Consider the following 55,355-nt stretch of genomic DNA (forward strand, 5'->3'; position numbering starts at 1 on the left):
GGGGGCCGGGCCGGCAGGGGCGGCGAGGACCGAGTCGTCGCCGTGGTTGCCGCCGCTGGATACCGCGTTCAGCTTGCCGGTGTTGATGGTCGATTTCTCGGTGCTGGTGGCGGCCAGGGCACGGAGGTAGTAAGTGGTTTTCAGGCCACGGTACCAAGCCATGCGGTAGGTCACGTCCAATTTCTTGCCCGAGGCGCCGGCGATGTACAGGTTCAGCGACTGAGCCTGGTCGATCCACTTCTGGCGGCGGCTGGCGGCGTCGACGATCCACTTGGTGTCCACTTCGAACGCGGTGGCGTAGAGCTCTTTGAGTTCCTGCGGGATGCGCTCGATCTGCTGCACCGAACCGTCGTAGTACTTGAGGTCGTTAATCATCACCGAGTCCCACAAGTCGCGGGCCTTGAGGTCGCGAACCAGGTACGGGTTGATGACGGTGAACTCACCCGACAGGTTGGATTTCACATAGAGGTTTTGATAGGTCGGTTCGATCGACTGCGAGACGCCGGTGATGTTGGCGATGGTGGCGGTCGGTGCGATGGCCATGATGTTGGAGTTACGAATGCCTTTCTGCACGCGGGCACGAACCGGTGCCCAGTCCAGGGATTCGTTGAGGTCAACGTCGATGTACTTCTGGCCGCGCTGCTCGATCAGGATCTGCTGCGAGTCCAGCGGCAGGATGCCTTTGGACCACAGCGAGCCCTGGAACGTCTCGTAGGCGCCGCGCTCGTCGGCCAGGTCGCAGGAAGCCTGGATCGCGTAGTAGCTGACCGCTTCCATGGACTTGTCGGCGAACTCGACCGCGGCATCCGAACCGTAGGGAATGTGCTGCAGGTACAGAGCGTCCTGGAAGCCCATGATGCCCAGGCCTACCGGGCGGTGCTTGAAGTTGGAGTTCTTCGCTTGCGGCACCGAGTAGTAGTTGATGTCGATCACGTTGTCGAGCATGCGTACCGCAGTGTTGACGGTGCGTTCCAGCTTGGCGGTGTCGAGCTTGCCGCCCACGATGTGGTTCGGCAGGTTGATCGAGCCCAGGTTGCAGACCGCGATTTCGTCCTTGTTGGTGTTCAGGGTGATCTCGGTGCACAGGTTCGAGCTGTGGACCACGCCCACGTGCTGCTGCGGGCTGCGCAGGTTGCATGGGTCCTTGAAGGTCAGCCATGGATGGCCGGTTTCAAACAGCATGGACAGCATCTTGCGCCACAGGTCTTTGGCCTGGATGGTCTTGAACAGCTTGACCTTGCCCGGGTACTCGGTGAGGGCTTCGTAGTACTCGTAGCGCTCTTCGAAGGCCTTGCCGGTCAGGTCGTGCAGGTCCGGCACTTCCGATGGCGAGAACAGGGTCCACTTGCCGTCGTCGAAGACGCGCTTCATGAACAGGTCGGGGATCCAGTTGGCGGTGTTCATGTCGTGGGTGCGGCGACGGTCATCACCGGTGTTCTTGCGCAGCTCGATGAACTCTTCGATGTCCATGTGCCAGGTTTCCAGGTAGGCGCAGACCGCGCCCTTGCGCTTGCCACCCTGGTTCACGGCGACGGCGGTGTCGTTCACGACCTTGAGGAACGGCACGACGCCCTGGGACTTGCCGTTGGTGCCCTTGATGTACGAACCCAGTGCGCGCACCGGGGTCCAGTCGTTGCCCAGGCCGCCGGCGAATTTGGACAACATGGCGTTGTCGTGGATCGCGTGGTAGATGCCCGACAGGTCGTCCGGCACGGTGGTCAGGTAGCAGCTCGACAGCTGTGGGCGCAGGGTACCGGCGTTGAACAGGGTCGGGGTCGAGGACATGTAGTCGAAGGACGACAACAGGTTGTAGAACTCGATGGCGCGGTCTTCTTTGTTCTTTTCTTCGATGGCCAGGCCCATGGCCACGCGCATGAAGAAGATCTGCGGCAGTTCGAAGCGGATACCGTCCTTGTGGATGAAGTAACGGTCGTACAGGGTTTGCAGGCCCAGGTAGGTGAACTGCTGGTCACGCTCGTGGTTGATCGCCTTGCCCAGTTTTTCCAGGTCGAAGTCGGCCAGTACCGGGTTCAGCAACTCAAACTCGATGCCCTTGGCGATGTAGGCCGGCAGGGCCTTGGCGTACAGCTCGGCCATTTCGTGGTGAGTGGCGCTCTGGGCCACTTGCAGGAAGCCCAGGCCTTCGGCGCGCAGGGTGTCCATCAGCAGGCGGGCGGTGACGAACGAGTAGTTCGGCTCGCGCTCGACCAGGGTACGGGCGGTCATCACCAGGGCGGTGTTGACGTCGCTCAGGGCCACGCCGTCGTAGAGGTTCTTCAGGGTTTCGCGCTGGATCAGGTCGCCATCGACTTCTTCCAGGCCTTCGCAGGCTTCGGTGACGATGGTGTTCAGGCGGCCCATGTCCAGCGGCGCGAAGGTGCCGTCGGCCAGGGTGATGCGGATCGAGGGGTGAGCCTGCACGGCGTCGGCGGCCGGCGCGCGGGTGGCGCGTTCCTTGGAACGGGCGTCGCGGTAGATCACGTAGTCGCGGGCCACTTTCTGCTCGCCGGCACGCATCAGGGCCAGTTCGACCTGGTCCTGGATTTCTTCGATATGGATGGTGCCGCCCGAAGGCATGCGGCGCTTGAAGGTCGCGGTGACTTGTTCGGTCAGGCGGGCCACGGTGTCGTGGATTCGCGACGAGGCGGCAGCGGTGCCGCCTTCAACTGCGAGGAACGCTTTGGTGATGGCGACGGTGATCTTGTCATCGGTGTAAGGAACGACAGTGCCGTTACGCTTAATCACTCGCAATTGGCCCGGTGCGGTGGCGGACAGATCCTGGTTGGAATCGGCGGCCTGCGGCACATTGCCCTGCGGGTTCTCGCGAGTTGTGTCGGTTTGCATGGGTGTCTCCACGTTCTCTATGTTTGTTGGGGCACCGTCTTGGTGCCCACCGTTCCGTCCTGAAGCACTACAACCGGCGAGGCCGGGCATAACCACTTCGGGACAGGAGGAAGGCGCTCTTGCGGGCGTCGCTTCCATGCCGAAGTCTTGGGTTCCAAGCCGCAAGGCGCGAAACCGTTTTGCGATGGATGACAGATTCTCTACTGCAACACCCGTACCGCTTTGGCCGTGGTTGGCTGCAAAGCGGTGGCCATCCGCAGACGCGGTTTGGTCTTCTGAAATGACGATTGGTTCAACCAAACGCAAGCAAGAAAAGCACTTGAGTTTCTTGTCTGAACTGTGTTTGGTTTTTGTCTCGAAACCCCATATGTAGGGTTTTTCGGCGCGCGAGCTACAAGATAATGCGTTTGGGTGGATGATTGCAACGTGATACCTGTGGATAAAGCTGTGCGTAAATTGTGTATGAAAGACGTATTCGTCCTGTAGGCCGCGTCGCTGCTGGACTGCGCCGTTTGTCACTGTTTTTTACCGCCGGAAATAGCCTTGGGCGGATTTTTGCGGGCGCGAACCCTATCACAAAAAAGGGTACTTACCGAGCCCATTTGCCCGCTTGTCTTTAGCCGCGCAGGCGTTGCTACAATCGCCCGTTCGATTCGCTGTCTTATCCGCCCCAAACATTACAAAAAGACGGGCGGATCCTTCCTTTATCAGTGTTTTTGGCAAGCAGAGGTCCCCGTGGAGCAAGAAGCGTGGCAGGTATTGATTGTCGAGGACGACCAGCGTCTGGCTGAGTTGACCCGTGATTACCTGGAAAGCAATGGATTGCGTGTCGCCATCGAGGGCAACGGTGCCCTGGCCGCCGCCCGGATCATCGCCGAGCAACCGGACCTGGTGATCCTCGACCTGATGCTGCCCGGCGAGGATGGCCTGAGCATCTGCCGCAAGGTGCGCGACCGCTATGAAGGACCGATCCTGATGCTCACCGCCCGTGCCGACGACATGGACCAGGTGCTGGGCCTGGACCTGGGTGCCGACGACTACGTGTGCAAACCCGTGCGCCCGCGCTTGTTGCTGGCGCGCATCCAGGCGTTGCTGCGCCGCAGCGAAGCGCCGGAGCCGGCGGCCCCGGAAAAACCCCGGCGCCTGCAATTCGGCCCGTTGGTGGTGGACCACGCCTTGCGCGAGGCCTGGCTGAGCGACGCCGGCATCGAATTGACCAGCGCCGAGTTCGACCTGCTGTGGCTGCTGGTGGCCAACGCCGGACGCATCCTCTCGCGCGAGGAAATCTTCACCGCCCTGCGCGGCATCGGCTATGACGGCCAGGACCGCTCCATCGACGTGCGCATCTCGCGCATCCGCCCCAAGATCGGCGACGACCCCATCCACCCGCGGCTGATTAAGACCATCCGCAGCAAAGGCTACTTGTTCGTTCCCGAAGCCTGCGTAGACATGCCGCTGTGAACTCCATCTTCCTGCGCATCTACGGCGGCATGTGCGCGGCGCTGATCCTGGTGGCGGTGCTCGGCGTGCTGGCGCTGCACCTGCTCAACCAGGCCCGCGGCGAGCAGTACCGCGAACGCCTGGCCCACGGCACGTTCTCCCTGATGGCCGACAACCTGCAACCGATGAACGAGTTCGAGCGCCGCCGCGCCGTGACCATGTGGGAGCGCCTGTTGGGCATCCCGCTGAAGTTGCAGACCTTCGCCGACACCGACCTGGACCTCGGCCAGCGCAACCGTATCCTGCGCGGCCAGGCGCTGGTGGAGCAAACCGGGCCGCACGCGGCGCGGGTTTATCGGCTGGTCAGCCAGAAGGAGCAACTGGTGCTCACCGGCGAGGTGTTGCAGATCAGCGAGCAACTGGCGCGGGCCACCATCTACCTGCTGGCCGATGAACTGGTGCGCTACCCCGTGGCCGAGCAGCCCCAGCGCCTGGCAGCCCTCAAACGCGACAAGGGCTTTGGCTTCGACATGCACCTGGTTGACCTGGAACAGGCCGACATGGACGAAGACCAGCGCCGCCGCGTGGCCGAAGGCGACACGGTGATGGCCCTGGGCAAGGGCGGCGATTCGATCCGCGTGTTCGCCGGCATGGTCGGCACGCCCTGGGTACTGGAAATCGGCCCGCTGTACCAGATGAACCCCTACCCGGTGGAGTGGTTGGTGCTGATTGCCGCCCTGGGCCTGAGCTTGATCGGCTTGATCGTGTACCTGCTGGTGCGTCAGTTGGAACGCCGCCTCAGTGGCCTGGAGTCAGCGGCCACGCGCATCGCCCAGGGCAGCCTGGAAACCCGCGTGCCGGCCCGTGGCGCCGACTCGGTGGGGCGCCTGGCCGCGGCGTTCAATGGCATGGCCGAGCACTTGCAGCGCCTGCTGGCCATTCAGCGTGAACTGGTGCGGGCGGTGTCCCACGAGTTGCGCACCCCGGTGGCGCGCTTGCGCTTCGGCCTGGAGATGATCGCCTCGGCCGCCACGCCTGCGGCCCGCGACAAGTACATGGACGGCATGGACAACGACATCCAGGACCTGGACCGCTTGGTGGATGAAATGCTCACCTACGCGCGCCTGGAGCAGGGCTCGCCGGTGCTCGACTTCCAGCGAGTGGACCTCGATGCCCTGGTCAACCAGGTGATCGAAGAACTGGCGCCGCTGCGGGCCAACGTCAAGGTCCGGCGTGGCTTGTGCCTGTCGGCCGCCAACTGCGACGACGCCTGGGTCGAGGCCGAGCCGCGCTACCTGCACCGCGCCTTGCAGAACCTGGTGGGCAACGCCATGCGCCATGCCGAGGGGCAGGTGTCCATCAGCTATCAGGTGGGCCAGCAACGCTGCCGCATCGACGTCGAAGACGACGGGCCGGGCGTGCCGGAAAGTGCCTGGGAGCGGATCTTCACCCCGTTCCTGCGCCTGGACGACAGCCGCACCCGGGCCTCGGGCGGCCATGGCTTGGGCCTGTCCATCGTGCGCCGGATCATCCATTGGCACGGCGGCCGGGCGCTAATCAGCAAAAGCAAAAGCCTCGGCGGCGCGTGCTTCAGCCTGAGCTGGCCGCGGCATCAGGAGAAGTAGCAAGCGGGCCTGCCAGCGATGGCGGTCTCAAGATCGCCCTCGCGGGCGAGCCCGCTCCCACACAAATAGTTTCCACCCCATAAACGCAGCTCAGGCCACACAAAAGCAGTTCCCCCATTCAGCCCACTACCACATGGCTGATGTCAGGCCTCAACCCCCACCAAACTCAGCAACTGCCCATCCGCCACACAAAACTGCCCGTCCAGTTCGCGGCCGTGGTGCCAGTCGCCGGACAGGTCGGTGAGCAGGCGCAGGCGCACGTGGCCGCTGCGGTCCCAGGCCAGCACTTGGGCATGCTCGAAGTAGAAGCGCTGGCGCACGATGGGGTAGAGGGCCTTGAACAGGCTTTCCTTGGCCGAGAAGGTCAGGGTCACCAGCAGGGCGATATCCTCGGCGGGGCCGGCGGCCATGCGCTTGAGTTCTTCACCGGTGAGGATTTCCCCGGCCAGGCGTCGCGCCCGTTCCTCGTCCAGCAGGTTTTCCAGGTCCATGCCCAGGCCTTGCCAGTGTTCCTTGCGCGCGACGATGGCTGCCGCCCGGCCCGTGCCGTGGGTGATCGAGCCGCACAGGTGCGCCGGCCACACCGGGGCACGGTCCTCGCCAATGGCCGGCACGCAGTCGAGGCCGTCGAGCCGGTGCAGGGCGGCGCGGGCGCACAGGCGCCCGGCGAGGAATTCGGCCTGGCGCTTGGCCACCGAGCGTTGGATGTTCGGCGGCGCGGCGATGGCGCTGCGCTGGAAGTCGTCGCCGGCCAGGTGCGCCGGGTCGAACCGGGTGCTCAGCAGCACGGTGTGCGCCAGGGGCACGGGCAGCGGCCAATGGTCGTCGAGGGGGGAGCAGCAGGCGGGGAGGGTGTGGGTGGCGTTCATCGCGGCATTTTGCCCCGGTTGCCCCGGTGCTGGGTAGTGCAGGTTTGGTTCAGCCCAGGTTCAGCAGGCGTTCAGGGGCAGTTCAGGGGCCGTTGGTTACTGTAGCGACGTCCCCAAACAGCGCACCGCGCAACAGGAAAACCACTATGACGACTTTCAAGAAGTTGATTCTGGCCTTCACCGTTCTGGGCGCCAGCGCCATGGTCCAGGCTGGCGACAGCAATTTCGCCAGCCTGATCCTGGGCCAGACCAGCGACAAAGTGAAGAAATCCGGCTCCCTGGACCGCCACCTGGGCAGCCCCAACGCCGATGGCGTGATCGGCAAGGACACCACTTGGGGCCTGCGCCTCGGTCAGCAGAACAGCGAAGGCCGCTACTACGCCACCTACGACAACGTCTCCGGCTCCCACAATGGCCTGAAATTGCGCCAGGAAAACCTGCTGGGCAGTTACGACAAATTCCTGCCGGTCACCGCCAGCACCCAATTGTTCGGCGGCGCCACCGCCGGCCTGACCAAACTGACCCAGGATTCCCCCGGCATGAGCCGCGACAGCGACATCGGCTACGCTGTGGGCGTGCAGGCCGGCGTCTTGCAGCAAGTTTCGCAAAACACCTCGGTGGAACTGGGTTACCGTTACCTGCGCAGCAATGCCAGCACCGAAGTGAGCGAGCGCGGCGTGGGCAAACAAGGCTCCCTGAGCCTGACCAGCAGCGCGCAGACCTACCTGTCGGCCAACTACGCATTCTAAGTACAGGTCGCAACGCCGGGCGCCGGGCCACCTGCGCCCGGCGCCCGTGCATCGGTCCAAGAGGTGAGGCCCCCCATGAAACTGCTGGTCGTCGAAGACGAAGCGCTGCTGCGCCATCATTTGTACACCCGGCTCAGCGACAGCGGCCATGTGGTCGAGGCCGTGGCCAATGCCGAGGAGGCGCTGTACCAGATCGAGCAGTTCAACCACGACCTGGCGGTGATCGACCTCGGCCTGCCGGGCCTGGGTGGGTTGGACCTGATCCGCCAGTTGCGGGCGGCCGGCAAGAGCTTCCCGATCCTGATCCTCACCGCCCGCGGTAACTGGCAGGACAAGGTCGAAGGCTTGGCCGCCGGGGCCGACGACTACCTGGTCAAGCCGTTCCAGTTCGAGGAGCTGGAGGCGCGTCTCAATGCGTTGCTGCGCCGCTCCAGCGGCTTTACCCAATCCACCATCACCGCCGGGCCGCTGCTGCTGGACCTCAACCGTAAGCAGGCATCCCTCGATGACCAACCCCTGGGCCTGACCGCTTACGAGTACCGCATCCTCGAATACCTGATGCGCCACCATCAGCAAGTGGTGGCCAAGGATCGCCTGATGGAGCAGCTCTACCCGGACGACGACGATCGCGACCCCAATGTCATCGAAGTGCTGGTGGGGCGCCTGCGCCGCAAACTGGAGGCGCCCAACGGCTTTAAACCCATCGACACCGTGCGCGGCCTGGGCTACCTGTTCACCGAGCGCTGCCGATGATCCGCTCGCTACGCCTGCGCCTGATGCTGGCGGCCACCACCCTGGCCGTGTTGTTCATGCTGGCCTTGCTGCCGGCGATGCAGGGCGCGTTCAGCCTGGCCTTGCAGGACTCCATCGAACAACGCCTGGCCTCGGACGTGACCACGCTCATCTCCGCCGCGCGGGTGGAAAACAACCACCTGCAAATGCCTGCGCAACTGCCCGACGAGCGCTTCAACCTGGCCGACAGCCGCTTGCTGGGCTACATCTACGACCGCGAGGGGCACCTGGTGTGGCGCTCGCGGGCCACCCAGGAAGAAAACATCAACTACACCCCGCGCTACGACGGGCGCGGTAACGAGTTCGAGCGCATCCGCGAAAGCAGCGGCCAGGAATTCTTCGTCTATGACGTCGAGGTGCAGTTGCTCGGCGGCAAGAGCGCGGCGTTCAGCATCGTTGCCCTGCAACCGGTGCGCGAATACCAACTGACCCTGCAAGGCCTGCGTGAGAACCTCTACCTGGGTTTCGGCGCGGCTTTGCTGGTGCTCCTGGCGCTGCTATGGATCGGCCTGACCTGGGGCCTCAAGGCTCTGCGCCGGCTCAGCCAGGAACTGGACGAAATCGAGGGCGGCACCCGCGACAGCCTCAGCGAAGAACACCCCCGCGAATTGCTGCGCCTGACCGGCTCCCTCAACCGTTTGCTGGACAGCGAGCGCGAGCAACGCAGCCGTTACCGCGATTCCCTCGACGACCTGGCCCATAGCCTGAAAACCCCGTTGGCGGTGCTGCAAGGCGTCAGCGAAGACCTGGCCCGCCACCCGCAAAACCGCGAACAGGCCCGGGTGCTGCAAGGCCAGATCGAACGCATGAGCCAGCAGATCAGCTACCAACTGCAACGGGCCAGCCTGCGCAAAAGCGGCCTGGTGCGCCATCAGGTGCGCCTGCGCCCGGTGCTGCAAAGCCTGTGCGACACCCTGGCCAAGGTCTACCGCGACAAACCGGTGCGCGTCACCTTCGATTTGCCGCAGCGCTGTTTCATGCCTATCGAGGAGGGCGCGCTGCTGGAAATGCTCGGCAACCTGCTGGAAAACGCCTATCGCCTCTGCGTGGCGCAGGTGCGGGTGAGCGTGCGCCACACCCACGCGGGCACCGAGCTGTGGGTCGAAGACGACGGCCCCGGCGTGCCGCCCAACCAACGCGCGCGGGTGATCCAGCGCGGCGAACGCCTGGACCGCCAGCACCCCGGCCAAGGCATTGGCCTGGCGGTGGTGCAGGACATCATCCAAAGCTACGGCGCGCGCCTGACCCTGGACGATTCGCCCCTGGGCGGGGCGGCGTTTCGGGTTCATTTTGCGGTTGGTTGATTGGCTGGGGCTTTCGGGCCTCATTGCGGGCCAGCCTGCACAGAACTGGGTTACAACTCTCCTCCCTGTAGGCGCAACGGTCTTACCCCGACCACTCGCCACCGCCACTGCGTGCCGCCATCGCGAGCAGGCCCGAAGAGGCAAAAAGAACATCCCTCCCACACCACCGTTCAACTGTGGGAGCGGGCCTGCCCGCGATGGCGATCCGGCGCTCGGCGGCGAAGCCTCTGGCACGGCCGGATAGGACCGCTGCGTACCCCGGCGCGGGCGAACCCGCTGGCTACATCTGCTCGCGATACGCGCCTGGGGTCAGGCCGGTCCATTTCTTGAACGCCCGGTGAAACGCCGACGGCTCGGAAAACCCCAAATGCTCGGCGATCTGTTGCAACGACAGGTCGGCGCGGCGCAGGTGGTGGATGGCGATATCGCGGCGCAACTGATCCTTCAACGCCTGGAAACTCGAACCCTCTTCGCGCAGGTGCCGGCGCAGGGTCTGTGGGCTGATGTGCAGGTGCGCGGCCACGGCTTCAAGGTCTGGCCAGCGGCGGCTGTCCTGGCTGAGCAGGCGCCGCAACTGGCTGCTCAGGCTGTCACCGTCGTCGGGGCGCGACAGCAGGTCGGCGGGCGAGCGTTCGAGAAAATGCTTGAGGGTGCGCTCGTCCTGCAACAGCGGCATCGCCAGGTAGCGGCCGTGGAACACCAGGCGGGTGGAGCCGCTGGCGAACCGGTGGGGGCAGGGGAACAGCAACTCATACTCGCTGGCGTGGGCGGGTGCCGGGTAGCTGAAGGTGGTGTGTTCCAGGCGAATGCGCTGGCCGATCAGCCAACTGCTCAAGCGGTGCCAGATCAGCAGCAGCGACTCGCTCAAGAAGTGGTCCGGGTCGCGCAGGTCGCGGTCATCCAGGCTCAGGCACACCCATTCGCCCTCGCGCTCAAGCCGCAGGCGCGGCGCGGCGGGGAACAGGCTGTAGAACAGCAGGCCACGTTGCAGGGCTTTTTCCAGGTTACGGCAGTGGATCAGCGCGTGGCACATCATGGCGAAGGTGCCGCGTTTGCTCGGCACCTGGGCGAACCCCAGGTATTCGTCGTCCAGGCGTTGCCACAGGCGTTGGATCAGGTCGGTGAACTGTTGGGGGGCAATGCGCGCGCGTGGCTCGTCGAGCCACTGTGGGTGGATGCCCAGTTCCTGGAGCAGGTCGTTGCAGTCCAGGCCCTGGCGGCGTGCGCCGGACAGGGCGGCGCGGGCGAAATGGCTGGCGATAGTGCGTTCGCGCATGGGGGGCAGGTCCGTCCATTGAGGGGCGGATAGTAGCCAGCTCATGGCGCGAGGAACAAGGCGGAAATCCGCCAAATTGTAGGGCGAGAACCGGGTGGCGGGCGGAAATCCGCCATTGTCGCCTGCGCATTTTGTCAAGGTTCAGAGCCTGAAACCCTTGTGGGAAAAGGCTTACAGTGGTTTTACCGATAGTGGCACGGTGCTTGCGATAAGGGTGAGAGGTCTGCTTTCGCGCAGCTCGACAAAACAAATCCCTCCAGTGCAGGAGGGTTCGCACTTTAGGTGTCGTGGCCGTCAGTTGGATGACTGCCGGGCGGCGCTGTTGAGGATCTTTCCCATGACGACTCGTCAGCCGTTTTACAAATCCCTGTATGTACAGGTGATCGTAGCCATCACCATCGGTATTTTGCTGGGTCACTTCTATCCGCAGACCGGCGTCGCCCTCAAGCCGCTGGGCGACGGGTTCATCAAGCTCATCAAGATGGTCATTGCCCCGATCATCTTCTGTACGGTGGTCAGCGGTATCGCCGGCATGCAGAACATGAAATCGGTCGGCAAGACCGGCGGCTACGCGCTGCTGTACTTCGAGATCGTCTCCACCATCGCCCTGCTGATCGGCCTGGTGGTGGTCAACGTGGTGCAACCGGGCGCCGGCATGCACATCGATGCCTCGACCCTGGATGCCTCCAAAGTCGCGGCCTACGTGACCGCAGGCGCTGACCAGAGCATCGTCGGCTTTATCCTCAACGTGATCCCATCGACCATCGTCGGCGCCTTCGCCACCGGCGACATCCTGCAAGTGTTGATGTTCTCGGTAATCTTCGGTTTCGCCCTGCATCGCCTGGGTGCCTACGGCAAACCGGTGCTGGACTTCATCGATCGCTTCGCCCACGTGATGTTCAACATCATCAACATGATTATGAAGCTCGCCCCCATCGGTGCCCTGGGCGCCATGGCGTTCACCATCGGCGCCTACGGCGTGGGCTCGCTGGTGCAACTGGGCCAGTTGATGATCTGCTTCTACATCACCTGCGTGCTGTTCGTGGTAGTGGTGCTGGGCGCCATTTGCCGCGCCCACGGCTTCAGCGTGCTGAAACTGATCCGCTACATCCGTGAAGAACTGCTGATCGTGCTGGGTACGTCGTCCTCCGAGTCCGCGCTGCCGCGCATGCTCATCAAGATGGAACGCCTGGGCGCCAAGAAGTCGGTGGTGGGCCTGGTCATTCCGACCGGTTACTCGTTCAACCTCGACGGCACCTCGATCTACCTGACCATGGCGGCCGTGTTCATCGCCCAGGCGACCGACACCCACATGGACATCACCCACCAGATCACCCTGCTGGCGGTGCTGTTGCTGTCCTCCAAAGGCGCTGCGGGCGTGACGGGTAGCGGCTTCATCGTATTGGCCGCCACCCTGTCGGCGGTCGGCCACCTGCCGGTGGCGGGCCTGGCGCTGATCCTGGGTATCGACCGCTTCATGTCCGAAGCCCGCGCCCTGACCAACCTGGTGGGCAATGCCGTGGCAACCCTGGTGGTGGCCAAGTGGGTCAAGGAGCTGGACACCGACAAGCTGCAAACCGAACTGGCTAGTGGCGGCCGCGGTATCTCCGACACCCGTGAAGAAGACGACCTGGGCGTGGCCGAAGGCCCAACCCCAAGTGGCGTGAAATAAGCCCACCGGTTGTATGAAAAACCCGCTTCGGCGGGTTTTTTCATGGCCGCCCATTGAGCGCAAAGGTCAGCGCCCTTGACGTTAACGGTGATTGCCGCCGCGCCCGGGCCTGCCTAGGCTTGGGGGCATCGCTCAAGGAGAACGCTTATGCCCGGCCCATTGGCAACCCTCAAGGTTCTGGATTTTTCGACCCTGCTACCGGGGCCGTTCGCCTCGCTGCTGCTGGCGGACATGGGCGCGCAGGTGCTGCGCATCGAGTCCCCCAGCCGCGTTGACCTGGTGCGGGTGCTGCCGCCTCACGATCGCGGCGTCTCTGCCAGCCACGCCTATCTCAACCGCAACAAGCGCAGCCTGGCCCTGGACCTCAAGCAACCCGAGGCGCTGGAGCTGGTGCGGCAACTGGTGGCCGAGCACGACATCCTGATCGAGCAGTTCCGCCCCGGCGTGATGGAACGCCTGGGCCTGGGCTACGAAGCGTTGAAGGCCCTCAACCCACGGCTGATCTACGTGTCGATCACCGGCTACGGCCAGACCGGCCCGTACCGCGATCGCGCCGGCCACGACATCAACTACCTGGCCCTGGCCGGTGTCGCTAGCCACACCGGGCGGCGCGACAGCGGGCCGCTGCCGTTGGGGGTGCAACTGGCGGATGTGGGCGGCGGCTCCCTGCACGCGGTGATTGGCCTGCTGGCGGCGGTGGTGGCGCGCCAGCACAGCGGCGTGGGCCAGTACCTGGACGTGAGCATGAGTGACTGCGCCATGAGCCTGAATGCCATGGCCGGCGCCGGTTACCTGGCCTGCGGCGTGGAGCCGGGCCCGGAGCAGCAGATGCTTAACGGCGGCAGTTTCTACGACTACTACCGCAGCCGCGATGGCCGCTGGCTGTCGGTGGGCAGCCTGGAACCGGCCTTTATGCAGCAACTGTGCGTGGCCCTCGGGCGCCCGGAACTGGCCGCCCGAGGCCTGTCGCCCGAGCCGCAACAGCAGCAGGCGCTGAAAGCCGAATTGCAGATCGAGTTCGAAAAACACGACTTCGCCGCGTTGTGTGAAAGGTTCGCCGCGGTGGACGCCTGTGTCGAACCGGTGCTGAGCCTGGGCGAAGCCTTCGCCCACCCACAATTCAGCGCCCGGCAAATGACCTGCGAAGTGCCCCGGGCCGATGGCACCACCCAAACCCAAATGGCTTGCCCGCTGAAATTCTCCCAACCCCTGCCCGAACCCCGCCACATCGGCGTGGCAGTGGGCGCCCATAGCGATCAAGTGCTGGCGGAACTGGGCCTGAGCGAACAGCGCATCGCCCAGCTAAGGGCCGCCAACGTGGTGGGGTAGGGCCTATATAGGAGCAACTGTCTTACCCCTAACCATTGGCCACCGCCACTCAGTGCCGCCATCGCGAGCAGGCGCGCTCCCACAGCGGAAAAATGCCCCCCACACCACCCTTCAAGGGTGGGGGCGGGCTTCACTCCACCCGCGTTTCCCCGCTGAACACCAACGTCTGCCGGCACTGCCGGCACAAATAGCGCCGGCCCTGGCGCACCAGGCTGTGGCGCTGGGCGGAGAAGGGGAAGTCGCTGTCGGCGCATGGGCAGCGGTAGATGTAGCGGGTTGCGCTGCGGCGCTTGATGGCATAGGTGTGGCAACGGTTGGGCGGCAGTTCATACACGCCGCGCATGATGAGCTGCCATTCCTCGCCATGGGGGGCGATGCGCTCGCCGAACAACTGATGGGCGATCAGGTGCGCAACCTCGTGGGCCACGGTCTGCTTGAGAAAGTCTTCGCTGTTTTCCCGGTACAGCTGCGGGTTGAAGCGCAGCAGGTTTTCGTGCAGGTGCGCGACGCCGGCCTTCTGCCCGCGCAGCTTGAGGCTGACCACGGGGCGCTTGAAGGGGCGTTTGAAAAAGGTTTCGGCTTGTTGGAAGCAGTCTTCGACGCGGCGGTTGAGTAGCTCGGGCATGCGGTACGGGTCTCCAGAGGTTGCGAGTATGCCGTAAACCGGGGGCTTTCCGAATTGCCCGGGCGCCGGGCGGTCATTTGCCGGGCAAAAGAAGGCCGCCTTGCGGCGGCCGGTATTGGCAGCGATGGGGTTGTTATAGGTGCGGCGTCAGTTGGTGTAGATGGGGCCGACGCCCAGGCCCCAGACAATGACGGTGAACGCCATGATGGCCACCAGCACTACCAGGCCCACGGCCAGCACCGAACTGGAAAACAGGAAGCCCTCGTCCGAAGGGATGTTCATGAAGGTCGGCAACCCCACATACAGCAGGTACACCGTGTAGCAGATGGCCGCCGTGCCGACGATCATTCCCAGCCACATGTGCGGGTACAGGGCCGCGAGGCCGCCAATGAACAGCGGTGTCGCGGTGTAGGTGGCAAACGCGATGCAGCGGGCGAGGCTGGGGCTGGCGTCATAGGTGCGCGCCATCCAGTGCACGAACGCGCCCATTACGGCCACGCCGCCGAGCATGGCCAGGTACGACATGATGGTCATCCACAGCGCGCTTTCCTGGGTCAGCATGACCGGTGCGCGGTTGCCAATGACCCAGCCGACCTGGGTGGTGCCGATAAACGCTGAAATCGCGGGGATCGCCGCGAGGATCAAGGTGTGGGTGAGGTACATATGGCTGATGCTTTCTTCGGCATCGCCCCGGATGTCCCGCCATTCTTGGTCGGGGTGGGTAAAGAGCCCTACGACGTGGTGAATCATGGTCAGTCACTCCTTTGTTATTGCCATCGCCCCCCAGCGGAGCGCTTACGGGCCAAGCGGCCAGGTAAGTAAAGGTCTGAATATGTGTGCGACCTTATGTCGCAGTATAGGAAGGACTTGGCCCAATGCCCGTAGGCCTTTAGAGCAAATCGTGCTGTAAAAGGGGTGGCTAATCGCCGGTTCATCTGGCAGGCCGCGTGTGTGTTCCGCCGTGCCGGCCTTTTGCGTAAAATGCCGGCCTTTCGTCATCCACCTCGCGGATCCTAGCGCCATGGGCACTCTTACGGTCAACCAGAACAAACTGCAAAAACGCCTGCGCCGCTTGGCCGGGGAGGCGATTGCCGACTTCAACATGATCGAGGACGGCGACAAGGTGATGGTCTGCCTGTCGGGCGGCAAGGACAGCTACACGATGCTCGATGTGCTGCTGCACCTGCAGAAGGTCGCGCCCATCCAGTTTGAAATCGTCGCCGTGAACATGGACCAAAAGCAGCCCGGTTTCCCCGAAGACGTGCTGCCGGCCTACCTCAAGACCCTGGGCGTGGAATACCACATCGTCGAAAAAGACACCTATTCGGTGGTCAAGGAACTGATCCCGGAGGGCAAAACCACCTGCTCGCTGTGCTCGCGCCTGCGCCGTGGCACGCTCTACACCTTCGCCGACGAAATCGGCGCGACCAAGATGGCCCTGGGGCACCACCGCGACGACATCGTCGAAACCTTCTTTCTCAACATGTTCTTCAACGGCTCGCTCAAGGCCATGCCGCCCAAGCTGCGCGCCGATGACGGGCGCAACGTGGTGATCCGCCCGCTGGCCTATTGCAATGAGCGAGACATCCAGGCCTATTCCGACCTCAAGCAATTTCCGATCATCCCCTGCAACCTGTGCGGCTCCCAGGAGAACCTGCAACGCCAGGTGGTCAAGGACATGCTCCAGGACTGGGAACGCAAGACCCCGGGGCGTACCGAGAGTATCTTTCGCAGCCTGCAAAACGTGATTCCGTCGCAATTGGCCGACCGTAACCTGTTTGACTTCACTGGCCTGAAAATCGACGAGAGCGCCGCATCGCGTTTCGTCAACGTGGTGAACCTTTGAGCGCTGGCCCGGCTCTGTACTGCTGACTCACGGCGCTCACGGGCGCCGTTCTTTATTGGGGAGAGGGCATGCGCGACTACAAGTGGCTGCACGAATACTGTCTGAACCGCTTCGGTTCGGTGGCGCAGTTGGAGGCCCATTTGCCGGTGCCCCTGAGCGAGGCGCAATTGCGCCAGGTCGGCGATGACCGCTACCTGTCCACGCTGGCGCTGCGGGTGTTTCGCGCCGGCCTCAAACACAGCTTGGTGGACGCCAAGTGGCCGGCCTTCGAGCAGGTGTTTTTCGGTTTCGACCCGGAAAAAGTGGTGCTGATGGGCGCCGAGCACCTGGAGCGGCTGATGCAGGACGCGCGGATCATCCGCCACCTGGGCAAACTCAAGAGTGTGCCGCGCAACGCCCAACTGGTGCTGGACATCGCCCACGAATACGGCAGCTTTGGCGCTTTCCTGGCGCAATGGCCGGTGACCGATATCGTCGGGTTGTGGAAGTACCTGGCCAAGCATGGCCATCAACTGGGCGGGTTGTCGGCGCCGCGGTTCCTGCGCATGGTCGGCAAGGACACCTTCGTGCCCAGCAACGACGTGGTGGCCGCCCTCAACGCACAGAAGATCGTCGACAAGGTGCCCACCAGCCTGCGCGACCTGGCCATCGTCCAGGACGCCTTCAACCAATGGCACGCCCAAAGCGGCCGGCCGATGTGCCAGCTCTCCATGATGCTGGCCTACACCGTCAACCACTGATGTTCCCACAGTAGCAAGCAGGCTCGCCTGCGCTGGGGTGCGCAGCAGCCCTGATTCGGGGATCAGCCGAGCGTCGCCACGCCCGGGGCTAGGCCGCTTGCTACAGGGCGGGTTATTCGCCGGCCAAGCGGCGGTTGAGCTGGAAGCGCCAGCGCACATACAGCAGCGCCGAGCAGAACAGCGCCAGGCTGGCGGCCATTTCTAGTACGCCGAACAGTTGGCGGTTGGGGTCGAAGGCGGCGATCGCGCCTTTGATGAAGTACAGGTTCAGCACAAAGCACAGCCACGAATGCCCGCGCGGGCTGCCGCTTATCACGCCGGGGGCCATGATGAGCAAGGGCACCAGTTCGATCAGCAGGATCACCCAGGGCCGGGCGCCGTGCAGGTCCAGCAGGCACAGGTAGAACAGCGCCAGCACCCCCACCAGGGCGAAAAAGCACACCAGGCTCAAGATGCGCGCCAGGCGCACACGCGGTTGCAGCCACTCGATGGTGGGCAGGACTTTCGGCTTCTTAGCCACGGGCGCTCTCCAGCAGCACAGCGGTTTTCGCCAGGCGCAGGCCGAGGGCGCGGCACAGGGCTGTTTCATGCTCGTCCAGGGCGCTCTTGCCGTCGGCACCGGCATGGTGGCTGGCGCCGTAAGGCGTGCCGCCGGCGCGGGTTTCCAGCAGCGCCGATTCGCTGTAGGGCAGGCCGGTGATGAGCATGCCGTGGTGCAGCAGCGGCAGCATCATCGACAGCAGGGTGGTTTCCTGGCCGCCGTGCAGGCTGGCGGTGGAGGTGAACACGCCTGCCGGTTTACCCACCAGGGCGCCGGTGAGCCACAGGTTGCTGGTGCCGTCGAGGAAGTATTTGAGCGGCGCGGCCATGTTGCCGAACCGGGTCGGGCTGCCCAGGGCCAGGGCCGCGCAGTTTTTCAGATCGTCGAGGCTGGCGTACAGCGCGCCTTCGGCGGGGATGGCCGGGGCCACCGCTTCGCATTCGCTGGAGATGGCCGGCACGGTGCGCAGGCGCGCCTCCAGGCCACCTTGCTCGATGCCCCGGGCGATCTGCCGGGCCATTTCGTGGGTTGAGCCGTTGCGGCTGTAATACAGAACCAGAACGTAGGGCGCGGTCACGGCAACAGCTCCAGGATGGCTTCAGGCGGGCGGCCGATCACGGCTTTGTCGGCGGTTTCCAGGATCGGCCGCTCCATCAGCTTGGGGTGTTGGGCGATGGCGGCGATCAGTTGCGCCTCGCTCAGGCTGGCGTCGGCCAGGTTCAGGCTCTTGTACTCGTCTTCGCCGGTGCGCAGCAGTTGCCGGGCGCTGATCCCAAGCTTGCCCAGCAGGCCCTGCAATTGCGCGGCGTTGAGCGGTTCTTCGAGGTACTTGACCACGGTGGGCGCAAGGCCCCGGGCCTGGAGCAGTTCGAGCGCACCGCGCGATTTCGAGCAGCGCGGGTTGTGATAAAGCGTCAGATCGGTCATGTGCGGGTCGCATCTTGCGTAAGGTGGCGGCTATTCTACCTGCGCGACGCAGCGTCCTGAACCTTTGGCGGTGCGGCATATTCACTTTCGGGCTTAAGGATCGACACATGACAAGGCGACTGGCGGCGGCATCGGCGCTGTTGTGCACCCTGCTGCTGGGCGGCTGCGGTAATGACTACGGCGTGGATCAGGCGGGCAACAAGGTCGCGGCCGAGCGCTTGGACAAGCAGTGGCTGGTGCTTAACTACTGGGCCGAATGGTGCGCCCCGTGCCGCACCGAAATCCCCGAACTCAACGCCCTGGCCGAACAGCTCAAGGGCCAATCGGTGGAAGTGTTCGGCGTCAACTTCGACAACGTGCAGGGCGCCGAACTCAAAAGTGCTAGCGACAAACTGGGTATCAAGTTCACCGTACTGGCCCAAGACCCCGCGCCATTCTTCGGCGTACCCCGCAGCCAGGCCCTGCCGGTGACCTACATCATCGACGACCAGGGCAAGGTGCGCGAACAACTGCTGGGCGAACAAACCGCCGCAGGCGTGTTGGCGAAGATCAAAGCGCTACGCGCAAGTGGCAGCTAAGCGCAGTTGCGAGCGGTTAGCGGCAAGCTGCAAGTTAAGGCGCTTCAACCTTGTAGCTTGCCGCTGCTGTCAGCTTTCCTCCAACCACCAACGCAGCGGTTTGCCTTGGGCGGGCCAGAAGCGCAGTTGGTCGATGGGCGAGATGTCCCAGCGCTGTACGGTTTCCAGGGATTTGAGGAAGCGTTGTTCCTGCTCCATCAAGGCTGGGGCGCACAGTTTGCGGGTGCTGCCGACTTTGCCGAAGCTGAGTTTTTCACCGTCCAGGCTGTACGGCGCGAACCAGTGGTTGCAACCGGCGGTGCCATAGGCGCGGCCGTCGGCGCCGAGGGTGATGGTCAGGTGGCTGCGGTCGATCAGCGGCCTTTCGCCGATCCACTCCAGCAAGTAACTGCGGTCCTGTTGCAGCTTCACCGGTTCGGCGGCGCAGCCTAGCAGGCTGGCGCCGAACACGGCGATCCAGGCCGCACGTTTCATGGGCGAGCCTGCTGGCATTTTTGGCACAGGTGCTTTTCCCCTTCGCTGCTCCAGCCCAGTTCGGCGATGCGCGCCGTGGCGGCAGGTTTTTGCGCCTTGGCGCCGAGCTTGGCGTCCACCGCGAATTCAAAGTCCAGGGTGGCGGCACAACCGTCGCAGTTGACCTGCCAGGTGTGGATCGCCAGTTCGCCGAATGCCGGGCCCTGGGTCATGGCCACCCATTGGCCCATGGGCTTGAGCAGGTGGCGCACGTTGTCGACGGTCAGGCGCATGTGCAGGCTTTTGCTGCCCTTGAGGGTTACCAGCAGCACGTCGTTCTGCCGGATGGCGCCGCCCTGGCCGGTGACCTGGTAGCGGCCGGGCATCAGGGCGCGGACTTCGGTCAGGGTGTGCTGCGGGTTCATCAGTGTGTAGCGGAAATCGTGTTCGGCCATGGGTCCTCCAGATAGGCCCGGTATGCTAGCACGCTGACCTCATCTGGCGACTGGCCCGTGCGACCTTCGATCCGGCGGGCCGCGCCCTTTCAGCCTTCGACCAGGTTTTGCGGGGTGCCGCCAGCCCACGCGGCGATGTTGTCCAGGGTAGTTTGGGCGATGGCGGCCAGGGCTTCACGGGTGAGGAAGGCCTGGTGGGCGGTGACGATCACGTTGGGGAAGGTCAGCAGCCGCGCCAGCACGTCGTCCTGCAACGGCAGGTCGGAGCGGTCCTCGAAGAACAACTGGGCTTCTTCTTCATAGACGTCCAGCCCCAGGTAGCCCAATTGGCCGTCCTTGAGGGCGTCGATCAGCGCGGGGGTGTCCACCAGGCCGCCGCGGCCGGTGTTGATGAGCATCGCCCCGGGCTGCATATGGGCCAGGGAGTCGCGGTTTATCAGGTGTTTGCTCTGGGCTGTGAGCGGGCAGTGCAGGCTGATGATCTGCGCCTGGGCCAGCAGTTCGGGCAGGCTCAGGTAGCGCGCGCCGAGGGCCAGCACCTGGGGGTTGGGGAAGGGGTCATAGGCCAGCAGTTGGCAGCCGAACCCGGCCATGATCTTGGCGAAGGTGGCGCCGATCTGCCCGGTGCCGACCACGCCCACGGTCTTGCCCACCAGGTCGAACCCGGTCAGGCCATGGAGGCTGAAATCGCCTTCGCGGGTGCGGTTGTAGGCGCGGTGCAGGCGCCGGTTGAGGGCCAGGATCAAGGCCACCGCGTGTTCGGCCACGGCGTGGGGCGAGTAGGCCGGCACGCGCACGATGCTCAGCCCCAGGCGTTTGGCCACGGCCAGGTCGACGTGGTTGTAGCCGGCCGAACGCAGGGCGATCAGGCGCGTACCGCCGGCGGCCAGGTGTTCGAGCACCGGGGCGCTGAGGTCGTCATTGATGAAGGCGCACACCACTTCGTGGTGTGCGGCCAGGGCCACGGTGTCCAGGCTCAGGCGTGCGCTCTGGAAGTGCAGCTCCACGCCGGGCGGCAGGGCGGCGGCGAGGAAGCTGTCGCGGTCGTAGGTTTGGCTGCTGAAGAGGAGGGTGCGCATGGGGGGAATCCTTATCCGTGTGAAGGCCAAGTGAGAGCGAGCCTGCTCGCCGTAGCGGTTGTTCATTTAGCGGCTCGGTTGCCCGGTACAGCGCCATCGCGAGCGGGCTCGCTCCCACTGGGGGCCAAGGGGGGCCATCAGGCACTCAACCGCGCCTGGTTGGCGAGGCGGCAGATGGCGCCATCCAGTTCATCCAGGGCGGCAAAGGCCTTGGGGTCTTCCTGTTTGAGCAGGGTTTCGCTGCGCTGGCAGGCCGCGCGCAATTGCGGGACGCCGCAGTAGCGGGTGGCGCCGTGCAGGCGATGGACGCGCTCGATCAGCGCGTTCTGGTCATGGGTTTCGCGGGCGATGCGGATGGCTTCGCGGTCGGCCTCAAGCGAGGCTAGCAACATGGCCAGCATATCGGCCGCCAAATCGCCCTTGCCGGCAGCCAGGCGCAGGCCTTCTTCGTGGTCGAGGATTTGCAGGTCGGTGGCGTGGCCGTGGTGTTCGTGCTGGCGTTCCTGGCCCTGGCTGCGCAGGGCCAGGCCGGTCCACTTGAGCACCACTTGGGCCAGTTGCCGCTCGCTGATGGGTTTGGTCAGGTAGTCGTCCATGCCGCTTTGCAGCAGGGCGCGTTTTTCGTTGGCCATGGCGTGGGCGGTGAGGGCGACGATGGGCAGCGGCGTGCTGTGGCGCTGGTTTTCCCACTGGCGGATCACTTCGGTGCTCTGGCGCCCGTCCATGCCGGGCATCTGCACGTCCATCAGCACCAAGTCGAAGCTTTCGTTCTGTACGGCCTTGACCGCTGCGTAGCCGCTGTCCACGGCCAGCACCTTGGCGCCCATGTCTTCGAGCAGGGTCTGCACCAGCAGCAGGTTGGCCGGGTTGTCATCGACACACAGCACTTTCGGCGCACGGCTGGACATCGGCTCCCCCGGCTCGCTGCGCAGGCGCTGCGGGTTGACCAGGTCGGCCAGGGCCCGGCGCAGTTTGCGGGTGCACGCCGGCTTGGATTGCAACTGGCTGTGGGGGTTGGGCACCGAGAGGTGGAAGAGGGTTTGTTCGGTGGTGGGGCACAGCACCAGCACTTTGCAGCCCAGGTGTTCCAGATCCCAGATGTGCTGGTTGAGGCGCTCCGGTGGCATGTCCTTGGTGGTGATGCCCAGCACGGCCAAGGCGATGGCCTGGTTGGTCTGATGGGCGCCGGTGACGCCGTTGGTCAGGGCTTCGAGGGTGTTGAACGGGGTCACGTCCAGGCCGCAGTCTTCGAGTTGGTGCTGCAAGGCCTGGCGCGCCAGTTCGTGGTTTTCCAGTACCGCCACGCGGCGCCCCAGCAAGGGCGCGCAAGGCAGGTCTTCGCTGTCGTCGCGGGCCTTGGGCAGGCGCAGGCTGATCCAGAATTCCGAACCTTCGCCGGGCATGCTCTCGACGCCAATCTCGCCGCCCATCTGTTCGATCAGACGCTTGGAAATCACCAGCCCCAGGCCTGTGCCGCCGGGCTGGCGGGACAGCGAGTTGTCGGCCTGGCTGAAGGCCTGGAACAGGGCGCGCACGTCCTGGTTGGACAGGCCGATGCCGGTGTCCTGGATGCTGATGCGCAGTTGCACGCTGTCGTCGTGTTCTTCTTCGAGCATGGCCCGGGCGACGATGGTGCCGGTGCGGGTGAACTTGATCGCGTTGCTCACCAGGTTGGTGAGGATCTGCTTGAGCCGCAGCGGGTCGCCCACCAGCGACAGCGGCGTGTCGCGGTACACCAGGCTGACCAGTTCCAGTTCCTTGGCATGGGCGGCCGGGGCGAGGATGGTCAGGGTGTCTTGCAGCAGGTCGCGCAGGTTGAAGGGGATGCTGTCGAGCACCAGTTTGCCGGCCTCGATCTTGGAGAAGTCGAGGATCTCGTTGATGATCCCCAGCAGGCTGTCGGCGGATTTCTCGATGGTGCCCAGGTAGTCGAGTTGGCGCGGGGTCAACTCGCTTTTTTGCAACAGGTGAGTGAACCCCAGGATGCCGTTGAGGGGCGTGCGGATTTCGTGGCTCATGTTGGCCAGGAATTCGGATTTGATACGGCTTGCTTCCAGGGCTTCCTTGCGCGCCAGGTCCAGCTCGATGTTCTGGATCTCGATGGTTTCCAGGTTCTGGCGCACGTCTTCGGTGGCCTGGTCGATGCTGTGCTGCAGTTCTTCCTGGGCATTTTGCAGGGTGCTGGCCATGCGGTTGATGCCCGAGGCCAGCTCATCCAGCTCCTGGCTGCCCAGGGCCGGCAGGCGCGTATGCAGGTTGCCGTCCTTGAGTTGGGCCACGGCGTGCTTGATGCGGCTCAGCGGCTGGTTGATGGTGCGGCTGATGCGCAGCGCCAGCAACGCGGTGCCCAGCAGGCCGGCGCTAATCAGCAGCAGGCTGGCGAACAGGCTGCGGTAGCCGCGCAGCAGCGTGTTGTTGTGGGACAGCTCCACCTCGACCCAGCCCAGGAGGCGGTCGGATTCGTCCGGGATCAGGTCGCCGGCCAGGTTGCGGTGATGGCCGAACACTGGCATCAGGTAGCGGGTGGCATCGTTGCCGGTGACTTGCAGCAGGTGGCCATTACTGCCGCTGGGCGCGGGGTTGAGCATGCTCGGGCCGGCGTGGACCAGTGGGCTGCGGTCGGGCGCCAGGAACGACACCGCGCGCACATCCTTTTGCTCCAGGGCCTGGGTGGCGACGCGTTCCAGCAGTTCGCTGTTGTCGCTGCCCAGGGCTGGCGCCACCAGGGGCGCCAGTTGCTCGGCGATCATCTCGCCACGCTGCAACAGCTGGGTGTGCAGGTCCGAGAGCTGCATCCAGGTGAAGTAGCCCCCCAGCACCAGGGCCATCAGGCTGGTGGGCAGCAGCGTGAGCAACAGGATGCGCCCCTTGATCCCCAGTTTCTTCAGCACTCGACTCTCCCGGTGGGGCGGTATGAAAAGTGGTAGGCGGCCATGCTGGTACACATCCTTGGCGATCTAGCAGGCAATTGCCGCCAATTAACGCCGTTAACGGGTGGCCTGTGCAAGTGTTATGCCTTGGTCCGGGTATGCAGGTTGCTCCTTGGAGGGCAATCTTGAATAATCGCCAACTGAGAATTACTTGCACAGGCCAATGAATCCCATATCTATTGCCCCGCCGCGCATCCTGACCATTGAAGACGACCCCGTGCTGGGTGCCTATGTCCACGAGCACCTGGGCCGCTGTGGCTTTCAGGTGACCTGGTGCCAGAACGGCAGCGAGGGCCTGGAGATCGCGCGCAAAACACCGTTCGACCTGGTGCTGATGGACATCCTGCTGCCGGGCATGAACGGTTTGACGGTGCTCACCCACCTGCGCCAAAGCCATACGCTGCCGGTGATCCTGATGTCGGCCCTGGGGGCCGAAGCCGACCGTATCAGCGGTTTTCGCCTGGGGGCCGACGATTACCTGCCCAAGCCGTTCAGCATGGCCGAGCTGCGGGTGCGCATCGAAGCCATCCTGCGCCGCGTCGCCCTGGATCGGCGCCAGCCGCCCGCGCCACTGTACAGCGAAGTGCAGAGCCTGCGTTTCGACGATGAACTGTGCGACGTGCACTACGGCGAACAGTGGGCCGGGCTGACCCGCAGCGAGTATCGCCTGCTCGAAACCCTGCACCGCAACGCCGACGAAGTGCTGAGCAAGGCCTTCCTTTATCAGCACGTCCTGCAACGCGGCTATGCGCCCCACGACCGCAGCCTGGACATGCACGTCAGCCAGATCCGCCGCAAGCTCAAGGCCATCAGCTACAGCGAGCGCGAAGTGCGCACGGTGTGGGGCAAGGGCTACGTCTTGAGTGCCGTCGATGAAAAGGGCTGACCTGCCGGACCGGCATTCGCTGTTCTGGAAACTGGCGTTTTTGCTGGTGGCCTTCTGCTTGCTGATGATCTGGCTGAGCCTGTCGTGGGGCCGCTACGTGGAGCAGCGCAACCTGTTCCTCTCCGACGAGGCCCGCGTCACCCTCAGTGGCTATGCGGCCGAGGCTGAGCACGCCTGGCTCAAGAGCGGCGCCGAGGCATTGGACGCCTGGCAACTGGAAATGGCCGAGCGGGAAAACACCTGGGTCGGGGTTGTCGGCAACGACCTGCAAACCCTGAGCAATTACCCGCCGACCCACCAGCAAAGCCAGCACATGACCTTTTTGCGCGGCCTGGACTGGCCCATGAGCAGCCGCGCCCGCCGTGCGCCTTGGCTGAAAATCCCGTTCCCCAACGACCCCAGCCAGGGCAGCCTGGTGATGGAACTGCCGCAGCGCTTTTTGCCCGGCCAATACCGCGTGGCCTGGCGGGTGGTTACCAGCGGCGTGATCCCCGGCCTGTTCACCTTGCTGCTGTGCGTGGGCCTGTACCGCATGCTCATCCTGCCCCTTAACACCTTGCGCGAGCAGGCCAACGCCTGGCGCGCCGACCAACTCAGCGCGCGTTTGCCGGCGCGGGCCCTCAACCGCGCCGATGAGCTGGGCGAGTTGGGGCGGGCGTTCGAGCAGATGTCCGAACGCCTGCAAAGCACGGTGGCAGTGCAGCAGCAATTGCTGCGTGACCTGTCCCACGAATTGCGCACGCCCCTGAGCCGCCTGCGGGTGGCCAGCGAAAGCGAAGAAGACCTGATGCGCCTGCGCGAGCGCATCGGCCGGGAAGTCGACGGCATGCAGCGCCTGGTGGATGACACCCTGCAACTGGCCTGGCTCGACACCGAGCGCGCACCGTTGCCGGAGGAAGACATCCAAGTCCAGGCGTTGTGGGAGATGCTCTGCGAAAACGCCAGCTATGAACGGGCCTGGCCCCCGGCTCAATTGCAGTGCTCGGTGGACGCCTCCTGCTGGGTGCGCGGGCACCTCAACACCCTGGCCCAGGCTCTGGAAAACATCCTGCGCAATGCCATTCGCCATTCTCCGGCCAACGGCATTGTTAGCCTGGCGGCACAGCGCGAGGGCGACTACTGGCACTTGTGGTTGCAGGACGAAGGCGGCGGCGTGGCCCAAGAGGACCTGGAGCGGATGTTCGACCCCTTCATCCGCCTCGACGGCTCACGCCCCGGCGACGGCGGTTTCGGCCTGGGCCTGAGCATCGCCCGCAACGCTGTGCAGCGCCAGGGCGGCAGCTTGTGGGCGGAAAACGCCGAGCGTGGCCTGCGGGTGCACATGAAATTGCGCGCACGGGTGGGGTGAAACCTCTGCAACGCTTATTCCCAGATGCCATAAGCACCACACTTTGCGTGATATGGCCTGTGGCGGTTTGCCGGTATGATGTGCGCCCCGCAGTCTGGATTGCGAATACGCCATGACCTTGCAGTACCCCACCATCGCCGATTGCGTCGGCAACACTCCGCTGGTCCGTTTGCAACGCCTGCCCGGCGTCACCAGCAACACCCTGCTGCTCAAGCTCGAGGGCAATAACCCGGCGGGTTCGGTCAAGGACCGGCCGGCGCTGTCGATGATTACCCGTGCCGAATTGCGCGGGCAGATCCACGCCGGTGACACGCTGATCGAGGCGACCTCGGGCAACACCGGGATCGCCCTGGCGATGGCGGCAGCGATCAAGGGCTACAAGATGATCCTCATCATGCCCGACAACTCCAGTGCCGAGCGCAAGGCCGCCATGACCGCCTATGGCGCCGAGCTGATCCTGGTCAGCCAGGAGGAGGGCATGGAAGGCGCCCGCGACCTGGCCCAGCGTATGGAAGCCGATGGCCGTGGCAAGGTGCTCGACCAGTTCGCCAACGGCGACAACCCCGAAGCGCACTACACCAGCACCGGCCCGGAAATCTGGCGCCAGACCGAGGGCGGCATCACTCATTTCATCAGTTCCATGGGCACCACGGGCACCATCATGGGGGTCTCGCGTTACCTCAAGGAGCAGAGCGCCAGTGTGCAGATCATCGGCCTGCAACCGATGGAAGGCTCGGCCATCCCCGGCATCCGCCGCTGGCCGGAAGAATACCTGCCCAAGATCTACCAGGCTGAGCGCGTCGATCGCATCGTCGATATGGCACAAAGCGAAGCCGAGGACGTGACCCGGCGCCTGGCCCGCGAGGAAGGCATTTTCTGTGGCGTGTCCTCGGGCGGGGCGGTGGCGGCGATGTTGCGCCTGTCCCGGGAAGTGGAAAACGCGGTGATGGTGGCCATCATCTGCGACCGAGGCGACCGTTACCTGTCGACCGGCATTTTCGACGCGGCCAACTGATGGCCAAGCACGAGAGAGGCCTGCGCTTCCAGCCCAGTGGCGGCACCAAGGCCCCGCAGGTTCCTACCGGCAAGAAGCAGCGCTTGAGCATCGAACGCCTGGCCAACGATGGCCGTGGCATTGCCTTTGTCGAGGGGCGCACCTGGTTCGTCAGCGGTGCCCTGGCCGGTGAAGAGGTGGACGCCCGAGTGCTGGGCGCCCACGGCAAAGTGGTCGAGGCCCGCGCCGAGCGCGTGCTCAAGGCCAGCGAACTGCGCCGCGCCGAACCCTGCGCCCACGCCGGGCGCTGCGGCGGTTGCAGCGTCCAGCATTTGCCCCACGCCGAACAACTTGCCCTGAAACAGCGCATGTTGGCTGAGCAGTTGTCCCGGGTCGCGGGTGTGCAGCCCGAGGAGTGGGCCGCGCCCCTGAGCGGGCCGGAGTTCGGCTACCGCCGCCGCGCTCGCGTGGCCGTGCGCTGGGACGCCAAGGCCAAGCGCCTGGATGTCGGGTTTCGCGCCGCCGCCAGCCAGGACATCATCGCCATCAGCGATTGCCCGGTGCTGGTACAACCTTTGCAGCCGATCATGAGCCGCTTGCCCGACATGCTCCGGCGCCTGAGCAAGCCCCAGGCCCTGGGCCATGTCGAGTTGTTCAGCGGCTCGTCCATCGCCGTGCTGTTGCGGCACATGGCGCCGTTGGCGGACGCGGACCTGGCGATCCTCCAGGAATTCTGCACCTTCCATGACGCCCAGCTGTGGCTGCACGGCGACGGCGAGCCGCAACCGCTGAACGCGGACGCGACCCTGGGCTATCCCCTGGAGCCCTGGGGCCTGGAACTGGCCTATCGGCCGGGGGATTTTGTCCAGGTCAACGCCGCGGTCAACACCGCCATGGTCGCCCAGGCCCTGCAATGGCTGGCGCCGCAGGCGGATGAGCGGGTGCTGGACCTGTTCTGCGGCCTAGGCAACTTTGCCTTGCCGCTGGCCCGGCAGGTGCGCGAAGTGGTCGCGGTCGAAGGCGTGCAGGCCATGGTCGAGCGCGCGGCGCAGAACGCGGTGAACAACAATCTGCATAACGCGAAGTTTTTTCAGGCCGATTTATCCCAGCCATTGGCGGCTGCCGGATGGGCCGGCGAAGGCTTTTGTGCGGTACTCTTGGACCCACCGCGCGACGGTGCCTTTGAGGTGGTGCGCAAGCTTGCCTCCCTGGGTGCCAAACGTGTGGTGTACGTGTCATGCAACCCGGCCACGCTGGCGCGTGACACACAGGAATTGGTCAAGCAGGGCTACCGGTTAAAACGTGCCGGGATCCTCGATATGTTTCCTCAGACGGCACATGTCGAGGCCATGGCGTTATTTGAAGCGAGCTAGGATGGCTCGTCTGGTCCGACTGGCCCGCCGTTGCACGCTCCCCGCCAGCCCAGCGGGGGCGCAACGGTAGCGAAGGTCAGCGATTTTGACGCATTGAACGTGCGTCGTAGGGAAGGTAAGCAAGATGGTACAGGTGAGAGCACACCAGCCGATCAACACCGACGGCAGTATCAATCTCGAGGCATGGCTCGATCATGCGGTCAGCGTCGATATGGCGCTGGACCGCCAGGCCTTGAAAGAAGCCTGCGAGTTCGCTCGTGAGGCTGAGCAACAAGACAACGCGGCGAAGAATCTGTGGGCCGAGGGGACGTCGAGTTTCCGCACCGGTCTGGAAATCGCGGAGATCCTCGCCGACCTCAAACTCGACCAGGATTCCCTGGTGGCCGCGGTTCTCTACCGCGGCGTGCGCGAAGGCCAGATCCAGCTCCCGGCCGTGAGCCAGCGCTTCGGCCCGGTGGTGGCCAAGCTGATCGACGGCGTGCTGCGCATGGCGGCCATCAGTGCCAGCCTGAGCCCGCGCCAGTCCCTGGTGCTGGGCACCCAAGGGCAGGTGGAAAACCTGCGCAAGATGCTCGTGGCCCTGGTGGACGACGTGCGTGTGGCGCTGATTAAGCTGGCCGAACGCACGTGCGCGATCCGCGCAGTGAAAACCGCCGACGACGAAAAGCGCAACCGCGTCGCCCGGGAAGTCTTCGACATCTACGCGCCCCTGGCACACCGCTTGGGCATCGGCCATATCAAGTGGGAGCTGGAGGACCTGTCCTTCCGCTACCTGGAGCCGGACCAGTACAAGCAGATCGCCACCTTGCTCCACGAACGGCGCCTGGACCGCGAGCGCTTTATCAGCGACGTGATGAACCAGTTGCAGAACGAGTTGCAGGCCACGGGCGTGGACGCCGACATCAGCGGCCGGGCCAAGCACATCTACTCGATCTGGCGAAAAATGCAGCGCAAGGGTCTGGAATTCAGCCAGATCTACGACGTGCGCGCGCTGCGCGTGCTGGTGCCGGAAATGCGCGACTGCTACACCGCGCTGGGCATCGTCCACACCCTGTGGCGGCACATTCCCAAAGAGTTCGACGACTACATCGCCAACCCCAAGGAAAACGGCTACCGCTCGCTGCACACCGCGGTGATCGGCCCCGAGGGCAAGGTGCTGGAAGTACAGATCCGCACCCACGCGATGCACGAAGAGGCGGAGTTGGGCGTGTGCGCCCACTGGCGCTACAAGGGCACCGACGTCAAGTCCGGTTCCAACCACTACGAGGAAAAAATCTCCTGGTTGCGCCAGGTGCTGGAATGGCACGAAGAACTGGGCGACATCGGTGGCCTGGCCGAACAGCTGCGAGTGGATATCGAGCCCGACCGGGTCTACATCTTCACCCCGGATGGCCACGCCATCGACCTGCCCAAGGGCGCGACGCCGCTGGACTTCGCCTACCGGGTGCACACCGAAATCGGCCACAACTGCCGGGGCGCGAAGATCAACGGGCGCATCGTGCCGCTCAACTACAGCCTGCAGACCGGCGAGCAGGTGGAGATCATCACCAGCAAGCACGGCACCCCGAGCCGCGACTGGCTGAACCCGAACCTGGGCTACATCACCACGTCGCGGGCGCGGGCCAAGATCGTCCACTGGTTCAAGTTGCAGGCGCGCGACCAGAACGTCGCCGCCGGCAAGACCCTGTTGGAACGCGAACTGGCACGCCTGGGCCTGCCCCAGGTGGATTTCGACAAGTTGGCGGAAAAAGCCAACATGAAGATCGCCGACGACATGTATGCCGCCCTCGGTGCCGGCGACCTGCGCCTGGCTCAACTGGTCAACCTGGCCCAGCAACTGGTGGAGCCGGAGCGCGGCAACGAGCAATTAGAGCTGATCCCGCGCAAGGCCACCGGCTACAAACCGGGCAAGCGCGGCGATATCCAGATCCAGGGCGTGGGCAACCTGATGACGCAAATGGCCGGCTGCTGCCAGCCGCTGCCGGGGGACGCCATCGTCGGCTACATCACCCAGGGCCGCGGCGTCAGCATCCACCGCCAGGACTGCGCCTCGGTGCTGCAACTGGGCGGGCGCGAGCCGGAGCGGATCATCCAGGTCAGTTGGGGCCCGGTGCCGGTGCTGACTTACCCGGTGGACATCATCATCCGCGCTTACGACCGTTCCGGGCTGCTGCGGGACGTGTCCCAGGTGCTGCTCAACGAGCGCATCAACGTGCTGGCGGTCAACACCCGCTCGAACAAAGAGGACAACACCGCGCTGATGTCCCTGACCATCGAGATCCCGGGGTTGGACGCGTTGGGGCGGTTGCTGGGGCGTATTTCCCAGTTGCCCAACATCATCGAGACCCGGCGTAATCGCACGCCATAAAAAGGGTCGTTTCTGTGGGAGCGAGCCTGCTCGCGATAGCGGTGCTTCAGTCCGGCCGCTATCGCGGGCAGGCTCGCTCCCACAGGTTTTGTGACGAGATTGAATGATGTACAGCCTTGAAGACCTGCTTCACCTCATGGCCCGCCTGCGCGACCCGCAGTACGGTTGCCCGTGGGACATCAAGCAAACCTACGCCAGCATCGTGCCCCATACCCTGGAAGAGGCCTATGAAGTTGCGGACGCCATCGAGCGCGGTGATTTCGATCACTTGCAGGGTGAGTTGGGGGACTTGCTGTTCCAGGTCGTCTATTACAGCCAGTTGGCCCGTGAAGAAGGGCGTTTCGAGTTTGCCGGGGTGATCGACAGCATCACCCGCAAGCTGATCCGCCGCCACCCCCACGTGTTCCCCACCGGGGACTTGTACGCGCCGCTGGACACGCCACGCCTGGACGAAGAACAGGTCAAGCAGCGCTGGGAGCAGATCAAGGCCCAGGAGCGCGCCGAGAAGTCGGCCGCACCGCTGCAACTGTCCCTGCTCGACGACGTGCCCGCCACTTTGCCGGCCCTGTCGCGCAGCGCCAAGCTGCAAAAACGCGCCGCCCAGGTGGGGTTCGACTGGCCGGATGCGTTGCCGGTGCTGGACAAAGTCCGCGAAGAGTTGGACGAAGTGCTCGAAGCGATGGCGCAGAACGACGTTGCGGCCGTGGCCGATGAGCTGGGCGACCTGCTGTTCAGCGTGGTCAACCTGGCCCGCCACCTCAAGGTCGACCCGGAAACCGCCCTGCGTGGTGCCAATGCCAAGTTCGAGCGACGTTTCCGATTTATCGAACAGGCATTGCGCGACACCCAGCGACCCATGGAAGATTGCACCCTTCAAGAGTTGGACGCCCTGTGGGGCGAAGCCAAACGTCAGGAACAGAATTTACCCGGCTGCGGCGCAGCTGCTGGATTGAGTGAGTAAGCACATGAGCATTTCCCTACGCGACCAGTTGCTCAAAGCAGGCCTGGTCAACCAAAAGCAGGCCAAGCAGGTCGGCAAAGAGAAGCAGAAACAGCAGCGCCTGGTGCACAAAGGCCAGGCCGAGGAAGACGACACCCAGCGGCGCCTGGCCCAAGAGGCGCAGGCCGAGAAGGTCAAGCGCGACCAGGAACTCAACCGCCAGCAGCAGGAAAAGGCCGAGCAAAAGGCCCGCGCCGCCCAGGTCAAGCAGCTGATCGAAGTGTCGCGCCTGCCCAAACTCAACACCGAGGACTACTACAACTTCGTCGATGACAAGAAGGTCAAGCGCCTGTCGGTCAACACCCTGATGCGCAACAAGCTCAGCAACGGTGCCCTGGCGATTGTCCACCACGGCGGCGGCTACGAAGTGATCCCCCGCGAAGCGGCGCTGAAAATCCAGGAGCGTGCGCCGGAGCGCATCGTCCAGCTCAACATCCTCACCGAGAGCCAGACCCCGGACGAGGACGACCCGTACGCGGCCTACCAGATCCCCGACGATCTGATGTGGTAACCCCAAACCCCGCCCTGTGCGGGGTTTTTCATGCAGCCAATAAAAAGCCCCGCATGGGGCGGGGCTCTTGGGTGTAGCGCTCGGGCCTAGCTGCCTTTGACAGCCTTGCCGTTAACGTTACCTTCCAACAGCATGATGTTGTATTCCTTGCCGTCGGTCTCGACCTGCTGCAGGCGCACCAGCAGGTAATCCCACTCCTTGGCGAACCAGAGCACGGTGGTGCGCTTGCTCTGTGTCGGGTCGCGCACGCGCTCGACCTTGATCGCGTCAATCTGGCCCGCCTTGGTGTCGACCTTCTCGGAACCCAGCACGCGGAAGTCGTAGGTATCGACTTCGCCATCATCGACCACCTGATAGCTCATGCTTTTTTTGCCGGCCGCCACGTCATGCTGCAAAGCCAACTGGTAGGTGGACTTGTCGACCATGCCCCGGTTGAGCGGCAGCTTCACCGGGTCGCCCCGGTCGGTGCCGGTGACCATCTTGGTTGTCCAGTCGAAATCCAGGTCAGCCTTTTTGGCCTTGCCCAAGCCACCGCGTTCAAAGTGGTAGGACTGGGGCAGCAGGGTGTCCTTGTCCAGGGTCAGGGTGCTTTCTTCGGTGAGGCTGGCGATCATCATCGACGCCTTGAAGCTGAGCTTCCACACGCCATTGGCCTGCTTGGCCAGGCTGCGTTCGGCCGTACCGCTCATGGGCAACTGTTTCCAGTCGGCGGTATAGCTGGCGGAGAAGGGTTGAAGGTCTGCGGCCTGGGCAAGGGGCAGGGCAAGCAGAGCACAAGCGAAGAGCAGGGCGCGACGCATAAAATCTCCTAGTTTCGAATCAAGTGGCCGCTGGCCGCGAGTAACTGACCGTCCAACATGGCGCCCTGTTCACCCAGGCTCAAGCGGCCTTGGGCAAACCAACGCACGGCCATCGGGTAAATCCGGTGTTCCTGGGCGTGAACCCGGTGCGCCAGGCTCTGGGCCGAGTCGTGCAACTCTACCGGGATTACTGCCTGTACGACCAGAGGCCCGCCATCGAGTTCCTCGGTGACGAAATGCACGCTGCAGCCATGTTCGCGATCGCCGGCGTCCAGCGCCCGCTGGTGCGTGTGCAGGCCTTTGTACTTGGGCAGCAGCGAAGGGTGGATATTGAGCAGGCGACCCTGGTAGTGGCGCACGAAGCCAGCGCTGAGAATGCGCATGAACCCCGCCAGCACCACCAGTTTCGGATTGAAGGTATCGATCAGTTCGACCAGTGCGGCATCGAACGCCTCGCGACCCTCGAACGCCTTGTGGTCGAGGGTGCGGGTGGCGATGCCTGCATCGCGGGCGCGTTGCAGGCCGTAGGCATCGGCGCGGTTGGAAATCACCGCGCTGATGCGAACCGGGCTATCGCCGGTCGCGGTACTGTCGATCAGGGCCTGCAAGTTGCTGCCGGTGCCGGAGAGCAGCACCACCACATCACAGGGCTGGGACATCAATGGGCCTTGAGGTTCTTCAGGTCAACCTGGGCGGCGCCTTCGGCGGCCGTGGCGATCTGGCCGATGACCCAAGGCTGCTCGCCAGCTTCGCGCAACACGTTCAGCGCAGTCTCGACGTGCTCTTGGGCCACGCAGATGACCATGCCCACGCCGCAGTTGAGCACGCGGTGCATCTCGGTTTCGTCGACGTTGCCCTGCTGCTGCAACCAGTCGAACACCGCCGGGCGCTGCCAGCTCGCCACGTCAACGATCGCCTGGGCGCCTTTTGGCAGCACCCGCGGAATGTTGTCCAGCAAGCCGCCACCGGTGATGTGGGCCATGGCCTTTACCGCGCCGGTGTCCTTGATGAGCTTGAGCAGCGGCTTGACGTAGATGCGGGTCGGGGCCATCAGCAGTTCGGTCAGCGGCTTGCCGTCGAGCTGGATGTTCTCGATGTCGGCGCCGGCGACTTCAATGATCTTGCGGATCAGCGAGTAGCCGTTGGAGTGCGGGCCGGAGGACGGCAGGGCGAGCAGGGCGTCGCCGGCGGCGACTTTGGAGCCGTCGATGATCTCGGCTTTTTCCACGACGCCGACGCAGAAACCGGCCAGGTCGTAGTCTTCGCCTTCGTACATGCCCGGCATTTCAGCGGTTTCGCCGCCCACCAGGGAGCAGCCGGACAGTTCGCAGCCCGCGCCAATGCCGGTCACGACCTGGGCGGCGGTGTCGACGTTGAGCTTGCCGGTGGCGTAGTAGTCGAGGAAGAACAACGGCTCGGCGCCGCAGACCACCAGGTCGTTGACGCACATGGCCACCAGGTCGATGCCGATGCTGTCGTGCTTGTTCAGGTTCAGCGCCAGGCGCAGCTTGGTGCCCACACCGTCGGTGCCGGACACCAGCACAGGCTGCTTGTAGCCGGCCGGGATTTCGCAGAGGGCGCCAAAACCGCCCAGGCCGCCCATGACTTCAGGACGCGCAGTGCGCTTGGCGACGCTCTTGATGCGTTCGACCAATGCTTCACCGGCGTCGATGTCTACACCGGCGTCCTTGTAGCTCAGGGAGGGTTGCTTGCTCATGATCCAGGCCTTTAGGGGGGGGATTTCTGGGTAACGACCGAACTCAAGGGTTGCGCTGAAAAAGCCGCGGCACGAATGCCATGCGGGAATTTGCGGGCACCCCGGTGTTGCCGGTCTGCGAAGGCGCGCGATTTTATCAGGCTTGAGGGGCAGCGGCCATCCTCGGGCCGACGGCAGGGACATATCGGGTAAAAAAAGCCGCCGATTGTTCCGGTTGGGTTGCCCGGCCGGTGTCTGTATAAGGTATCGCCACTAACAAGCTATCGTTATGACAGCACGAAAACTTCCATCGCTTGTGTGAATGTTTTGCCAGGGGTTGTGGTCACAGCCTTGTTCAATCCTGTTCATGCGCGCTATCGAGCCGCTTATTTGCCGTCGGGAATCGTCCATGGGTCTGCGTAAATTTCTAGTCTTGGGTTGTTTGTCTGTGTTCAGCCTGGTGAGTCATGCCGAAACCCTCAATGGTTTGTATCAAGTGCGCGAGCCGGTCGCCGGGCAAACGCCTCAGGAGCGCGAGCAGGCCACCCAAAAAGCCCTGCAAACCCTGGTGCTGCGCCTGACCGGCGATGCCAAGGCCGCGCAAAGCCCGGGGTTGGCTGAGGTCCGCAAGGACCCGCAGCAGATCATCAGCCAATACGGCTACGACGCCGGGCCGCCGCAAAGCCTGCAGGTGGATTTCGACCCCGTCAGCACCGACCGCGCCCTGCGCCAGGCCGGGCTGTCGTTGTGGGGCAGCAATCGGCCGTCGATCCTGGGTTGGTGGCTGAGTGATAGCGCCGAAGGCTCCACCCTGGTGGGTGACGCCCAAGCCAGCGCCGCGGACCTGCGCCGCGCCGCCCAGCATCGGGGCTTGCCGCTGCGCCTGCCTCTGGGGGATTTGGATGAGCAGATCGTCGCCACCGCCGCCAACCTTGAGGCCACCGACCCGGCACCGCTGCGCGAGGTGTCCGATCGCTACAACGCCGACGCCCTCTTGGCGGTGCATGCCAAAGAAGAAACCCCCGGCCAGTGGCAGGCCAAGTGGCGCCTGTGGCTGGGCGACCAGCGCGAGCAGGGCAGCGCGCAGGGGGCGGATCAAGCGGCCCTGGCCGATGCCGTGCTGTTGGCGGTGAGTGAGCGCCTGGCGCCGCGTTTTGTCGCCAAGCCCGGCACGTCCAGCGAGCAGTTGCTGCAAGTGCAGGGCATGAACCTGGAACGCTACGCCGCCCTGGGTCACTTGCTCGAGCCGTTTGGCGGGCAGTTGTACAGCGTCGAGGGCGACCGCATCGTCTATCGGGTCAATGGCAGCGCCGAGCAGCTCAAGGCGCAACTTGCCCTGGCTCAATTGCAGGAGGTAGCGGCGCCGCCGGCCGCCCCGGTGGCCGAGGGCGGCGTATCGTCAGCCGCCGCACCGACCGCGCAACTGCACTTCAAGTGGTAGGTTTTTCTTTCTTTATATAAGGGCGGGTGGATTCATGGCCGATACGCGGCGTTGGGTGTGGCTTGGCGGGGTGGTCCTGCTGTGTGCGCTGGTTTATCTGTTGCATCCGATCCTGACGCCGTTTTTAGTGGCGTTGCTGTTGGCCTACTTGTTCGATCCGCTGGTGGATCGCCTGGAGAAACTCGGCCTGTCGCGCACCTGGGGCGTGGTGGCGGTGTTTGCGCTGTTCACCTTGATCGTCATGGCGCTGTTGCTGGTGCTGGTGCCGATGTTGGCCAAGCAGTTGCTGCGCCTATATGAATTGGCGCCGCAGATGCTCGATTGGCTGCAGCACTCGGCCATGCCTTGGGTGCAGTCCAAGCTGGGGCTGGCGGACGGCTTCTGGAAGTTCGACAAGGTCAAGGCCGCCATCAGCGAGCACATGGGCCAGACCACTGACATCGTCGGTGTGGTGCTGAGCCAGGCCACGGCGTCTGGCCTGGCGCTGATTGGCTGGCTGGCCAACCTGGTGCTGATCCCAGTGGTGAGTTTCTACCTGCTGCGCGATTGGGACGTGATGATGGCCAAGGTCCGCAGCCTGCTGCCCCGCGATCGGGAGGAGCGGGTGGTATCGCTGGCCGGTGAATGCCACGAGGTACTCGGCGCGTTCGTGCGCGGGCAGTTGATGGTGATGGTGGCCCTGGGGGTGATCTACTCCGCTGGCCTGATGCTGGTGGGGCTGGAGTTGGGCCTGTTGATCGGCATGATCGCCGGGCTGGCGGCCATCGTGCCGTACATGGGCTTCGTGATCGGCATTGGCGCGGCGCTGATCGCCGGGTTGTTCCAGTTTGGCGGCGACCTGTACCCGATGATCGGCATCGTCGCCGTGTTCATGATCGGCCAGGCCCTGGAAGGCATGGTGCTGACGCCGTGGCTGGTGGGCGACCGCATTGGCCTGCACCCGGTGGCAGTGATTTTCGCCATCCTGGCCGGGGGTGAACTGTTTGGCTTCACCGGGATTCTGCTGGCCCTGCCGGTGGCGGCGGTCATCATGGTGCTGGTGCGCCATGTGCACGATTTGTATAAGGATTCGCAGATGTATAGCGGCTCTGAAGACCCCGAGCTCTAACCCCGCACACCGGGGCCTAATGCCTTGCCCGGTTCGCGCCGGGCCATGGCGATCACCGCCCGGTTAACGCAAACCTTTGATTTTGCTTAACGTCTGCTGCATTGTGTGGCCCGCGTCACGGGTATAGACTTTGCAAACTTTTCACAGAGGCCACTAACGGTTCGTTTGGAACTGTTCAGTCAGCATGAAACCGATTCAGCTGCCCCTAGGTGTGCGTCTGCGTGACGACGCCACCTTTATCAACTACTACCCAGGCGCCAATGCCGCTGCACTCGGCTATGTCGAGCGGCTCTGCGAAGCCGACGCCGGGTGGACCGAAAGCCTGATCTATCTATGGGGCAAGGACGGTGTGGGGCGCACCCACTTGTTGCAGGCGGCGTGCCTGCGCTTCGAGCAGATGGGCGAGCCGGCGGTGTACCTGCCCCTGGCCGAGCTGCTGGACCGTGGCATCGAGATCCTCGATAACCTCGAGCAATACGAACTGGTTTGCCTGGACGACCTGCAAGCCGTGGCGGGGCGGGCCGACTGGGAAGAGGCGCTGTTCCACCTGTTCAACCGCTTGCGTGACAGCGGCCGGCGCTTGCTGATTGCTGCCTCCACCTCGCCGCGCGAGCTGCCGATCAAACTGGCCGACCTCAAGTCGCGCCTGACCCTGGCGCTGATTTTCCAGATGCGCCCGCTGTCCGACGAGGACAAGTTGCGTGCCCTGCAACTGCGTGCCTCCCGCCGCGGTTTGCACCTGACCGACGAAGTCGGGCATTTCATTCTTACCCGCGGCACCCGTAGCATGAGTGCGTTGTTCGAGCTGCTCGAACGCCTCGATCAGGCCTCGTTGCAGGCCCAACGCAAGCTCACCATTCCCTTCCTGAAAGAAACCCTGGGCTGGTAAAACCGTGGCCTGCAGGGCGTTTTCGGCATTTTCAAGGCACTAGAAAACCTGCTCCGTGGAGGGTTCCAGGAGGCGCGGACGTTTATTCGGGGCTTAAGGCCTTAGATGTCGGGCCAAAACCCATAAGTCACATTCGGGTCGATTGAATTTGCAAATGAGGGTGATAGAGGGCATAGTCTCGCCTTCTTTACAACTTCAGCCACGGTCGTGCCCATGCTAAATCGCTTCGCACCCCTCGTGCCTCTCGCACTCGTCACCCTGTTGTTTGGTTGCGCCGCACACTCTCCAGTGTCCCAGCAGCACGCGCCACAACAGCAGGTTCAACGCTCCGTTGCCGCTCAGTCTTCCACTGTTTATCAGGAAGAACTGGTCACCGAAAAAGAACTGGCCGAGTTCGCTGACAGCAAGCCGTACCAGCTCCCGCTGCTGGCCGACAGCATTCTCGAACGCGGCATGTCCCTGATCGGTACCCGCTACCGTTTCGGCGGCACCTCTGAAGCCGGTTTCGATTGCAGCGGTTTCATCGGTTACCTGTTCCGTGAAGAAGCCGGCATGAACCTGCCGCGCTCCACCCGCGAAATGATTAACGTCGATGCCCCCCTGGTCGCGCGCAACAACCTCAAGCCGGGTGATCTGCTGTTCTTCAGCACCAATGGCCGTGGCCGCGTCAGCCACGCCGGGATCTACCTGGGCGACGACCAGTTCATCCACTCCAGCAGCCGCCGTAGCGGTGGTGTGCGGGTCGATAAGCTGGGCGACAGCTACTGGAGCAAGACGTTCATCGAAGCCAAGCGCGCCCTGGCCATGGCCCCGACCACGATGACCGCTCGCAAGTAAGCGTCCTCCCTGGGCACCGCCCGGGGATAACCCTTCACTTTATAAGCCGAACTTAAAGTCTTACTTGAAGTTTGACTCATAGCCGCTAGAATCCCGACATGTTGTTGCTAACGAGCCGTGTATGCCTTGCATGCGCGGCTTTGTTTTCAGCGCCTCGGCAGAGAAAGCCGCAGCCAGATCAGGATTGTTCTGCCCATGTCGACCTCCGCCCGTCTCGCCTTCCTTATGCTCGTTGCCCTGCTGGGCGGCTGTGCCAGCCATACCGTACCGCCGGCCAAAGTGGTACGTGCCCCGGTGTTCGCACCGACCCAGGGCTTCTCCCCGGTTGCTGATGATGTGCTGTTCCGCGCACTTGGCCTGGTGGGCACGCCCTATCGCTGGGGCGGCAATACGCCGGATTCGGGTTTTGATTGCAGCGGCCTGATCGGCTTTGTCTACCGCGATGCGGCGGGCATCGCCTTGCCGCGTTCTACCCGGGAAATGATTGGCATGCGCGCCCAGGACGTCGACCAGAATGCCCTGCAAACCGGCGACCTGCTGTTCTTCGCCACCAATGGCGGTTCCCAGGTCAGCCACGCGGGCATCTATGTGGGTGAGGGCCGCTTCGTCCACGCTCCGGCCACGGGCGGCACGGTCAAGCTCGACAGCCTGTCCAAGGCCTACTGGCAGAAGGCTTACCTGAGTGCCAAGCGGGTGCTGGCGCCGGCTCAGCTGGCGCACAACCCTTAAGGCGTCCCCCTCGCGGAGGTTCTCGTGACCGCTCGCAGCATCACCCTCGACGACCCCCTCTACCAATACCTGCTGGCCGTGTCCCTGCGCGAAACGCCGTTGCTTGAGCGTTTGCGCGAGCACACCCAAGCCTTGCCCATGGCCCGCTGGCAGGTGGCGCCCGAGCAGGGCCAGTTCCTTGCCTTGCTGGTGAAACTGACCGGCGCCAAGCGTTTGCTGGAAGTGGGCACCTTCACCGGCTACAGCGCGTTGTGCATGGCCCAGGCCTTGCCGGACGACGGCACACTGCTGTGTTGCGACATCCCCGGCGACTACAACGCCACCGCCCAGGCGTATTGGCGGGAAGCGGGCGTGGCCGCGCGCATCGAGCTGCGTCTGGGCCCGGCCCTGGAAACCCTGGAGCACATCGAACGCCAGGGCTTGTGCGGCAGCTTTGACTTGATGTTCATCGACGCCGATAAAGCCAACTACCCGGCTTACCTGGAAAGCGCCCTGCGCCTGCTGCGCGGCGGCGGCTTGGCGATTTTCGACAACACCCTGTGGAGCGGGCGGGTGCTGGAGGCCCACCCGCAAAGCGCCGACACCCTGGCCATCCAGGCCCTGAACCTGGCCTTGAAGGATGACCCGCGTGTCGATCTGTCGCTGTTGCCGGTGGGCGATGGTTTGACCTTGTGCCGCAAGCGTTAGCGCGCTGCGGTTACCCGCCACACCTTGTTGCCTACATCATCGGCCACCAGCACTGCGCCTTGCCGGTCGAGCGCCACGCCCACCGGGCGGCCCATGGCGTTTTCCTCGGTGTCGAGGAACCCCGTCAGTAAATCCACCGGCGGCCCGCTGGGCTTGCCCGCGTTGAAGGGCACGAAGATCACTTTGTAGCCACTGTGGGGTTTGCGGTTCCACGAGCCGTGCTGGCCGATAAAAGCGCCGTGGGTGAAGGGCGCCGGCAATTGGCTGCCCGTGGCGAAGGCCAGGCCCAGGGACGCGGTGTGCGGCCCCACCGCATAATCCGGGGCGATGGCCTTGGCCACCAGGTCCGGGTTTTGCGGGGTGACGCGCTCGTCTACATGCTGGCCGTAGTAGCTGAAGGGCCAGCCGTAGAAGCCGCCGTCGCGCACCGAGGTGATGTAGTCCGGCACCAGGTCGCTGCCGATTTCGTCCCGCTCGTTGACCGCCGTCCACAACGCACCGCTGTCCGGCTCCCAGGCCAGGCCGTTGGGGTTGCGCAGGCCCGAGGCGAATATCCGCGCCTTAGCGCTGGCGCGCTCGACTTCCCAGATCGCCGCGCGGCCTTCTTCTTTCTCCAGGCCGTTTTCCCCGACATTGCTGTTGGAGCCCACCGTGACGTACAGCTTGCTGCCGTCTTGGCTGGCGATGACGTTTTTGGTCCAGTGGTGGTTGAGCGGCCCGCCGGGCAAATCCACCACCTTGCTGGCCGGCGCTTCGATGCGGGTCTGGCCGGCGGTGTAGGGGAAGCGCAGCAGGCGATCGGTGTCGGCCACGTAGAGGTCGTTGCCCACCAGGGCCATGCCGAACGGCGAGTTGAGGTTGTCCAGGAACACCGTGCGGGTTTCGGCGACGCCATCGTGGTCGGCGTCGCGCAGCAGGGTGATGCGGTTCGGGCTCGGCACGGTGGCGCCGGCGCGGGCCATGATTTTTTCGCTGATCCAGCCGCGCAACCCGGTGCTGTCCTCGGGTTTGGCCGGGGCGTTGGTTTCGGCCACCAGCACGTCGCCGTTGGGCAGCACGTAAAGCTAGCGCGGGTGCTCCAGGCCTTCGGCGAACGCGGCGACCTGGGTGCCGGCCGCCGCCACGGGTTTGCCGCCCGCCGGCCAGCCGATGGCCGGGGCGACGTTGACGGTGGGGATCAGGGTTTTGTTCGGCGCCGGCAGGCGCGGCGACGGCCCGGTGCCGTCGGAAACTTGCAAGGTGGACGTCTCGCCGCAGGCAACCAACCCGGCGGCGAGCACAACGATAAAGGCGGAGCGAGGCTTGAACATGGGCATTTCCCTATGAGTACGCGGCGGTAAGCATAGGGCAGTGGGCGCGGCGCGGGGTTCAACCTTATCCGCGAGCCTCTTTGAACAGCACGGCGATGCCGGGTTGGTAGTTGCCCGCCTCGTTGCGCAACTTGCGGTAGGCATAGGGGAAGTACCAGGCCACGGCGCAGCTGTACTCCTTTTGCAGGTCGTCGACCATGTCCTGGAGTTCTTCGGGGGTGGCGCTGTGCTGGGTTTTTTGCGGGGCGACGAACAGGCAGCCCAGCTTCAGGTCGCTGGGGTAGCTGATGCGGCGGGCGGCGCTGGTGATATCGAGCAGGGCCTGCTCCAGGTTCAGGTGGTTGATCTGGGGCCAGCGCTGGCTGGCTTGCACGTAGGCCCATTCGTCCTTGCTGGCGATGTACAGGTCGGCGCGGGCATTGCGCTCACCGTTTTCCAACTGCTTTTTGGTGGGCGCATGTTCCAGGGTGACCATTTCGGCCATCCAGGCTGCGGCCGAGAGCAGCCCCAGGTTGGCCCGCTCGTCTGACCAGTACGGCGCCTTGTTGTCGCCGCGCACCCGGTTGTAGCGATCGATGCAGTCAAACCAGCGCTCCAGCATCGGTCGCAAAAATTCCAGCTTGGGGTTGCTGATAATCATGCCTTGCATCGTTCACTCCCTTGAGTCGATCGTGTTTGGGTTATGGCTATTTGATATCGCCGCTTCCAGCCTGGCACAAGATTGGCGCCCGTTTATTGACCCATCGCAGTCAATCAACCCTGGCGGCCCCGGGTTTCATTGACGCTCCACCCCCAACCCTCTAACCTTCGCCGCTTGTTTCAGGTGCCCTGTGGCCAGCGGTCGACAGGGTGAAACAGGGAAGCCGGTGAGTGCGTGCGCCAAGCGCGCGGTCACGATCCCGGCGCTGCCCCCGCAACGGTAAATGAGTCAAGGCTGTGCTTTTTGCCACTGTGCCCACCCGGGCATGGGAAGGCGCACCGCCCGGGGCAACCCACTCATGAGCCCGGAGACCGGCCTGATCCATCCAACGGCATCACGGTGGGCGATGCCAGGCTTGTTGCCGTCCTTTATTCCTGCCCGCCGTTATCCAGCCCCAACGGAGAGCTGCCCCATGACCGATTCCCCCGAACGCGACGAGCGCCACCTGGCGCGCATGCTGCGCAAAAAAGCCGTGATCGATGAACGCATCGCCAACTCGCCCAACGAGTGCGGCTTGCTGCTGGTGCTCAGCGGCAACGGCAAGGGCAAGAGCAGCTCGGCGTTCGGCATGCTCGCCCGCGCCATGGGCCACGGCATGCAGTGCGGCGTGGTGCAGTTCATCAAGGGCCGCAACAGCACGGGCGAGGAGTTGTTTTTCCGCCGTTTCCCCGAGCAGGTGCGCTTTCACGTGATGGGCGAAGGCTTCACCTGGGAAACCCAGGACCGCCAGCGCGACATCGCCGCCGCCCAAGCGGCGTGGGCGGTATCGCGCCAGTTGCTCAGCGACCCGGCCATTGGCCTGGTGGTGCTCGATGAACTGAACATCGCCCTCAAGCACGGCTACCTGGACCTGGACCAAGTGCTCAGCGACCTGCAGGCCCGCCCGCCGATGCAACACGTGGTGGTCACCGGCCGTGGGGCCAAGGAGCAAATGATCGAGCTGGCCGACACCGTCACCGAAATGGGCCTGCTCAAGCACGCCTTCCAGGCCGGCATCAAGGCGCAAAAAGGCATCGAATTGTGAGTGTGCGCCAGTGCCCGGCCGTGCTGATTGCGGCGCCGGCGTCCGGCCAGGGCAAAACCACGGTCACCGCCGCCCTGGCGCGCCTGCATCGTAACCAGGGGCGCCAGGTGCGCGTGTTCAAATGCGGCCCGGACTTTCTCGACCCGATGATTCTGGAGCGTGCCAGCGGTGCGCCGGTGTACCAACTGGATATGTGGATGGTGGGCGAGCAGGAAAGCCGTCGCCTGTTGTGGGAAGCGGCGGGGGAGGCCGACCTGATCCTGATCGAAGGCGTCATGGGCCTGTTCGACGGCACGCCCTCCAGTGCCGACCTGGCGCGCCACTTCGGCGTGCCGGTGCTGGGCGTGATCGACGGCACCGCCATGGCCCAGACCTTCGGCGCCCTGGCCCTGGGCCTGGCGCGCTACCAACCGGACCTGCCCTTTGCCGGGGTGCTGGCCAACCGCGTCGGCACCCTGCGCCATGCGCAACTGCTCGAAGGCAGCCTCACCGAAGGCCTGCGCTGGTACGGCGCGTTGTCCCGCGAGACGGGCATCGAGCTGCCCAGCCGCCACCTAGGCCTGGTGCAGGCCAGTGAACTGAACGACCTCGACCTGCGCCTGGACGCGGCCGCCACGGCTCTGGCCAGCAGTTGCGAAGTGGCCCTGCCGCCCGCCGTGGCCTTCGCCGCGCCCCAGCCGGTGGTTGCCGAGCCGTTGTTGGCCGGCGTGCGCATCGCCGTGGCGCGGGACGAGGCGTTCGCCTTCACCTATGGCGCCAGCCTCGACCTGCTGCGGGCGATGGGCGCCCAGTTGCACTTCTTCTCACCTATTCATGACAGCGGGTTGCCCGAGGCCGACAGCCTTTACCTGCCCGGCGGTTACCCGGAGTTGCACCACGTCGCGTTGGCGCAGAACACGCCGATGCTGGAGGCTATCCGCGCCCACCACCGCGCGGGCAAACCGTTGTTGGCCGAGTGCGGCGGCATGCTGTATCTGCTCGACTCCCTCACGGACGTCGAAGGCGTGAGTGCACCGCTGCTGGGCCTGTTGCCGGGCGCTGCGGTGATGCAAAAACGCTTGGCGGCCCTGGCCCTGCAAACGGTGGACCTGCCCGAAGGCAGCCTGCGTGGCCACACCTATCACCATTCGCTGACCACCACCACGCTGGCCCCCATCGCCCGGGGCCTGAGCCCCAACGGCGGGCGCGGCGCCGAAGCGGTGTACCGGGACGGGCGGATGACGGCCTCCTATGTGCACTTTTACTTTCCGTCCAACCCGCGGGCGGTGGCGGCTTTGTTTATGCCCCAGACCGCTATCGCGAGCAGGCTCGCTCCCACAGAGGCCGGTGAAACTCCTGTGGGAGCGAGCCTGCTCGCGATAAGCCAATGACCGACAACGCCTTCCCAGAGGCCGACCGCGCCGCCGTCTACCGCGCCATCGCCGAGCGCCGTGACATGCGCCACTTCAGCGGCGGCACGGTGGCGCCGGCGTTGCTGCGCCGCTTGCTCGAAGCCGCCCATTGCGCCCCCAGCGTGGGGCTGATGCAGCCCTGGCGCTTTATCCGCATCAGCGACCGGGCGCTGCGCGGGCGCATCCAGCAGTTGGTGGAAGAGGAACGGGTGCGCACCGCCGAGGCGTTGGGTGAGCGTTCCAGTGAGTTCATGAAGCTCAAGGTCGAAGGCATCAACGACTGCGCCGAAGTGCTGGTGGCGGCCCTGAGCGATGACCGCGAGCGCCACGTGTTCGGCCGCCGCACCTTGCCGGAAATGGACCTGGCCTCGCTGTCTTGCGCCATCCAGAACCTCTGGCTGGCGGCCCGCGCCGAAGGCCTGGGCCTGGGCTGGGTGTCGCTGTTCGAGCCCCAGGCCCTGGCCGACCTGCTGGGCCTGCCCGCCGGGGCCAAGCCCTTGGCGGTGCTGTGCCTGGGGCCGGTGGAGGCATTTTATCCAGCACCGATGCTGGTGCTCGAAGGCTGGGCCCAGGCCCGGCCGTTGAGTGAGTTGTTGTTTGAGAACCAATGGGGAGTGAGTCAATGAGTGTGGCGTTGTTGAGTGCCGCCGCGGTGGCGCTGGATGCGTTGCTGGGCGAGCCCAGACGCTGGCATCCGCTGGTGGCGTTCGGCGCGTTCGCCGAGCGCATCGAGCGGCGTTTCAATGCCGCCGGGCGCGGCTGGCGTAGCCACGGCGTGACCGCGTGGGTGCTGGCGGTGCTGCCCTTGACCCTGGCGGCTACAGCTTTGTCGTGGCTGCCCTACATCGGTTGGCTGGTGGAAGTCCTCGCGTTGTACTGCGCCCTCGGCCTGCGCAGCCTCGGCGAGCATGTGGCGCCAGTGGCCCAGGCCCTGCGCGCCGGTGACCTGGCAGAGGCGCGCAAACGCGTCGGCTACCTGGTCAGCCGCGAAACCGCCGAGCTGGACGACACTGCCGTCGCCCGGGCGGCCACCGAGTCGGTGCTGGAAAACGGCAGCGACGCGGTGTTCGCCGCGCTGTTCTGGTTTGCCGTGGCCGGCGCGCCGGGGGTGGTGCTGTATCGCCTGAGCAATACCCTGGACGCCATGTGGGGCTATCGCAACGAACGCTTCGAGCGCTTCGGCTGGGCGGCGGCAAAAATCGACGACCTGCTCAACTACATTCCCGCGCGGCTGGTCGCCTTGACCTACGCGCTACTGGGCAAAACACGCCTGGCGCTTAAATGCTGGCGCACGCAAGGCCCTACTTGGGACAGCCCCAATGCTGGCCCGGTAATGGCTGCCGGCGCGGGTGCCCTGGGGGTGGAGCTGGGCGGCGCGGCGGTCTATCACGGCGAGTTGCACCAGCGCCCGACCCTGGGCGAAGGCCCACCGGCCGACGCCGATGCCATCGACCGTGGCTGGCAACTGGTGCAGCGCGGCGTGTGGCTGTGGTTGCTGATCTTGTGCATGGGGGCCGAATTCTATGCTTGAACACGGTGGGCGCCTGCGCAAAGCCTGCGCGCAATACGGCATTGCCCAAGACGAGTGGCTGGACCTCTCCAGCGGCCTGGCGCCGTGGCCCTGGCCGATCCCGCCGATCCCGCTGCGGGCCTGGGCGCGCCTGCCGGAAACCGAGGATGGCTTGGAGCAAGCTGCCCGCGACTACTACGGCGCCGCCCACGTGCTGCCGGTGCCCGGCTCGCAAGCGGCGATCCAATTGCTGCCGCGTTTGCGCCGCGTGGGCAAGGTCGGCGTGCTGTCGCCGTGCTATGCCGAACATGCCGAGGCGTGGCGCCGTGGCGGCTACATCGTGCGGGAAGTGTCGCAGGCTGAAGTCGACTTCTTTATCGACCAACTCGACGTGCTGGTGGTGGTCAACCCCAACAACCCCACGGGCCTGAGCCTGCCCCCCGAGCGCCTGCTGGACTGGCACGCACGCCTGGCCCAGCGCGGCGGCTGGCTGGTGGTGGACGAAGCCTTTATGGACAACACCCCGCACCTGAGCCTGGCCGGGCATGCGCACCAGGTTGGGCTGATCGTGCTGCGTTCGTTCGGCAAGTTCTTCGGTTTGGCCGGGGTGCGCCTGGGCTTCGTGCTGGCCGAGCGCAAACTGCTGCGCTTGCTGGCCGATCAGGTCGGGCCCTGGGCAGTGGCCGGGCCGACGCGGGTGCTGGGGCAATTGTGCCTGGCCGACAGCGCTGGCCACGCCCGCCAGCGCCAGCGTAGCGAAGTGGCCAGCGCACGCCTGGCCCAGCTGCTGGAAGCACACGGCTTTGCGCCCCAGGGCGGTTGCGCGCTGTTCCAGTGGCTGCGCACCGAGCACGCCGCGCAGGTACAGGATTTCATGGCGCGGCGCGGCATTTTGCTGCGCCTGTTCGCCCACGACAGCAGCCTGCGCTTTGGCCTGCCAGGGGAAGAGGCCGACTGGCTGCGCCTGGATCAGGCCTTTGCCGCCTACACCCAGGAAAACCCATGACCACCCTGATGGTGCAGGGCACCACCTCCGATGCTGGCAAAAGCACCCTCGTCACCGCGCTGTGCCGCTGGCTGGTGCGCCAAGGCGTTGCGGTGGTGCCGTTCAAGCCGCAAAACATGGCGCTCAACAGTGCAGTGACCGCCGATGGCGGCGAAATCGGCCGCGCCCAAGCGGTGCAGGCCCAGGCTGCGAACCTGCAACCCCACACCGACATGAACCCGGTGCTGCTCAAGCCCAACAGCGATACGGGCGCCCAGGTCATCATCCATGGCCGGGCGGTCGCCAGCATGAACGCGGTGGCCTATCACGACTACAAGGCCATCGCGATGCAAGCGGTGCTGGCCTCCCACCAGCGTTTGAGCGCGGCCTACCCGGTGGTGATGGTGGAGGGCGCCGGCTCGCCGGCGGAAATCAACCTGCGTGCCGGTGACATCGCCAACATGGGCTTTGCCGAAGCGGTGGACTGCCCGGTGCTGCTGATCGCCGACATCAACCGTGGTGGCGTGTTCGCCCATTTGGTTGGCACCCTGGAGCTGCTCTCGGCCAGCGAACAGGCGCGGGTCAAGGGGTTCATCATCAACCGCTTTCGCGGCGACCTCGCCCTGCTGCAACCGGGCCTGGATTGGCTTGAGGCTCGCACCGGCAAACCGGTGGTGGGCGTGCTGCCCTACGTGATGGACCTGCACCTGGAGGCCGAGGACGGCATCGACCAACGCCAGGCCGACAAGGCCGAACAGGTGCTCAAGGTGCTGGTGCCGGTGCTGCCGCGCATCAGCAACCACACTGATTTCGACCCGCTGCGCCTGCACCCCCAGGTGGATTTGCAGTTCATCGGCCCCGGCCAGGCTATCCCGGCGGCAGACCTGATAATCCTCCCCGGCTCCAAAAGCGTGCGCAGCGACCTCGCGTACCTGCGCGCCAACGGCTGGGACACGGCCATCCGCCGCCACCTGCGCTACGGCGGCAAGCTGTTGGGCATTTGCGGCGGTTTGCAGATGCTCGGCCAGCAGCTCCACGACCCCTTGGGCCTGGAAGGCGCGCCGGGTTCCAGTGCCGGGCTGGGCCTGTTGGCCTTCGACACGGTGCTGGAGCAAGAGAAGCAACTGCGCAACGTGCGCGGCCACCTGGCCCTGGAGAACGCGGCGGTCAGCGGTTACGAAATCCACGCCGGGGTGACCACCGGCGCGGCCTTGGAACACCCCGCCGTGCACCTGGACGATGGCCGTCGCGACGGCGCCCACAGTGCCGATGGGCAGATTCTGGGTACCTACCTGCACGGCCTCTTTGAAGCCCCCCCAGCCTGCGCCGCGCTGCTGCGCTGGGCTGGGGTGCAACAGGTGCAGGAGGTGGACTACCACGCCCTGCGCGAGCGCGATATCGAACGCCTGGCGGACATGGTGGAACAGCATTTGGATACCGGCCTGTTGCGCGAGTTATGCGAGGTTTGAGTGGTGGGAGCGAGCCTGCTCGCGATAGCGCCCGTCACCACACCCCCTTTAAAGGAAAAAGCCCTATGCACCAACTGATCCTCGGCGGCGCCCGTTCCGGCAAAAGCCGCCTGGCGGAAAAACTCGCTGCCGACAGCGCTCTGGCGGTGACCTATATCGCCACCAGCCAAGCCCTGGACGGCGAAATGAGCGCGCGCGTTGCCCATCACCGCGAGCGCCGCCCGGCCCACTGGGGGCTGATCGAAGAACCCCTGGCATTGGCCCGGGTGCTGCGCGACAACGCCCGCGCCGACACTTGCCTGCTGGTCGATTGCCTGACCCTGTGGCTGACCAACCTGCTGATGCAGGACGACCCCGCGCGCCTGGCCCAGGAGCGCGAACACCTGCTCGACTGCCTCGGCGCCTTGCCGGGGCAGATCATTTTCGTCAGCAACGAAACCGGCATGGGCGTGGTGCCTATGGGTGAGCTGACGCGCCGTTATGTCGACGAGGCCGGTTGGCTGCATCAAGCCCTGGCCGAGCGTTGCCAGCGCGTGGTACTGACCGTCGCCGGGCTACCCCTGACGTTGAAAGGAACCCCCTTATGAAGCAATGGTGGCTGAACCCGTGCCGCACCCCCGACGCCCAGGCTCGCGAGCAAGCCCTGGCGCGCCAGCAGCAATTGACCAAGCCGGCCGGCTCCCTGGGCCAGCTCGAAGCGTTGGCGGTGCAGATGGCGGCGCTGCAAGGGCGGCTCAAACCTGCGGTGCAGCAGGTGTGGATCGCGATTTTCGCCGGCGACCACGGGGTGGTGGCCGAGGGCGTGTCCGCCTACCCGCAAGCGGTGACCGGGCAGATGCTGCACAACTTCGTCAGCGGCGGCGCAGCCATCAGCGTGTTGGCGCGGCAACTGGCGGCGCAATTGGAGGTGGTCGACCTGGGCACCATCGACCCGGCGCTGAACCTGCCGGGCGTGCGCCACCTCAACCTGGGGCCGGGCACGGCGAATTTCGCCAAGGCCCCAGCCATGACCGCGGCCCAGGGCCAGCAGGCCCTGGCGGCGGGGCGCGACAGCGTGCTGCGGGCGCGGGCGGCGGGCGCCGAGTTGTGGATTGGTGGCGAAATGGGCATCGGCAACACCACCAGCGCCAGCGCCCTGGCCTGCGCCTTGCTCGATTGCCCGGTGAGCCACTTGGCCGGGCCCGGCACGGGGCTGGACGCGGCGGGGGTCAGCCACAAAGCCGTGGTCATCGAACGGGCCCTGGCCCTGCACCCCGCCCAGCGCGGCGACCCGTTGCAGACCCTCTATAACCTGGGCGGTTTTGAAGTGGCAGCGCTGGTGGGCGCTTACCTGGCCTGCGCCCAGGAAGGCATCGCGGTGCTGGTGGACGGCTTTATCTGTAGCGTCGCGGCCCTGGTGGCCGTGCGCCTGAACCCAGGCTGCCGGCCGTGGTTGCTGTTTGGCCATCGCAGTGCCGAGCCGGGCCATCGCCATGTGCTGCAGGCCTTGCAGGCTGAGCCGTTGCTGGACCTGAGCCTGCGCCTGGGCGAGGGCAGCGGTGCGGCGCTGGCGGTGCCGTTGCTGCGCCTGGCCTGCGACCTGCACGGGCAAATGGCAACCTTCGCCGAAGCCGCCGTGGCGGATCGCCCGGCATGACCTTGCGCCTAGACCTGCTGCGCCACGGCGAAACCGAGCTGGGCGGCGGCTTGCGCGGCAGCCTCGACGACGCCCTGACCGAGCACGGCTGGGCGCAGATGCGCGCGGCGGTGCAGGCCCAGGGGCCGTGGGACCGAGTGCTTAGCTCGCCGCTACAACGCTGCGCCCGTTTCGCCGAAGAACTGGGCGCGCGCCTCGGTGTGCCGGTGCACCTGGAAGCCGATCTGCAAGAACTGCATTTTGGCGCCTGGGAAGGGCGCAGCGCGGCGGCGCTGATGGAAACCGACGCCGAAGGCTTGGGCCTGTTCTGGAGCGACCCTTACGCCTTCACCCCACCCGAGGGCGAGCCGGTGACGCAGTTCGCCGCGCGGGTGCTGGCGGCGGTGCAGCGTTTGCACCGCGCCTACGCCGGGCAGCGGGTGTTGCTGGTCAGCCACGGCGGGGTGATGCGCCTGCTGCTGGCCCGCGCCCGGGGCTTGCCCCGCGAGCAATTGCTTAACGTCGAAGTGGCCCATGGCGCGCTGTTCGCCTTGCGGGTCGAGGCTGACGCTGTGTTGCACGAGGAGGCTTGAGCATGTTGGCGTTCTGGATCGCCCTGCAATTTCTCAGCTGCCTGCCGATCCGCTTGCCGGGCATGCCCGCGCCGCAAGAGTTGGGGCGTTCCCTGCTGTTTTATCCGCTGGTGGGCTTGCTGTTCGGCGCGGTGCTGTGGGGGCTGCACGGGTTGCTGGCGGGTACGCCATTATTGCTGCACGCGGCGCTGTTGCTGGCGGCCTGGGTGGTGCTCAGCGGCGGCTTGCACCTCGATGGCCTGGCCGACAGCGCCGATGCCTGGCTCGGCGGTTTTGGCGACCGGGAGCGCACCCTGGAGATCATGAAAGACCCGCGCAGCGGGCCCATTGCCGTGGTCACCCTGGGGTTGGTGTTGCTGCTCAAGTTCACCGCGTTGGTGGCGTTGATCGAGCAGGGCGGCGCCATGGCCCTGGTGGTGGCGCCGTTGATCGGCCGCAGCGCTTTGCTTGCGCTGTTCCTCACCACCCGCTACGTGCGTGCCGGCGGTTTGGGCCAGGCCCTGGCCGACCACGTGCCGCGCCAGGTCGGCCAGCAGGTGTTGGTGGCCAGTGGTGTGGCGTGTGTGGCGCTGGGCGGTATCCCCGGCGGCTTGGCGGTGCTGCTGGCGGCGCTGCTGTTCGTATGGCTGCGCCGGGTGATGATCCAGCGCTTGGGTGGCACCACGGGCGATACCGCCGGGGCACTGCTGGAGCTGCTGGAAATGGCGGTGCTGGTGGGTTGGGTGCTGTTTTGAACGGGGCGGCGGCGCGGCCGGCGCTGAATCATTTCGTTGCTTTTGCCGGACTGCGGGTATATACACGCACCATGCTTCCTTCTCAGTGTTTGTGCACCAACCTGCGTCGCGCCGCCCGTGGCGTCAGCAGGCATTACGACGGCGCCCTGGATGGCTTCGGGATCAACGTCGCCCAGTATTCCCTGCTCTGTAACCTGCAACGTCTGGACCAGCCGAGCATTTCCAACCTGGCCCAGGCCATGGGCCTGGACCGCAGCACTTTGGGCCGCAACCTGCGGGTGCTGGAGTGTGATGGCTTGGTGACCCTGGTGGAGGGCGAAGACCAGCGCAACCGCGTCGTGCAACTCACCGAAGCGGGGCGCGAACGACTGGCAGCGGCCCTGCCGGCATGGGAAGCGGCGCAGCAACGCTTGATCGAACGACTGGGCGCAGAAAAACGCGAAACCTTGTTGGCCTTGCTGGACGAACTCGCCTAAGCGATTTTGTTTGTTGATAAGCGGGTATATACCCGCGACTGGAGAATAAAAATGACAACGATGTGGCGAACCAGTGGTTGGATTTTGCTGGGCAGCGCGCTGATTTTGGCGCTGTCCTTGGGCGTGCGGCACGGCTTTGGCCTGTTCCTGGCGCCGATGAGCGCCGATTTTGGCTGGGGCCGGGAAGTGTTCGCCTTCGCCATCGCCCTGCAAAACCTCATCTGGGGCCTGACCCAACCCTTCACCGGCGCCCTGGCCGACCGCTTCGGCGCGGCCAAAGTGGTGTTGATCGGCGGCGTGCTGTACGCCGTGGGGCTGATCTGCATGGGCTTGTCCGACTCGGCGCTGACCCTGTCCCTGAGCGCGGGTTTGCTGATTGGCGTGGGCCTGTCGGGCACCTCGTTCTCAGTGATTCTCGGCGTGGTGGGGCGCGCCGTGGCGCCGGAGAAACGCAGCCTGGCCATGGGCATCGCCAGTGCTGCCGGGTCTTTCGGCCAGTTCGCCATGCTCCCCGGCACCCTGGGCCTGATCGGTTGGCTGGGCTGGTCGGCGGCTTTGCTCGTGCTGGGCCTGCTGGTGGCGCTGATCGTGCCGCTGGTGAGCATGCTCAAGGACAAGCCGTTGCCCCTGCTGGGCCATGAACAGACCCTGGGCGAAGCGCTACGCGAGGCGTGTTCCCATTCCGGGTTCTGGCTGCTGGCGGTGGGGTTTTTCGTTTGCGGCTTTCAAGTGGTGTTCATTGGCGTGCACCTGCCGGCCTACCTGGTGGACCAGCACCTGCCCGCCACCACCGGTACCACGGTGCTGGCGCTGATTGGCTTGTTCAATATCTTCGGCACCTACACCGCCGGGTGGTTGGGCGGGCGGATGTCCAAGCCACGCCTGCTCACGGGCCTGTACCTGCTGCGCGCGGTGGTGATCGGCCTGTTCCTGTGGCTGCCGGTAACCCAGGTCAGCGCTTACCTGTTCGGCATGGCCATGGGCTTTTTGTGGTTGTCCACGGTGCCGCTGACCAACGGCACCGTGGCCACACTCTTCGGCGTGCGCAACCTGTCGATGCTTGGCGGCATTGTCTTTCTCTTCCACCAATTGGGCTCGTTCCTCGGTGGCTGGCTAGGCGGCGTGGTGTACGACCGCACGGGCAGTTATGACCTGATCTGGCAGGTGGCGATCCTCCTCAGCCTGCTGGCGGCGGCGCTCAACTGGCCGGTGCGCGAGCGCCCAGTGGCGCGCTTGCAGGTCGCGCTATGAAGCGAGTGCTGCGCACCTGTGTGGCTCTGGCCCTGGCGGCGCTGTTGCTGGGCCTGGCCTGGTGGGGCTGGCACCAGGGTGGCCTGGCGTTGATGCAACTGGGCATGGGCGCTTGCTAGAGGCGCGGGAGGGCGAGTAACGTCACCCTCCAACGACTTTTCAAAGGACATTCACCATGCTGATGCGCTGGCTTGCGGTTCCCGCCCTCTTGGCGGCCATGGGCGGCTCGGCCTTGGCGGGGGAATGCGCGCCGCTGTTGCAGGGCTCGCTGCCCAAGTTGCATGCCAAGGAAACCATCGACCTGTGCCAGCGTTTCGCCGGCAAGCCGCTGGTGGTGGTCAACACGGCGAGCTTTTGCGGCTTCGCCCCGCAGTTCAAAGGCCTCGAAGCCTTGTACCAGCGTTACCAGGGCGAGGGGCTGGAGGTGATCGGCGTGCCGTCCAACGACTTCAAGCAAGAAGCCAAGGACGGCGCCGAGACGGCCAAGGTGTGCTACGTCAATTACGGCGTGACCTTCACCATGACCGAGCCGCAGCACGTGCGCGGCGCCGATGCCACCCATCTGTTCAAGGTCCTGGCCGAACAGAGCAGCGCGCCGAAGTGGAATTTCTACAAGTACGTGGTGGACCGCCAGGGCCGGGTAATTGCCAATTTTTCCAGCCTGACCAAGCCGGACAACGCTGAATTCCTCCAGGCCGTGGAGCAGGCCCTGGCCTCCAAACCCTGATCGCCGGCCACGAAAAAGCCCCGCCTCTGTGTAAGAGCGCGGGGCTTTTTTGTACGCGGCGGCCTATCAGAAGCGGTAGGTAGCGCCTACGCCAAAACCGTTGGCCGAGTTCTCATACTTGGCTTTGTAGGATTGGCGGCCGTTGTTGTCGTCGACCCGCACCGATTCTTCACGCAGGTACGAGTACGCCACGTCGATGGTCAGGTCGTCGGTCGGGCTCCAACCAGCGCCGATGCTGAGGATCTTGCGATCGCCAGTGGGGATGCGCGGCGAGCGGTTGGTGTTGTTGGTCGGTGCCTGGTCGAACGACAGGCCGGTGCGCAGCACCCATTGCTTGTTCAACTGGTACGACGCGCCGATGGCGTGGGCCCAGGTGTCGTGCCAGTTCTGTTCTTCGGTGATTTCGCCGAACTGGCCGGCCAATGCGCCGGGTACACCGCTGTTTTCCACGGTGATTTCTTTGAGGCGGCTCCAGCGGGTCCAGGTGGAACCGGCGTAGAGGGTCCACTGGTCGTCCAGGGCGTGGGTCACCGAGAAGTCCACCGACTCTGGGGTTTCAAGGCTCAGGGAGGCGTCGTACTTCTGGCTGGCTTTCTGGCCGATCAGGCCCAGCACGCCGTAGTTGACCTTGGTGTCGCCCTCAAGCTTGTACTTGACCTTGGAGTGGTAGGTCAGGCCCACGCGGGTGCTGTTGGTGGCCTGTACCAGAATGCCCACGTTGTAGCCCAGGGCCACGTCGTCACCCTTGATCTTGACCTTGCCATCGGGGATGTTCGCGGCGGCCGGGGTCACCGACAGGGCGGACTCCAGGGCACCGGTGATGCGGTTG

General features: G+C 64.9%; 54 protein-coding genes, 1 pseudogene and 1 riboswitch (2 of these 56 cut by a window edge). Of the genes and pseudogenes, 37 read left to right on the plus strand and 18 right to left on the minus strand.

Annotated elements, in window-relative coordinates; translation table 11 throughout:
* Positions 1-2,844: the 5' portion of a ribonucleoside-diphosphate reductase subunit alpha gene (locus AC19YT_RS09870; protein WP_500597594.1), read on the minus strand. Its footprint begins 51 nt before the window's first position; 2,844 of the gene's 2,895 nt are visible here — the first part of the coding sequence; it begins with the start codon at positions 2,842-2,844; its stop codon lies off the left edge, out of view.
* Positions 2,845-3,579: 735 nt separating this feature from the next.
* On the opposite strand from AC19YT_RS09870, the gene AC19YT_RS09875 reads away from it, so the two are divergent.
* Together AC19YT_RS09875 and AC19YT_RS09880 are read left to right on the plus strand one after the other, a co-directional pair.
* Complete coding sequence (locus tag AC19YT_RS09875; RefSeq protein ID WP_095106844.1) at positions 3,580-4,305, plus strand: response regulator; 726 nt, start codon at positions 3,580-3,582, stop codon at positions 4,303-4,305.
* On the plus strand, positions 4,302-5,909 hold the full coding sequence (locus AC19YT_RS09880) for an ATP-binding protein (protein ID WP_095106846.1): 1,608 nt from the start codon (positions 4,302-4,304) through the stop codon (positions 5,907-5,909). The genes AC19YT_RS09875 and AC19YT_RS09880 overlap by 4 nt, the downstream gene beginning before the upstream one ends.
* A gap of 143 nt (positions 5,910-6,052) precedes the next feature.
* On the opposite strand, the gene AC19YT_RS09885 is transcribed toward AC19YT_RS09880, so the two are convergent.
* Positions 6,053-6,778 (minus strand): 4'-phosphopantetheinyl transferase family protein, encoded by a 726-nt coding sequence (locus AC19YT_RS09885; RefSeq protein WP_500597592.1) that lies wholly within the window; start codon positions 6,776-6,778, stop codon positions 6,053-6,055.
* A 146-nt stretch (positions 6,779-6,924) separates the two neighbouring features.
* Between AC19YT_RS09885 and AC19YT_RS09890 the strand changes: the two genes are divergently transcribed.
* The 3 genes from AC19YT_RS09890 (at position 6,925) to AC19YT_RS09900 (ending at position 9,623) form a co-directional block, all read left to right on the plus strand.
* Positions 6,925-7,527 carry a hypothetical protein gene (locus AC19YT_RS09890; RefSeq protein WP_500610168.1) on the plus strand — a complete coding sequence of 201 codons (603 nt, stop codon included), beginning with the start codon at positions 6,925-6,927 and terminating at the stop codon, positions 7,525-7,527.
* A 75-nt stretch (positions 7,528-7,602) separates the two neighbouring features.
* On the plus strand, positions 7,603-8,280 hold the full coding sequence (locus tag AC19YT_RS09895) for a response regulator (protein ID WP_095106852.1): 678 nt from the start codon (positions 7,603-7,605) through the stop codon (positions 8,278-8,280).
* Positions 8,277-9,623, plus strand: coding sequence for an ATP-binding protein (locus AC19YT_RS09900; RefSeq protein WP_095106854.1), 1,347 nt, complete (start codon positions 8,277-8,279; stop codon positions 9,621-9,623). Before AC19YT_RS09895 ends, AC19YT_RS09900 begins: the two co-directional genes overlap by 4 nt.
* A gap of 280 nt (positions 9,624-9,903) precedes the next feature.
* Here the strand turns inward: AC19YT_RS09900 and AC19YT_RS09905 are convergent, their stop codons facing one another.
* On the minus strand, positions 9,904-10,899 hold the full coding sequence (locus AC19YT_RS09905) for an AraC family transcriptional regulator (RefSeq protein WP_500597589.1): 996 nt from the start codon (positions 10,897-10,899) through the stop codon (positions 9,904-9,906).
* A gap of 337 nt (positions 10,900-11,236) precedes the next feature.
* On the opposite strand from AC19YT_RS09905, the gene AC19YT_RS09910 reads away from it, so the two are divergent.
* Together AC19YT_RS09910 and AC19YT_RS09915 are read left to right on the plus strand one after the other, a co-directional pair.
* Positions 11,237-12,571, plus strand: coding sequence for a dicarboxylate/amino acid:cation symporter (locus tag AC19YT_RS09910; protein ID WP_095106858.1), 1,335 nt, complete (start codon positions 11,237-11,239; stop codon positions 12,569-12,571).
* Between the two features lie 147 nt (positions 12,572-12,718).
* On the plus strand, positions 12,719-13,900 hold the full coding sequence (locus AC19YT_RS09915) for a CaiB/BaiF CoA transferase family protein (RefSeq protein ID WP_500597587.1): 1,182 nt from the start codon (positions 12,719-12,721) through the stop codon (positions 13,898-13,900).
* 130 nt (positions 13,901-14,030) lie between these two features.
* Here the strand turns inward: AC19YT_RS09915 and AC19YT_RS09920 are convergent, their stop codons facing one another.
* Entirely contained in the window at positions 14,031-14,525 is a 495-nt protein-coding gene (locus AC19YT_RS09920; RefSeq protein WP_500597585.1) for a SprT family zinc-dependent metalloprotease, read from the minus strand.
* 147 nt (positions 14,526-14,672) lie between these two features.
* Complete coding sequence (locus tag AC19YT_RS09925) at positions 14,673-15,275, minus strand: Yip1 family protein (protein ID WP_095106864.1); 603 nt, start codon at positions 15,273-15,275, stop codon at positions 14,673-14,675.
* Between the two features lie 271 nt (positions 15,276-15,546).
* Between AC19YT_RS09925 and ttcA the strand changes: the two genes are divergently transcribed.
* Both ttcA and AC19YT_RS09935 read left to right on the plus strand, forming a co-directional pair.
* Complete coding sequence (gene ttcA / locus AC19YT_RS09930) at positions 15,547-16,371, plus strand: tRNA 2-thiocytidine(32) synthetase TtcA (protein WP_500597584.1); 825 nt, start codon at positions 15,547-15,549, stop codon at positions 16,369-16,371.
* A 68-nt stretch (positions 16,372-16,439) separates the two neighbouring features.
* Positions 16,440-17,111 (plus strand): DNA-3-methyladenine glycosylase I, encoded by a 672-nt coding sequence (locus AC19YT_RS09935; RefSeq protein ID WP_500597582.1) that lies wholly within the window; start codon positions 16,440-16,442, stop codon positions 17,109-17,111.
* A 112-nt stretch (positions 17,112-17,223) separates the two neighbouring features.
* On the opposite strand, the gene AC19YT_RS09940 is transcribed toward AC19YT_RS09935, so the two are convergent.
* Genes AC19YT_RS09940 through arsC form a run of 3 tightly spaced genes read right to left on the minus strand, consistent with a single transcriptional unit; the run spans position 17,224 to position 18,579 of the window.
* Positions 17,224-17,631 (minus strand): DUF2069 domain-containing protein, encoded by a 408-nt coding sequence (locus tag AC19YT_RS09940; RefSeq protein WP_095106870.1) that lies wholly within the window; start codon positions 17,629-17,631, stop codon positions 17,224-17,226.
* Positions 17,624-18,229, minus strand: a complete 606-nt coding sequence (gene wrbA, locus AC19YT_RS09945; protein WP_095106872.1) for an NAD(P)H:quinone oxidoreductase — start codon at positions 18,227-18,229, stop codon at positions 17,624-17,626. Before wrbA ends, AC19YT_RS09940 begins: the two co-directional genes overlap by 8 nt.
* Positions 18,226-18,579 (minus strand): arsenate reductase (glutaredoxin), encoded by a 354-nt coding sequence (arsC, locus tag AC19YT_RS09950; protein WP_095106874.1) that lies wholly within the window; start codon positions 18,577-18,579, stop codon positions 18,226-18,228. The genes wrbA and arsC overlap by 4 nt, the downstream gene beginning before the upstream one ends.
* A 107-nt stretch (positions 18,580-18,686) precedes the next feature.
* Here arsC and AC19YT_RS09955 point away from each other — a divergent pair, with 107 nt between their 5' ends.
* The gene (locus tag AC19YT_RS09955; RefSeq protein WP_095106878.1) at positions 18,687-19,157 is read left to right on the plus strand and encodes a TlpA family protein disulfide reductase; all 471 of its coding nucleotides are present in this window, start codon (positions 18,687-18,689) and stop codon (positions 19,155-19,157) included.
* 69 nt (positions 19,158-19,226) lie between these two features.
* On the opposite strand, the gene AC19YT_RS09960 is transcribed toward AC19YT_RS09955, so the two are convergent.
* From AC19YT_RS09960 to AC19YT_RS09975, 4 genes are all read right to left on the minus strand, one after another.
* Complete coding sequence (locus AC19YT_RS09960) at positions 19,227-19,631, minus strand: META domain-containing protein (protein WP_095106880.1); 405 nt, start codon at positions 19,629-19,631, stop codon at positions 19,227-19,229.
* Positions 19,628-20,065: a hypothetical protein gene (locus AC19YT_RS09965; RefSeq protein ID WP_095106882.1), complete on the minus strand. Its 438-nt coding sequence runs from the start codon at positions 20,063-20,065 to the stop codon at positions 19,628-19,630. The genes AC19YT_RS09960 and AC19YT_RS09965 overlap by 4 nt, the downstream gene beginning before the upstream one ends.
* 89 nt (positions 20,066-20,154) lie before the next feature.
* Positions 20,155-21,144 carry a 2-hydroxyacid dehydrogenase gene (locus AC19YT_RS09970; RefSeq protein ID WP_500597578.1) on the minus strand — a complete coding sequence of 330 codons (990 nt, stop codon included), beginning with the start codon at positions 21,142-21,144 and terminating at the stop codon, positions 20,155-20,157.
* A 137-nt stretch (positions 21,145-21,281) separates the two neighbouring features.
* The gene (locus AC19YT_RS09975) at positions 21,282-24,035 is read right to left on the minus strand and encodes a response regulator (protein ID WP_095106886.1); all 2,754 of its coding nucleotides are present in this window, start codon (positions 24,033-24,035) and stop codon (positions 21,282-21,284) included.
* Positions 24,036-24,237: 202 nt separating this feature from the next.
* On the opposite strand from AC19YT_RS09975, the gene AC19YT_RS09980 reads away from it, so the two are divergent.
* The 7 genes from AC19YT_RS09980 (at position 24,238) to AC19YT_RS10010 (ending at position 32,554) form a co-directional block, all read left to right on the plus strand.
* Entirely contained in the window at positions 24,238-24,960 is a 723-nt protein-coding gene (locus AC19YT_RS09980) for a response regulator transcription factor (RefSeq protein WP_500597576.1), read from the plus strand.
* Positions 24,947-26,308, plus strand: a complete 1,362-nt coding sequence (locus tag AC19YT_RS09985; RefSeq protein ID WP_500610169.1) for a sensor histidine kinase — start codon at positions 24,947-24,949, stop codon at positions 26,306-26,308. The genes AC19YT_RS09980 and AC19YT_RS09985 overlap by 14 nt, the downstream gene beginning before the upstream one ends.
* A 112-nt stretch (positions 26,309-26,420) precedes the next feature.
* Positions 26,421-27,323 carry a cysteine synthase CysM gene (cysM, locus tag AC19YT_RS09990; RefSeq protein WP_500610170.1) on the plus strand — a complete coding sequence of 301 codons (903 nt, stop codon included), beginning with the start codon at positions 26,421-26,423 and terminating at the stop codon, positions 27,321-27,323.
* Complete coding sequence (gene rlmD / locus AC19YT_RS09995; protein ID WP_095106894.1) at positions 27,323-28,675, plus strand: 23S rRNA (uracil(1939)-C(5))-methyltransferase RlmD; 1,353 nt, start codon at positions 27,323-27,325, stop codon at positions 28,673-28,675. Before cysM ends, rlmD begins: the two co-directional genes overlap by 1 nt.
* A 124-nt stretch (positions 28,676-28,799) precedes the next feature.
* On the plus strand, positions 28,800-31,043 hold the full coding sequence (relA, locus tag AC19YT_RS10000) for a GTP diphosphokinase (protein ID WP_095106896.1): 2,244 nt from the start codon (positions 28,800-28,802) through the stop codon (positions 31,041-31,043).
* Between the two features lie 106 nt (positions 31,044-31,149).
* The gene (mazG, locus tag AC19YT_RS10005) at positions 31,150-32,004 is read left to right on the plus strand and encodes a nucleoside triphosphate pyrophosphohydrolase (protein ID WP_095106898.1); all 855 of its coding nucleotides are present in this window, start codon (positions 31,150-31,152) and stop codon (positions 32,002-32,004) included.
* Positions 32,005-32,008: 4 nt separating this feature from the next.
* Positions 32,009-32,554, plus strand: coding sequence for a DUF2058 domain-containing protein (locus tag AC19YT_RS10010; protein WP_095106900.1), 546 nt, complete (start codon positions 32,009-32,011; stop codon positions 32,552-32,554).
* 86 nt (positions 32,555-32,640) lie between these two features.
* On the opposite strand, the gene AC19YT_RS10015 is transcribed toward AC19YT_RS10010, so the two are convergent.
* The 3 genes from AC19YT_RS10015 to purM are packed head-to-tail and all read right to left on the minus strand — an operon-like array spanning position 32,641 to position 35,071.
* On the minus strand, positions 32,641-33,354 hold the full coding sequence (locus tag AC19YT_RS10015; RefSeq protein ID WP_095106902.1) for a DUF3108 domain-containing protein: 714 nt from the start codon (positions 33,352-33,354) through the stop codon (positions 32,641-32,643).
* Positions 33,355-33,362: 8 nt separating this feature from the next.
* Positions 33,363-34,013 (minus strand): phosphoribosylglycinamide formyltransferase, encoded by a 651-nt coding sequence (gene purN, locus AC19YT_RS10020; RefSeq protein WP_095106904.1) that lies wholly within the window; start codon positions 34,011-34,013, stop codon positions 33,363-33,365.
* Positions 34,013-35,071, minus strand: coding sequence for a phosphoribosylformylglycinamidine cyclo-ligase (gene purM / locus AC19YT_RS10025; RefSeq protein ID WP_095106907.1), 1,059 nt, complete (start codon positions 35,069-35,071; stop codon positions 34,013-34,015). Before purM ends, purN begins: the two co-directional genes overlap by 1 nt.
* 388 nt (positions 35,072-35,459) lie before the next feature.
* Between purM and AC19YT_RS10030 the strand changes: the two genes are divergently transcribed.
* The 6 genes from AC19YT_RS10030 to AC19YT_RS10055 all read left to right on the plus strand — a co-directional run bounded on the left by AC19YT_RS10030 (position 35,460) and on the right by AC19YT_RS10055 (position 40,741).
* Positions 35,460-36,491, plus strand: a complete 1,032-nt coding sequence (locus AC19YT_RS10030; RefSeq protein WP_500610171.1) for a DUF2066 domain-containing protein — start codon at positions 35,460-35,462, stop codon at positions 36,489-36,491.
* Positions 36,492-36,525: 34 nt separating this feature from the next.
* Positions 36,526-37,599 carry an AI-2E family transporter gene (locus AC19YT_RS10035; RefSeq protein ID WP_095106912.1) on the plus strand — a complete coding sequence of 358 codons (1,074 nt, stop codon included), beginning with the start codon at positions 36,526-36,528 and terminating at the stop codon, positions 37,597-37,599.
* Between the two features lie 184 nt (positions 37,600-37,783).
* Positions 37,784-38,488 (plus strand): DnaA regulatory inactivator Hda, encoded by a 705-nt coding sequence (gene hda / locus AC19YT_RS10040; protein ID WP_095106915.1) that lies wholly within the window; start codon positions 37,784-37,786, stop codon positions 38,486-38,488.
* 213 nt (positions 38,489-38,701) lie between these two features.
* Positions 38,702-39,325 (plus strand): C40 family peptidase, encoded by a 624-nt coding sequence (locus AC19YT_RS10045; protein WP_095106918.1) that lies wholly within the window; start codon positions 38,702-38,704, stop codon positions 39,323-39,325.
* 195 nt (positions 39,326-39,520) lie between these two features.
* Positions 39,521-40,054, plus strand: a complete 534-nt coding sequence (locus AC19YT_RS10050; RefSeq protein ID WP_095106921.1) for a C40 family peptidase — start codon at positions 39,521-39,523, stop codon at positions 40,052-40,054.
* Positions 40,055-40,078: 24 nt separating this feature from the next.
* Positions 40,079-40,741 (plus strand): class I SAM-dependent methyltransferase, encoded by a 663-nt coding sequence (locus AC19YT_RS10055; protein ID WP_500610172.1) that lies wholly within the window; start codon positions 40,079-40,081, stop codon positions 40,739-40,741.
* Here the strand turns inward: AC19YT_RS10055 and AC19YT_RS10060 are convergent.
* Together AC19YT_RS10060 and AC19YT_RS10065 are read right to left on the minus strand one after the other, a co-directional pair.
* Positions 40,738-42,051: pseudogene (locus tag AC19YT_RS10060) on the minus strand (PQQ-dependent sugar dehydrogenase). The gene AC19YT_RS10055 and the pseudogene AC19YT_RS10060 sit on opposite strands and share 4 nt — an antisense overlap.
* A 64-nt stretch (positions 42,052-42,115) precedes the next feature.
* Positions 42,116-42,700 carry a hypothetical protein gene (locus tag AC19YT_RS10065; protein WP_095106927.1) on the minus strand — a complete coding sequence of 195 codons (585 nt, stop codon included), beginning with the start codon at positions 42,698-42,700 and terminating at the stop codon, positions 42,116-42,118.
* 155 nt (positions 42,701-42,855) lie between these two features.
* Positions 42,856-43,085, plus strand: a riboswitch (cobalamin riboswitch).
* A 78-nt stretch (positions 43,086-43,163) separates the two neighbouring features.
* On the opposite strand from AC19YT_RS10065, the gene cobO reads away from it, so the two are divergent.
* The 14 genes from cobO (at position 43,164) to AC19YT_RS10135 (ending at position 54,526) form a co-directional block, all read left to right on the plus strand.
* The gene (cobO, locus tag AC19YT_RS10070) at positions 43,164-43,775 is read left to right on the plus strand and encodes a cob(I)yrinic acid a,c-diamide adenosyltransferase (protein WP_500597564.1); all 612 of its coding nucleotides are present in this window, start codon (positions 43,164-43,166) and stop codon (positions 43,773-43,775) included.
* Complete coding sequence (locus AC19YT_RS10075) at positions 43,769-45,145, plus strand: cobyrinic acid a,c-diamide synthase CobB (protein WP_095106929.1); 1,377 nt, start codon at positions 43,769-43,771, stop codon at positions 45,143-45,145. Before cobO ends, AC19YT_RS10075 begins: the two co-directional genes overlap by 7 nt.
* Positions 45,142-45,792, plus strand: coding sequence for a 5,6-dimethylbenzimidazole synthase (bluB, locus tag AC19YT_RS10080; protein WP_095106931.1), 651 nt, complete (start codon positions 45,142-45,144; stop codon positions 45,790-45,792). Before AC19YT_RS10075 ends, bluB begins: the two co-directional genes overlap by 4 nt.
* The gene (cbiB, locus tag AC19YT_RS10085; protein WP_500610173.1) at positions 45,789-46,697 is read left to right on the plus strand and encodes an adenosylcobinamide-phosphate synthase CbiB; all 909 of its coding nucleotides are present in this window, start codon (positions 45,789-45,791) and stop codon (positions 46,695-46,697) included. Before bluB ends, cbiB begins: the two co-directional genes overlap by 4 nt.
* Positions 46,690-47,682, plus strand: coding sequence for a threonine-phosphate decarboxylase CobD (gene cobD, locus AC19YT_RS10090; RefSeq protein WP_095106935.1), 993 nt, complete (start codon positions 46,690-46,692; stop codon positions 47,680-47,682). The genes cbiB and cobD overlap by 8 nt, the downstream gene beginning before the upstream one ends.
* Positions 47,679-49,130, plus strand: coding sequence for a cobyric acid synthase (locus AC19YT_RS10095; protein WP_500610174.1), 1,452 nt, complete (start codon positions 47,679-47,681; stop codon positions 49,128-49,130). Before cobD ends, AC19YT_RS10095 begins: the two co-directional genes overlap by 4 nt.
* A gap of 65 nt (positions 49,131-49,195) precedes the next feature.
* Positions 49,196-49,717: a bifunctional adenosylcobinamide kinase/adenosylcobinamide-phosphate guanylyltransferase gene (gene cobU, locus AC19YT_RS10100; RefSeq protein WP_095106939.1), complete on the plus strand. Its 522-nt coding sequence runs from the start codon at positions 49,196-49,198 to the stop codon at positions 49,715-49,717.
* Positions 49,714-50,766 carry a nicotinate-nucleotide--dimethylbenzimidazole phosphoribosyltransferase gene (gene cobT / locus AC19YT_RS10105; RefSeq protein ID WP_500610175.1) on the plus strand — a complete coding sequence of 351 codons (1,053 nt, stop codon included), beginning with the start codon at positions 49,714-49,716 and terminating at the stop codon, positions 50,764-50,766. Before cobU ends, cobT begins: the two co-directional genes overlap by 4 nt.
* A complete protein-coding gene (cobC, locus tag AC19YT_RS10110; RefSeq protein WP_095106943.1) occupies positions 50,763-51,338 on the plus strand; it encodes an alpha-ribazole phosphatase family protein in 576 nt (191 codons plus the stop codon). Before cobT ends, cobC begins: the two co-directional genes overlap by 4 nt.
* A gap of 2 nt (positions 51,339-51,340) precedes the next feature.
* Positions 51,341-52,072, plus strand: coding sequence for an adenosylcobinamide-GDP ribazoletransferase (locus tag AC19YT_RS10115; protein ID WP_500597556.1), 732 nt, complete (start codon positions 51,341-51,343; stop codon positions 52,070-52,072).
* Positions 52,073-52,143: 71 nt separating this feature from the next.
* Entirely contained in the window at positions 52,144-52,548 is a 405-nt protein-coding gene (locus AC19YT_RS10120) for a MarR family winged helix-turn-helix transcriptional regulator (RefSeq protein WP_095106951.1), read from the plus strand.
* 60 nt (positions 52,549-52,608) lie between these two features.
* Complete coding sequence (locus tag AC19YT_RS10125) at positions 52,609-53,799, plus strand: MFS transporter (RefSeq protein WP_176465041.1); 1,191 nt, start codon at positions 52,609-52,611, stop codon at positions 53,797-53,799.
* Entirely contained in the window at positions 53,796-53,918 is a 123-nt protein-coding gene (locus AC19YT_RS10130) for a hypothetical protein (RefSeq protein WP_256576493.1), read from the plus strand. Before AC19YT_RS10125 ends, AC19YT_RS10130 begins: the two co-directional genes overlap by 4 nt.
* A 56-nt stretch (positions 53,919-53,974) precedes the next feature.
* Positions 53,975-54,526: a glutathione peroxidase gene (locus tag AC19YT_RS10135; RefSeq protein ID WP_095106958.1), complete on the plus strand. Its 552-nt coding sequence runs from the start codon at positions 53,975-53,977 to the stop codon at positions 54,524-54,526.
* Between the two features lie 66 nt (positions 54,527-54,592).
* Here AC19YT_RS10135 and AC19YT_RS10140 read toward each other — a convergent pair whose 3' ends face one another.
* Positions 54,593-55,355 carry the 3' portion of an OmpP1/FadL family transporter gene (locus AC19YT_RS10140; protein WP_500610176.1) on the minus strand. It continues 512 nt past the right edge of the window, so 763 of the gene's 1,275 nt are visible here — the last part of the coding sequence; the start codon falls outside the window, past its right edge — the gene reads right to left on this strand; its stop codon occupies positions 54,593-54,595.

This window comes from Pseudomonas sp. MF08875 (genome assembly GCF_059862525.1).

Bases quoted from the DNA above. Each gene is read 5' to 3' on its own strand.
- AC19YT_RS09960 (WP_095106880.1), bottom strand. From the start codon at position 19,631: ATGAAACGTGCGGCCTGGATCGCCGTGTTCGGCGCCAGCCTGCTAGGC.
- hda (WP_095106915.1), top strand. From the start codon at position 37,784: ATGAAACCGATTCAGCTGCCCCTAGGTGTGCGTCTGCGTGACGACGCC.
- relA (WP_095106896.1), top strand. From the start codon at position 28,800: ATGGTACAGGTGAGAGCACACCAGCCGATCAACACCGACGGCAGTATC.
- AC19YT_RS10015 (WP_095106902.1), bottom strand. From the start codon at position 33,354: ATGCGTCGCGCCCTGCTCTTCGCTTGTGCTCTGCTTGCCCTGCCCCTT.
- AC19YT_RS09900 (WP_095106854.1), top strand. From the start codon at position 8,277: ATGATCCGCTCGCTACGCCTGCGCCTGATGCTGGCGGCCACCACCCTG.
- AC19YT_RS09890 (WP_500610168.1), top strand. From the start codon at position 6,925: ATGACGACTTTCAAGAAGTTGATTCTGGCCTTCACCGTTCTGGGCGCC.
- AC19YT_RS09985 (WP_500610169.1), top strand. From the start codon at position 24,947: ATGAAAAGGGCTGACCTGCCGGACCGGCATTCGCTGTTCTGGAAACTG.
- AC19YT_RS09910 (WP_095106858.1), top strand. From the start codon at position 11,237: ATGACGACTCGTCAGCCGTTTTACAAATCCCTGTATGTACAGGTGATC.
- ttcA (WP_500597584.1), top strand. From the start codon at position 15,547: ATGGGCACTCTTACGGTCAACCAGAACAAACTGCAAAAACGCCTGCGC.
- AC19YT_RS10030 (WP_500610171.1), top strand. From the start codon at position 35,460: ATGGGTCTGCGTAAATTTCTAGTCTTGGGTTGTTTGTCTGTGTTCAGC.
- AC19YT_RS09965 (WP_095106882.1), bottom strand. From the start codon at position 20,065: ATGGCCGAACACGATTTCCGCTACACACTGATGAACCCGCAGCACACC.
- arsC (WP_095106874.1), bottom strand. From the start codon at position 18,579: ATGACCGATCTGACGCTTTATCACAACCCGCGCTGCTCGAAATCGCGC.
- bluB (WP_095106931.1), top strand. From the start codon at position 45,142: ATGACCGACAACGCCTTCCCAGAGGCCGACCGCGCCGCCGTCTACCGC.
- AC19YT_RS10045 (WP_095106918.1), top strand. From the start codon at position 38,702: ATGCTAAATCGCTTCGCACCCCTCGTGCCTCTCGCACTCGTCACCCTG.
- AC19YT_RS09915 (WP_500597587.1), top strand. From the start codon at position 12,719: ATGCCCGGCCCATTGGCAACCCTCAAGGTTCTGGATTTTTCGACCCTG.
- AC19YT_RS09905 (WP_500597589.1), bottom strand. From the start codon at position 10,899: ATGCGCGAACGCACTATCGCCAGCCATTTCGCCCGCGCCGCCCTGTCC.
- AC19YT_RS10010 (WP_095106900.1), top strand. From the start codon at position 32,009: ATGAGCATTTCCCTACGCGACCAGTTGCTCAAAGCAGGCCTGGTCAAC.
- AC19YT_RS09920 (WP_500597585.1), bottom strand. From the start codon at position 14,525: ATGCCCGAGCTACTCAACCGCCGCGTCGAAGACTGCTTCCAACAAGCC.
- AC19YT_RS10050 (WP_095106921.1), top strand. From the start codon at position 39,521: ATGTCGACCTCCGCCCGTCTCGCCTTCCTTATGCTCGTTGCCCTGCTG.
- AC19YT_RS10125 (WP_176465041.1), top strand. From the start codon at position 52,609: ATGTGGCGAACCAGTGGTTGGATTTTGCTGGGCAGCGCGCTGATTTTG.
- AC19YT_RS09970 (WP_500597578.1), bottom strand. From the start codon at position 21,144: ATGCGCACCCTCCTCTTCAGCAGCCAAACCTACGACCGCGACAGCTTC.
- AC19YT_RS10130 (WP_256576493.1), top strand. From the start codon at position 53,796: ATGAAGCGAGTGCTGCGCACCTGTGTGGCTCTGGCCCTGGCGGCGCTG.
- cobD (WP_095106935.1), top strand. From the start codon at position 46,690: ATGCTTGAACACGGTGGGCGCCTGCGCAAAGCCTGCGCGCAATACGGC.
- AC19YT_RS09925 (WP_095106864.1), bottom strand. From the start codon at position 15,275: ATGATTCACCACGTCGTAGGGCTCTTTACCCACCCCGACCAAGAATGG.
- AC19YT_RS10135 (WP_095106958.1), top strand. From the start codon at position 53,975: ATGCTGATGCGCTGGCTTGCGGTTCCCGCCCTCTTGGCGGCCATGGGC.
- AC19YT_RS09935 (WP_500597582.1), top strand. From the start codon at position 16,440: ATGCGCGACTACAAGTGGCTGCACGAATACTGTCTGAACCGCTTCGGT.
- AC19YT_RS09980 (WP_500597576.1), top strand. From the start codon at position 24,238: ATGAATCCCATATCTATTGCCCCGCCGCGCATCCTGACCATTGAAGAC.
- cobC (WP_095106943.1), top strand. From the start codon at position 50,763: ATGACCTTGCGCCTAGACCTGCTGCGCCACGGCGAAACCGAGCTGGGC.
- purM (WP_095106907.1), bottom strand. From the start codon at position 35,071: ATGAGCAAGCAACCCTCCCTGAGCTACAAGGACGCCGGTGTAGACATC.
- mazG (WP_095106898.1), top strand. From the start codon at position 31,150: ATGTACAGCCTTGAAGACCTGCTTCACCTCATGGCCCGCCTGCGCGAC.
- cbiB (WP_500610173.1), top strand. From the start codon at position 45,789: ATGAGTGTGGCGTTGTTGAGTGCCGCCGCGGTGGCGCTGGATGCGTTG.
- AC19YT_RS10095 (WP_500610174.1), top strand. From the start codon at position 47,679: ATGACCACCCTGATGGTGCAGGGCACCACCTCCGATGCTGGCAAAAGC.
- AC19YT_RS10120 (WP_095106951.1), top strand. From the start codon at position 52,144: ATGCTTCCTTCTCAGTGTTTGTGCACCAACCTGCGTCGCGCCGCCCGT.
- cysM (WP_500610170.1), top strand. From the start codon at position 26,421: ATGACCTTGCAGTACCCCACCATCGCCGATTGCGTCGGCAACACTCCG.
- cobT (WP_500610175.1), top strand. From the start codon at position 49,714: ATGAAGCAATGGTGGCTGAACCCGTGCCGCACCCCCGACGCCCAGGCT.
- AC19YT_RS09895 (WP_095106852.1), top strand. From the start codon at position 7,603: ATGAAACTGCTGGTCGTCGAAGACGAAGCGCTGCTGCGCCATCATTTG.
- rlmD (WP_095106894.1), top strand. From the start codon at position 27,323: ATGGCCAAGCACGAGAGAGGCCTGCGCTTCCAGCCCAGTGGCGGCACC.
- purN (WP_095106904.1), bottom strand. From the start codon at position 34,013: ATGTCCCAGCCCTGTGATGTGGTGGTGCTGCTCTCCGGCACCGGCAGC.
- cobO (WP_500597564.1), top strand. From the start codon at position 43,164: ATGACCGATTCCCCCGAACGCGACGAGCGCCACCTGGCGCGCATGCTG.
- AC19YT_RS10035 (WP_095106912.1), top strand. From the start codon at position 36,526: ATGGCCGATACGCGGCGTTGGGTGTGGCTTGGCGGGGTGGTCCTGCTG.
- AC19YT_RS10115 (WP_500597556.1), top strand. From the start codon at position 51,341: ATGTTGGCGTTCTGGATCGCCCTGCAATTTCTCAGCTGCCTGCCGATC.
- cobU (WP_095106939.1), top strand. From the start codon at position 49,196: ATGCACCAACTGATCCTCGGCGGCGCCCGTTCCGGCAAAAGCCGCCTG.
- AC19YT_RS09955 (WP_095106878.1), top strand. From the start codon at position 18,687: ATGACAAGGCGACTGGCGGCGGCATCGGCGCTGTTGTGCACCCTGCTG.
- AC19YT_RS09885 (WP_500597592.1), bottom strand. From the start codon at position 6,778: ATGAACGCCACCCACACCCTCCCCGCCTGCTGCTCCCCCCTCGACGAC.
- AC19YT_RS10065 (WP_095106927.1), bottom strand. From the start codon at position 42,700: ATGCAAGGCATGATTATCAGCAACCCCAAGCTGGAATTTTTGCGACCG.